Here is a 57,671-nt window from a genome sequence, read left to right on the forward strand (position 1 = left end):
GGCGTATGCTAAAAACCAAGTGCAAGCGACGGGTAATGCACAAAATCTAAGACTGAATATTAATGCGCCTGCACTGTATGAAATTTATGCGGGCTTACGTGGTCGTGCCTACGGCTATTTAAATATCCAATCTCAACCACGTTTAAGGGCTACGGCAAACTTAGCAGTGGATAATTTTGGCTTTAAAGATCTGATTGATATGCGTAAATTACGCATTGTCGGGCAATTACCGACATCGGAAACAACACCGTCATTATTGACTGCAAAAATGGAAAGTTTAAGAAGTGGTAATCGTGAAATTCAACAAGGTGAAATTTCACTGGCAGGTATTCGCAAAGCTCATTTATTAAAAGTTTCTGCACAAAACGAAAAGTCGAAATTTTATGTGCAATTGGCAGGTGGTTTTAATGCGCAAAATGATTGGTTAGGCCAGATCCAAAAAGGTGATTTTGACTCTTTGCGCGCACGTTTGGTACAGCGCCAAAGTGCAGCCGTGGTCTATAACAGTGCCAAAGCAGATTTGCTGATTGGCGCGCATTGTTGGATGAGTCAACAAAGTCAGTTGTGTTTTGACCAGCCGATTCGTGTCAGTAAAACGCGTGGCAATATTTCATTCTTGACTCAAAACCTTGACCTAAACGACTTTGCTGCCTTTATGCCTGAAGGGTTAGCAATTACAGGTAAGTTAAATGGTCATGCTAAAGCGGTTTGGGCACAAGGATCTAAACCAAAAATTGATGCGCGCTTAGTCACCCGTGATGGTGTGATTGGTCTAGCTGCCGATGACCCACAAGATATGGGTTCAACCTTAAAATACGAACAAGTGGCTTTGGTTGCCAAAAGCATCGCAGAAGGATTACAAATCCGTTTGGATGTCAAAACACCTGAAATTGGTATGGGCTATGCCAATGTGGTTATTGATCCGTATCGGGACAATATGCCTATGCGCGGTGAAATTGCATTTGATCAGATACAACTCAAAGTCTTTAAACCTTTCATTGCTGATGTGCGTTCGATGGGCGGAACACTTTCGTATGCAGGTAAAATTAATGGAACGCTAAAAGCACCACTACTTACAGGCGATGTCCGTCTGAAAGATGGTTCAATTAGTATGATCTCACTTCCAGTCAATTTGACCAATATTCAGCTGTATTCCGCTATACGCCAAGACCAAGCCACCATCAATGGTGCTTTTAACAGTGGTCGTGGCGTGGGTACACTTACGGGGACGGTAGATTGGAAGAATGATCCACGCATTCAGCTTCAGTTGAATGGAGAAAATTTACTGATTCGCCAAGCGCCATTAATTACCGCGCTAGTGACACCGAAAATCACACTGGATGTTTTGCCGTTGAGTAGGAAGTTGACCTTAAACGGTGAAATTCAAGTTCCTCGTGCGCTTATTTCGATGCCTGAAGCATCTGTACCTGTGGTGAATGTATCGTCTGATGTACGCGTAGTCAGAGAAGGCCAAAACCAATTGGCGATTTTAAATAGCGCCAAACCTTGGGACATTCGTGCCGATCTGATGGTCGGACTAGGTAATCAAGTTGTCTTCCAAGGGTTTAATAGTCGTATTCCATTGTTAGGTCGTTTATATCTATCGCAGCGCGGTGCTGAAACCGCAATGCGTGCCAATGGTGCAATTGGGGTAAGTCAGAAAGTTAAAATTGAAGCCTATGGGCAGAGTTTGGACTTAAACCGTGCCATTGCGCGTTTTAACGGTGTGTTGAGCAATCCAACACTGGATGTCGATGCAAATAAAAATGTACAAGGCAGCACGGTGGGTTTCCGTGTGACGGGTACGGCAACATCACCCAATATTCAAGTCTATAACGATGCAGGGCTTTCCGAGCAAGAAGCTTTGAATGCATTAATTACAGGCCGCATTAATGAAGGTACAACTGGTTTAAGTCAAACGGAAGGCTTTAAGTCAGATGTCAATAACACCATTGCTGCCGCAGGGATTAGTTTAGGTTTAGGCGGGACACGCGCCTTTACTAACCAAATTGGACGTACTTTTGGTTTAAGCGGTTTAGCGCTGGATGCGCAAGGCACAGGGGATGACACACAAGTCAGCCTGACGGGTTATATTACACCTGACTTATATATTCGTTATGGCGTGGGTGTCTTTACACCAGTCAATAAATTGACTCTGCGTTATCAAATGAACAAACGTATGTACTTAGAGGCGAGTCAGTCATTAGAGCGTGCAATCGACGTCTTCTATAATTGGAAGTTCTAAAGCTGCTCTTCTGCCAAATAAAGCCTACATCATGTAGGCTTTATTTTTAGCTGCTCATTTAAGTTTAATACGACATTTGATAAAACTCTTTATTTGATAGATGAAGAAAACCTATGAATAACAGACACTAGATACTTAAAATCAATTAAACCATAATGAAAGTAGGTGTATAGTAAATGGACTTGCTAAATTTAGAGTGATGATCCTTATGCCGATCAATTTTGTAATACGCTTTGCAGTGATTTTATTTTCAGTTTTAATTTTAGTGGCGCTTGCTATCCAGTTTTTCTTTGATCCGCACTATACCGTGGTCTTTTGGATCTTTGCTATGCCGTTCATTTTAGGTACTCCAATTCTAGCATCTGTAGTTTTAGCGAAAAATGAAGAGCTTGATATTCACTCAGTCAATTAAAATTGACCTGAAAATCTAGCTTTTCAAAATAAAAAGTCCGTCAAGTGATGGGCTTTTTTATGCAATCTTAAATTTTGCAAAACTCGCACAGTTTTTTAAAAATATATTTGCTATGTTGATCTTTTATTTAAAGAAATATTTTTTATGAAAAAAATCTTAATGCTTGGATTAATGGTTGCTGCTATTTCGGGTTGTAGTACTGCGCAAAAGAATGAAACTGAAAAGCCAACTTTAGGTATGGCTAATCCTGCCAGTACATACTGTGTTGAACAGGGTGGTAAATTAGAGATTCGAAAAGAGGCCAATGGTGAAGTAGGCTATTGCCATTTGCCGAATGGTCAAATCATTGAAGAATGGGCGCTTTTCCGTGCTAGTCAAAGCAAATGTGTTGCTGAGCAAGCGACAGCTTTGATTGGTCAGTCAAATTTAACTGAAGCACAGATTAAGCAAAAAACCAGTGCGAAGATGGTACGCTTAGTACAACCAGGGCAGCCTGTGACTATGGATTATCGCGAAGACCGTGTGACAGTAACAGTCGATCCGAAAACCAATAAAGTAGTTCAAGCAAGCTGCGGTTAATTTTTCTAAGTATAAAAGCTCAAATTTGGGCTTTTATACTATTTAAAGTGGGTAATGGTTCTTCATTTGAAAAAGTTTGATTATGATAGGGCGAATAGGAGGGTTGTAATGAAAAAGTTATTCGCTTTGGCTGCTGTGATTGCACTGGTGGGTTGTGCTGAAAAAAAACCGTTAACACCAGAAGAGCAATGGCATGGCTATTGTAAAAGTATTGGTAATGCAGCACGTTCAATTATGTTAGACCGTCAAAATGCCATTGAAAAAGATAAAGCGATTGAGCATGCCAATAAAGTTGAAGACGAAATGACTAAGGCATTTGCGTTAGAAATTATTGAAGATGTTTATGCTTTACCTGAGGCTGAAATTAAGTCCGATATTGAAGGTGCGCGTGAAAAAGTTCGTGTGAAATATACTGAAAAATGTATCGCAACACCGCATACCGAAATGCCAGATTACAAACCGTTCTAAGGAACGGTTTTTTTATTTTTTGGATGGAACTTTTTGTGACAAAACTCTAAATCATATATATAGCAAAGCATATAAAAATAAAGAATAATGAACATAGAATAAAAAACGAGAGGAGCAGAAAATGGAAGTTGTTGGCTATTTAAATCACGCAGATTTACTCTTGGAAGATGAAAATGGTGTGGCCGTAATTGGCGGTGGTCATTATGTTCTCAGCTTGGGTGACCATGTATACTTCAAACACGCACTTGACCATGAACCTACACGAATTTCAGTACAAATTTCTTTTGCAAGCTCTGCACATCAAAATTTACATGAGGATGAAATTCAGATGAAATTTGAAGGCTGTCGTGAAAGTTTCAAACAATATATTCAAGCCACAACAGTACACTAAGGTTGAATATTTATATTGCGTAAAAAGAGGCAACATAGGTTGCCTTTTTTGTTTTTAAATGGCAGTTCAAAGTTAATGTGAAATAATTCCAAACAATCTGACTATATTGCTGTTTTTATGTGCAATTGATATGAACATCATTTAGTTAGAAAATAATGGGCATCACGAAGAAACACTTGAAGCGCATTAACTTTTAACTGGAATTTTAGTAAAATTAAGCAGTCCATATTATTTGCGTAGCTTTATTTAAAGCAGGAATACGTAAATAATTTTTTAAAAAAGAGGAATAACACCGTGCTAGAAGCTTACCGCCAACACGTTGCAGAACGTGCCGCACTCGGAGTCCCACCGAAGCCACTTGATGATGCTCAAACAGCTGCATTAGTTGAATTATTAAAAAACCCACCAGCTGGCGAAGAAGCATTTTTAGTTGATTTACTAGAAAACCGTGTTCCAGCGGGTGTTGACCAAGCTGCATATGTTAAAGCTGCATTTTTAGCTGCTTTGGCTAAAGGCGAGGCGACTTCTCCATTAGTTTCTAAAGAACGTTCGGTTTACTTACTAGGCACTATGCTTGGTGGTTATAACGTTGCTCCTTTAGTTGCTCTTCTTGACGATGCTGCACTTGCTGAATTAGCAGCTGAAGCACTTAAGAAAACGCTTCTAGTATTTGATGCGTTCCATGACGTTGCAGATAAAGCAAAAGCGGGTAACGCGAATGCACAAGCGGTTATGCAGTCTTGGGCTGACGCTGAATGGTTCACGACTCGTAAAGACGTTCCGACTGAAATCAAACTGACTGTTTTCAAAGTAACTGGCGAAACTAACACTGACGACTTGTCACCTGCACAAGACGCATGGAGCCGTCCAGACATTCCATTGCACGCAAATGCGATGTTGAAAAACGTACGTGACGGTATTAACCCAGAAGTTCCTGGTGAAGTTGGTCCATTAAACCAAATCAAAGACTTGATCGCGAAAGGCAACCAAGTTGCTTACGTAGGTGACGTTGTTGGTACTGGTTCAAGCCGTAAATCAGCAACTAACTCTGTACTTTGGTTCTTCGGTGACGAAATTGCTCACATCCCGAACAAAAAAGACGGTGGTTACTGCTTAGGTTCTAAAATCGCTCCGATTTTCTTCAACACAATGGAAGATGCTGGCGCGTTGCCAATCGAAATTGATGTTGCAAACATGAACATGGGCGATGAAATCGTTCTTAACATTGATCATGCTGCTGCAAAAGTAACTGCAACTAAAGACGGCGCAGTCATTGCTGAAGCTGAACTTAAAACTCCAGTGCTTCTAGACGAAGTACGTGCGGGTGGTCGTATCAACTTAATCGTTGGTCGTGGTTTAACAACTAAAGCGCGTGAAGCTTTAGGTCTTGCTCCATCTACTTTATTCCGTACTCCAGTTCAACCTGCTGCTACTGGCAAAGGTTTCACTCAAGCACAGAAAATGGTTGGTCGCGCATGTGGTCTTCCTGAAGGTCAAGGCGTACTTCCAGGTACTTACTGTGAACCTAAGATGACGACTGTTGGTTCGCAAGATACCACTGGTCCAATGACTCGTGACGAATTGAAAGACTTAGCTTGCCTAGGCTTCTCTGCTGACCTAGTTATGCAATCTTTCTGTCACACTGCTGCGTATCCAAAACCAGTTGACGTTCAAATGCAACACTCGCTTCCTGATTTCATCATGAACCGTGGCGGTGTATCTCTACGTCCAGGTGACGGTATTATTCACTCTTGGTTAAACCGTATGCTTCTTCCAGATACAGTTGGTACTGGTGGTGACTCACATACGCGTTTCCCAATTGGTATTTCTTTCCCAGCGGGTTCTGGTCTTGTAGCATTCGCTGCTGCGACTGGTGTTATGCCACTGGATATGCCTGAATCTGTACTTGTTAAGTTCAAAGGTAAAATGCAACCTGGTATCACACTACGTGACCTTGTACATGCAATTCCTTACGTTGCGATTCAGCAAGGTGACTTAACTGTAGAGAAGAAAGGTAAGAAAAACATCTTCTCTGGTCGTATCCTTGAGATCGACTTAACAGAAATGGAAACTGACCTCACTGTTGAGCAAGCATTCGAACTTTCTGATGCATCTGCTGAACGTTCTGCTGCGGGTTGTTCTATCACGCTTTCTGAAGAGAAAGTTGCTGAATACCTGAAATCAAACATCACCATGTTGAAGTGGATGATCTCTGAAGGTTATGGCGATGCGCGTACGATGGCTCGTCGTGTAGAGAACATGGAAAAATGGTTAGCGAATCCATCACTTCTTAAAGCTGATGCTGACGCTGAATACACGAAAGTGTATGAAATTGACCTTGCGACAATTACTGAACCAGTTCTTTGCTGCCCGAATGACCCAGATGATGCGAAATTGCTTTCTGACGTTCAAGGCGTGAAAATTGACGAAGTATTCGTTGGTTCATGTATGACAAACATCGGTCACTTCCGCGCAACTGGTAAGTTGTTAGAGAAAGTTCCTGGTGGCGTACTTTCAACTCGTTTGTGGATTGCTCCACCTACGCGTATGGACGAGCGTCAATTGATGGAAGAAGGTTTCTATAATACTTATGGTAAAGCTGGCGCACGTACTGAAATGCCAGGTTGTTCATTGTGTATGGGTAACCAAGCACGTGTAGCGCCGAACACTACTTGTGTATCGACTTCTACGCGTAACTTCCCGAACCGTTTAGGTCAAGGTGCGAACGTTTACTTAGCGTCTGCTGAACTTGCTTCTGTTGCTGCTGTACTTGGTAAATTACCAACTCCAGAAGAATACCAACAGTATGCAGCTCAGATTGATAGCATGTCTGCTGACATCTACCAATACTTAAGCTTCGACAAGATGACAGACTATACTAAACCTGCATCTGAGATTGATACGAAGAAAATTGCTGCTGCTCAGTTGACTTAATTCTTTGTTAATTAAGCAATAAGCGGTATAAGATAAGGGCTGAGTAATCAGCCCTTATTTTTTGAGTATAAAATGCAAGAATATATAAGAAAATTAATATCCCAAACGATAGCGTTAATTGAAAAAAATAAAAGTCATGGAAATGAGTTTAATTTACTAAAAATATCAGGTATGGGGAGTAGTGAGGTTTTTACTCATACTCCAATTTTAAAGGAGTTATTAGATCCACGCGGTTCACATGGCCAAGGAAATTTATTTTTAAAAAGTTTTATTGATTCTTTTTGTTCTGAATTTATAGTTGACGAGTTCGTTCAAATAAAAAAAGAGCAACGTGTTGGCGATAAAAAGAAAAGTTATGGTCAAATTGATTTAATTATTTCAAATAAAACACAAATTTTAATTATTGAAAATAAAATTTATGCCGAAGATCAAGTTAAGCAATTGAATAGATATTATGAATATTGTGAAAGTACCAAGAAGCAACAATTTATGATTTATTTAACATTGGACGGCAAAGAGCCAAGTCAATTTTCATTAGGAAATATAAAAAATGTAGATGGAAAATATTTCTTGAATGATGGTGAAAATCAACAAAATATATATTTGAAATGCTTGAGTTACCAAACAGATATTATTTTTTGGTTGAAAAACATTCAATCTGCAATTGGTAAAGCATCGAATCTTGTAGCTGCAATTCAGCAGTATATCAACTTGTTGAAAATGCTAACAGGTGAATTAATCACAGGAAAGAAGGAATTACAAAAAATGCTTATTGATGTTCAACTAAATGAACTAGAGGCTATCAAGAAAATTTCGGATGAATATAGCAGCAGTGAATATAGAGGAAAATTACTTTATAATTTATTTGAATATATAAAAAATGTGTTTGTGCAAACGGGCGAATTTTTGGACTCAAATACAGATGATTTTTTAAATATTCAATATAATATTAGAAATTGTCAAAAATGGTTTGACCAACTTAGTAGTAAAAATTTATCACAAAATAGAGATGTAATCGGTTGTGTTTTACAAAGTAAAATTAATCCAAATATTACATTTCTATTTGTTGCTGCTACAGATTATTTCCACTATGGTATTGTTTTAAAAGAAAATAAAAACTTATCTCTTGATCAGATTCAACAACTTTTTCCAACGTGGGCAGTGAGAGATACTTGGAAAAAAATACCAAATTCTTGGATTAGTCATTCTATTGGGAATTTACGTGGATTTTCAGGTGATGCTTTTAAACTACTTACGATTAGAAATAATATTTTCTTAGATGATTTTATTAATGACCGCCTAAAAGAATTAGATTTAATTATTAAAAAATGAAAATCAGCATCTTTTGGCAATGCCAAAACTAGATCGTAGGTATTGCCCATAATTGTAAATTATCAGACTAAGATTTATTTGGGCAGATTGGTAGTGCTTATGTGCATGTCAACTCTTGGGAAGTGCTTAAAAACCAAATAGCTGAATTGCAGAATATAGAAAATGGAGAAATTTCACGAGGTCGTGTGATTTATAATAGCCTAAGCAGTGATATGGCATCTATATGGATGCTAAACTTCTTAAAAAAGCATAGCTAAAAAATTGCTGAATTTTTAGAACTTAATTTTGATGAAGCAGCTTGGAAAAAAGATCAGCATTATCGAACCTAAGCTTTACAGCATATTCAGGTCATTGTTAAATCATTACAAATTTAGTAATTTAAAAGTTGATGTATTAATGGCTAAACAATCTCGATTTCTCTGTATTGGTGGTTTCCTCAATGGAACGCAAGTCAAAGACCAAGGCGGTAGCTTCGTCTGTGTCGAAAACTCTAAAAACGTGACTTATCGAAAAATGGAAATTTTCCATCAAGATGCTTGGGATCATGACTACTATGTTTGTGAAACCACTAGTGATAAAGAAGCGAAAAATTGGGTCTATGACATCGAAAATTAATTTTGTTTATTAATTTCTTAAATTTTAGACATTAAAAAGCCCCATGGTTAGGGGCTAGTCGTATGCACATCTAAGGTACATACTGTAAGAGGCTCATCTCATACTGCGTGTATTAAACCACATTTACACAATATTTGCAGCAATCACTCAATCATAATGAGGTCTGATTTATTTTCGAGTTTCAAAGGGCGTAAGGCAAAAATTGAGCGTGTATGACGTACACCTTTCATTGAGTATAAGTTTTTACGCAAAAAGCGCTCATAGTGTTCTGCATTTTTCACTGCAACTTTGAGTAAGTAGTCATAATCGCCAGTTACTAAATGGGCTTCAACCACTTCAGGCATGTAAGCCAGTGCTTCACTAAACTGCTCTAAGATTTCATCATCATGGCGCTCAAGCGTAATTTCAATAAAAAACAGCTCATTAATCCCAATAGCTTTTGAATTAATCTTTGCTGTATAGCCTTCAATGATGTTGAGATTTTCTAGGCGTTTTACACGTGTCCAGCAAGGAGAAGAGGACAGCCCAACTTTCTCAGCCAACTGGGTAACGGTCAGACGGCCATCTTGGCGAAGTTCAGACAAAATACGACGGTCAATTTTATCTAAAACGTAGTGAGCGTCATTCATAACGTATTCCTGCGTATAATTTTCTTTATAAACTATTTTATGTGAAAATATTTCTCAATAAATGCTCAAAATAAGCAAATAAAAGAGAAACACTCTGCATTAGTCATGACTACAATAAAGTGATTCAATCAAAGTCATTTGGGAAATTGACTTTGATTTGCAAACAGCGTCTTTAAAGGGAAGGGTGCCTTTTAACGGCGCTGTTTGCTGACTTATTTATTGTACTTTTTGCGTTTTTGATCTTTGTTTAAACCAGTAAGTTAGCGTTAGGCAGCCAATCCAAAGTGGAATCAGCATCACTGCAATTCGCATATCAGGTGTGAGCCACATCACCACTAAAATACCAAGCATAAATACAATACAGATATAGTTGCTGATAGGGTAAATCAAAGTTGGAAACAAAGTTGATTTTTGCAATGCCAGCATACGTTGCTTGAATTTTAAATGGGTCAACGCCAACATCATCCAGTTAATCACAATGGCTGAAACTACAAGACTCATCAGTAGTTTAAAGGCTTTTTCTGGGAAGATATAATTCAAGACGACACACAGTAAGGTCACCAACGCAGAGCATAAAATGGCTGCATAAGGAATACCACGCTGGTTAATTTTCTTTAAAAATTGTGGAGCATTGCCTTGTTCTGCCAGACCTAGCAGCATACGACTCGTGCCATAGCTAGTACCGTTATACACCGATATAGCTGCGGTTAAGACCACAAAATTCAGCACAGTTGCGACGCCCTGACTACCTAAGGAGTCAAAAATCAAGACAAAAGGACTACCGCCTTCTGCGATTTGATTCCATGGAAACAATGAGAGCAGAACGATGATCGTAAGCACGTAAAACAGCAACACACGATAGACAATTTGATTGACTGCTTTAGGAATAGTTGTGGTTGGATTTTTAGTTTCCGCAGCTGCAATACCAACGAGTTCAATCCCGCCAAAGGAAAACATAATGATGGCCATCGCCATGATTAAGCCAGAAATCCCATTGGGAAAGAAACCGCCTAGAGCCCAGAGGTTTGAAATAGAAGCATGTGCACCACCGTGACCACTTGCCAGTAACCAAGCGCCGTATCCAATCATGCCAATGATCGCGAGAATTTTAATCATGGAGAATAAAAATTCTGTTTCACCAAAGACTTTGACATGCAGCAGGTTGATGGCATTGATCAGTACAAAGAAACCAAGCGCTGAGATCCATGTGGGAATTTCAGGCCACCAATACTGGACATAGAGGCCGATGGCACTGAGTTCCGCCATGCAGACCAAGACATTGAGTACCCAATAGTTCCAGCCCGACATAAAGCCCGCAAAAGGGCTCCAAAACTTATAGGCAAAATAGCTAAAAGAGCCACTAACAGGTTCTTCAACCACCATTTCACCCAACTGGCGCATCATGAAAAATGCAATTAAGCCCGCCAGTGCGTAGCCTAAAATAACGGAAGGGCCAGCCAGTTTAATGGTTTGTGAAATGCCTAAAAATAGACCTGTACCAATAGAGCCGCCTAAAGCAATCAGCTGAATATGGCGGTTGCTCAGCCCATGCTTAAGTTGGGGTTGCTGTTGTGCAGACATGATTCATCCATCTCTAGCACATGCGATAGACATCACATGAACTATGACTTAATAAAAATTCGTGGTGGAAATATAATATTTATTTATCGATTAATAAAATTAAATTTATCAATAGCGTTGGTTTTTATCTGAAAGCTGCAATTTTGCGGTGAAAATAAAGCCACTTCAAGCAAGTGCTACTTGAACTGGCAATAGGTTTTACTAGATATATGCAGCCTTAAGATGAAAGCTGTGCTGCAATTTCAGGCCATAAGTTTTGATGAGAACGCTTAAACATTGCCATATGACCAATGGCTTTGTGGCCATATGCCTGTGGTTTGAGTTCAATTTGATCTGTCTGTGCATTTGGGTAAAGGCTGAGTAAGCCTTTAACATTCACTTGCGTGGCAATTTCATCATCCGAGGCCCAAATGGCTGTGATTGGACAGCGAATATCACGGTGGAAATCATCTTGTACTGTTTTGCCTAAGGCGTTGATTACATAACCAGGTTTGCTGCAAAACTGTGCCCAATCACGCGCCACATTTTTGGGTAGGTTTTCGCCCATGCCAATGGCATTGGTCGGCCCATAGCCTAAGGTATAACGTGCAATAGGGAAGATCAGTTTAAACATCACAGGAGCTAGAAGTTTGGTACGACCTTTCAAGTCTTTTATGTGTCCGGTTGAGCCAGCAACGGCAACGACTTTTGCGACTTTCTCATAGTTTGGGTTAATACCTAATAGTTGCCCACCTGCACTATGACCGAGCAAGATCACTTGTTTCGCTTGGGTCTTATTCAATAATACCTCCATCGCTGCTGGGATATCCAATTGCCCCCATTGCACGATGCTGGCTTTCGACTTTTTAAGTGGTTCATGCAAAGACTCACCAATGCCGCGAAAGTCAAAAACCAAAACGGCATAGCCTTGTTCTGCAAGCCATGAAGCAAAATGGTGGTAAAACTGTTGAGTAATACCTGTGGCAGGGCAGATTAAAACAGGCAGGGCTTGTTGTATGCCTTGGGCTGCATAAAAGCGTCCACTGAGTGAATAATGGTCAGAGCAGGTAATAGCTAAAGTTTCGTAATTTTGCATAATCGGTTAAGTATTGAATTTTTTTCTACTCTACCTAAGTTCCAAAAAGAAACTTGTCTAATCTATGACTTTGAAGTCAAGTAGATCTGTATAGAATAGGGTGAAAATAAAAAAGGAAAACACATGCAGTTTGTTGAATTAGATATGTCGGTAAAATTTGCACTTTTATTTAGTGGGATTTTTCTGTTTGTTGGGATGCTGACAGGGGTATGGAAATATGCGCAAATTCGCCATTCACCGCAGTTTCGCGCGCACTATTATGTTGATATCGCACACCGCAGCAGTTTGTTATATGCACCTGCAAGTTTAATTATTGCGTTAATGGCCGCAATTTCAGTCTGGCCTGAACTTGTGAATATGCTGTTTGTTGGAATCAATTTATTCTTTTTTAGCTTTTCTATACTGAGCTATATTGTGCATGGGTTATTGCAAGACACCAATAACCAGTTCCGTAGTCCGCATGTTTTAGGCAAATGGACTTTACCCAAATCAATTATGCTAATGGCAATGATGGCATTGGTTGTGGGGGAAATTGTGGCGACGTTAGGCTTGTTGTGGGGAATGTTTTTAGGTTTATTTTAAGTTGTTCTTATAGTTTTTAGGACTTACGCATTGACGGATTCAAAAAAGTATTAAAATACTTTATAAAGTATCTGTGATCAGACGAATTAAACATGCTTCTACAGCAACTTGTACTCTACCCATTTATATGGGCTTTCTCATGACAGAACCGAACTCTATTAGCTGCACACAACTTGCCGAGACTTATAACATCTCGCATGATAGTGTAAATCGCTTTCTAGAGCGTGAAGACTACACACCTCACGACCTATATCAAGAAGCAATTCAACATATTGATAATAATAAACTTATAGTCAGTATTGATGATACTGTTTTAGATAAACCCTATAGTCAACATATGGACTTGGTTAGCTATTTTTGGTCAGGCAAACACCACCGATCCGTCAAGGGTATTAATCTCATTACCTTGTATGCGACAGATCAAAATGGTCAAAATATTCCAATTAATTTCCGAATTTATGACAAATCTGAAAGTAAAACCAAGAATGATTACTTTATGGATATGTTAAGTGAAGTACTCAGTTGGGGTGCAAAGATTCAATTTATTACAGGTGATAGTTGGTATTCATCGACTGGAAATCTAAAAACCATAAGAAAATATGGTATTCGATTTATGTTTGGTATCGACTGTAACCGTAAGGTTTCCCCAGAAAAAGGACAATGGTTTCAACTGCGTTTATTGCCAAATTTCCATCAGGGTCAAGTGGTCTGGCTCAAAGATTTTGGCTTTGTACAATTATTTAAGACTCAGTTAAAAGAACAGCAGAGGTTTTATATTGTGCATCAAGATGAAGATGATTTATTGTCCTTTGAGGGTTTTCATGAATTACATTCAAGTCATTGGAAAATAGAACAATATCACCGAGTGATTAAACAGGTTTGTCATATTGAAAAGTTTCAAGTAAGACGATCTAAACTGATTTCGAATCATATTTTTTCAGCCTTGATGGCCTACGTTGAGATACAAAAGAACCAGTTTGAGCGGATCTTTGAAAATGTATATCGTTGGCAGAAGAAGTTATTTAGACCAATGATCAAAAACTTCATTGATGACTTTATTCTCGATAAAAATCATCTGCTACCACAGAGAGTCTATAAATAACAGTGCGTAAGTCCTAGTTTTTTTAATTTTTATACTTTTACAAAGGTGGATGACTAATCATCCACCTGTTTGCTAGTCAATTGACTGTGTGGCCTTTCGGAATTTTTGATCGACGACTGCCCATAAATAAAAGGCAAATGATACGACGATAGCGTAAGCAAAATATTCAGCTTTAAGGTTACCTTGAATTAAGCCATGCATGATCATAATGACCATTAGGGCAATGGTGGTACTTAAATACGTCACCATATTCTTGTTTGCCTTCAGAGCGTTAATGAAGACTTGCTTGTTGAAATGTAATGATAACATCTCCATCCCTCCTTGAGTTTTTGACTAAAAACCAATGTGTTTAGTCGGATTAGTTCTTAATGTTGTACTGCTAAAACTTGCGTTGATCAAGAGCAAAAACAACTATTTTTCAGAGAAATTATGCTATACCAATCAGAAAATATGTATGTAGCATTTTTTTAGTGAATAAATAGTATTTCGTTACGGTATAAGATGACAAATAAATGATGTATGTAAGCTTATACATAGATTGTATAAAGCAATATTGATGCCATGAATGGCTTGCTAGGGCAGGCTTTAAAGAATTCTTTATTTTCTAATATTAAATTTATAAGAGATATGAAGGTGTTGATATACGACTTTAGCGGTGTATATGAAATGTGTCAGTATGTACAAAAACTGATGTAGAAAGAAATGAAACAATATGTGTCCATTTGGATAAAATGTGACAAATATTGATCATGCTTAAAATCAGGTTTGGGTAAAACCAGATTTTAACAACATCAGTTTTTGCTTACTTTTTCACTTTGTCGATTACAACGGCAATTACAAAAACCACTAAAGATGGGATAAGCCATGCAAGGTTTTGTTCTGCAAGAGGTAAGTGAGTCAGCGCATACGGCAGTTCAAAGTTCGCAACTTTTAAACCGTCTAGAAGACCAAAGACCAAAGACACTGCGGTAACAGGTGCAATCACTCGGCGAGGATGATTAAAGAATTTCCAGCCAAAGCTCAGCATAATCACCACAATTGCAGGTGGATAAATTGCACTTAAAACAGGCACAGAAAAGGCGATGAGTTTGGTTAAACCTAAGTTTGAAATAATGAAAGAGAAACCAATCAGAATGAAGACCCAAACTTTATAGCCAATTTTAGTGATCGAACTGAAATATTCAGCACATGCACAGGTCAGGCCAATCGCAGTGACCATACACGCAATGAAAATCATACCTGACAGGAAAAATGAACCTAAGTCACCAAATGCATGTTGAACATATGCATGCAGGATCACTGCACCATTGCTCGCATATGCTGCGACTTCGTGACTTCCGAGACCAAGTTTAAATAAGCTGAGGTAAACTACAGTTAAACCAATACCAGAAATGATACTCGCAATAACCGCATAACGTGTAATCAGTTTAGGGTTGCTGACACCGCGTGAACGAATTGCTTGAATAATTACAATACCAAAAACCAAAGCACCTAAAGTGTCCATGGTCAAGTAACCATTTACAAAACCTTCAGAAACAGGGCTGTCGATATAATTATTGATGGCTGGCGGAACGAAACCCGTTGGAATCATCATCGCCGCAATGCCAAGGATGGTCAAAGATAAAATCTTTAGTGGCGAGAGTACATAGCCAACCGTGTCTAAAATCTTGTTTGGATACAGTGAAATGAGGGTGACTACACTAAAGTAGATTGCACTGTAGATCAGCAAGCTGCTGCTTGATGTTCCAAGATAAGATGAAAAACCAATTTCATAAGAAACGGTTGCAGTACGTGGTGTCGCAAAGAGTGGTCCGACAGTTAGGTAACACGTAATGGTTAAAATGAGACTGGCTATTTTACCCAAAGGTGAACTTAAAATTTGAATCGAACCTTCGACACGTGACAGCGCAATAATGGTGATTACAGGTAAGCCTACAGCAGTGATTAAGAAACCAAAAGCTGCTAGCCATACATGCTCACCCGCTTGTTGAGCCACAATCGGTGGAAAGATAATGTTGCCCGCACCAATGAAGAGTGCGAAAGTCATAAAACCCAAAGCAACAATATCCCGAGTACGCAGACTTGTCATAAAAGGGAGATCGAGTTGAACAAAGGGGGACGATTTTAGTGCATAAGTGTTTTTTTGGCTAATTTATTTCATGGGTAGTATTAAATTTTTTTATAAGATGAAAAGTGAATATATCAACTTGTAAAAAGTAGGTTGATATATGTGATTGATTATCCATTTTAAATAGAAAAATTATAAATATAAAAAGCTTGAGGCGCTATTTTCCTAAATTAAAAGTTGTAGTGCAAATGCTTTAAAATTACACAAATTATTTAGAGGTCAGTTGTTGAAGGCTAGCCTAAGATTTAAGTTTGAACAAAAATATTGAGAAAAGGTCTATACTTGCGACTTCATAATTGAGGATATTTCAATGCGTGGCTTAAATGTGAGCATAAAAACTGAACAAGATGTAGAAAAACTTCGTATATCTGGTCGTTTGGCTGCCGAAGTTTTAGCGATGATTGGTGAACATGTAAAGCCGGGTGTTACGACTGAATATCTGGATGATATTTGTCATGACTTCATTGTAAATACCTTAAAAGTGACGCCTGCCAATATTGGTTATCATGGCTATACCAAAACCACCTGTATTTCTCCAAATGAAGTGGTCTGTCACGGTATTCCATCGCCGAATGTTGTACTTAAAGATGGCGATATTATTAATATTGATGTGGCGATTATTAAAGATGGCTACTTTGGTGATACCAGTCGTATGTACTATGTGGGTACAGTGAAACCGGAAGCCAAAAAGCTAGTCGATACGACTTATGAGGCGATGGTTGCAGGTATTCATGCTGTGAAGCAAGGTGCGACGCTTGGTGATATTGGTTATGCCATTCAAACTGTTGCGCACCGTGAAGGTTATAGTGTGGTACGCGAGTATTGTGGTCATGGTATTGGCAAAGTTTATCACGAACAGCCAAGCGTATTGCACTATGGTCAACCAGGTAAGGGGATGCAGCTTAAAGCGGGCATGGTGTTTACGATTGAGCCGATGATTAATATGGGCAAAGCACATGTCAAAGAGCTCAAGGATGGTTGGACAGTCGTGACTGCCGATAAGTCTTTAACTGCGCAGTGGGAGCATATGGTACTCGTGACTGAAACTGGTTTTGAGTTACTATCACCTTGGCCTGAAGGTACGGGCAGTTATCCAGAAATTTAAGTTGATGTTTTGTCGTTGATTAAATTTTAGACTTTGGTCTAGCTTTGTGACTTAAAAGCTAAATTAAGTCTTAAAAGCAATCACTGATATTTCTGAACCCCTTTATTTATCGGGTTTTTGATTTTATATGATTAAAACTTATACATGCAAGCTATTGGTCTAGACTTCATTTTGTCACTAAAATTGTTTCCAAGATACTCGCTGTAGTTTCTTATTTTGAAAGTTTATGAGCTTATCCACCTCGGTTAAGCTCTTTTTTTTGCCTCATGGATTGGCTCAATGTCATTGAGCATGTGTAGAGTTTAAAGTGATTTATTTGAGCTAAGGTGTTCAATTAAATAGTCAATAAACACGCGGACAGCAGGCAATAAACCACGACGTGAAGGATACACCGCATGAAAAATACCGTGTGGTGCTTTCCAGTCGGGTAGGACACGAACCAGCTCACCACTTTTCACCATATCTTGTACGATGCTGTCTGGAAGTAAGGCAATGCCGCAGTTTTTACGGACCAGTTGAGCCAACATACTCAAATCAGAGCCCATCACGACAGGGTTTACGCGTATTTTCTTTTGTTGCTGCGCATCATTATGCACGATGATATGTTGATCTAAATGCTCATCAACCATACTCAGTATATGATGTTGGCTTAAATCTTCAGGTTGTTTCAGTTCGCCAAATTCATTTAAGTAGGCTTGGCTGGCAAATAAATGCTGCTCGATATTTTCAAATTTACGAATTACCAAACTTGGATCATCGTCTAAATTGGAGCGAACCCGCAGCGCGATATCAAAACCTTCGTTAATAATATCCACACGGCGATTGGTCACCATCATTTGCACTTTAATTTCGGGATAGGTTTTTAAGAAGCTTGGTAAAATGCGTGCAATTTCGTTTTGTGCAATCGATACTGGCAGGCTGAGTTTAATGACACCACGCGGTTGTAAGCTGAGATGATCGACCAAGTCGTGTGCGGCTTGTGCAGCATTCATCATCACTTGCGCATGACGGTAAATGTTCATACCAATATCGGTCACTGCGAAATGTCGAGAGCTGCGTTGAATTAGCCGTACACCCAAACGTTCTTCGAGGTTATACACACGTCGACTGAGCTTGGATTTAGGAATATCTGTTGCGCGTTCGGCTGCGCTAAAACCACCATGTTCAACCACTTGAGCAAAACAATAAAAATCATCTAAATCGCTTAACATTCACCATGTCCATTTGTGCAACGATAGGCTTAATTAAAAAGTGATCGTTGCAATTTGTCAATTTTGAAATTGTAGAGATTTAATTGAAAATACTCAGTTATTTTAAGGGTTTCACTGAGTTTTCGCTTGTTTGAGTATTTCAAGCACCTCTTTATATTCTTCAAGTCGTGCAAAGTCGCGTGCTGTTGGGTTGTTTATGCGCGAAAGGTTCATATTATCGAGTACATCAACATATTTTACTTGGGTTGCAAGAGGGTTTAATGTAGTGCGCTTAGCCGCTTGCAAACGTGATTCACCTGTTTGTTTGGTCAGTGCTTGTATGGATTGAATGATCTCGGCACTAAAGCCAAGCGCTTCTAAGTCTTCAGCAGTCGTTGCGGTGTCTTCCAAAATGTCATGCAACACTGCAATGATTTGTAGGGTAGGATTGGAAAATTGCAACATGAGGCGAAGTGGATGCAAGATGTAAGGTTGTCCGCCCTTATCGAGTTGCCCCGCATGTTGGGTTGCAGCCAGTGCAATGGCTTTTTCTAAAGTCGACATGATTATTCTAGGTACTTTATCCTATGCTAAACTTCGCAGCATCTTTGTTTAAAAACTAAATTATGACTTATCAATTGATCCCACTAGACTGTGAAGCGACAGATCCCGTAGCGTGTCCACACTGCCAACAACAGGTAATTGATTGGTCTCATGAACAATACGTTCAGCCTTGTGAACATACCTTATTTATTGCGATGGACATTGGTTTTGAATATATCACAGATGAATTTGAAGCGACCATGCAGCGCAGTGTTGATGATCTCCATGCACATGATGATCAAGTGATTATGTTTGAAGAGTTAACTCAAGCCAGTTACCCAAATTTTATCATGTTAAAAGCACCACTTGGTGTTGAAGGCTATTCACGCTATTTAGGCTTTACGGCTTAATAAATTAAAAGCGCCATTGCGGCGCTTTTATTTGAATCTGTCTTAGTTTTCTAAAGCTTCTTCTTCACTTTCATCGTCTGCGGTATCCATACCTAGCTCTTTAAGTTTACGCGTAAGGGTGTTACGCCCCCAACCGAGTAACTCAGCCGCATGCCGTTTACGGCCACGGGTTTGTTGCAGCGCAGCAATGATCAATGTGCGTTCGAACATTGGGGTTGCGATATCGAGGATTTTCATCTCGCCATTTTTCAGCTTTTGCACAGCCCATTGACCCAACAACTCATCCCAATGGTGGACTGCAATCCGATCTAAGTTTTGCGCGGCTTGCGCATCTTCACCTGAGCGGGTAATTGGAATTTGCTTCAGCTCTGATGGTAAGTCTTCAGGATAAACTTCACGTCCTGTAATCATGACCGTTAACCAGCGGCAAGTGTTCTCGAGCTGACGTACGTTTCCTTGCCAAGGTAACTGTTGCATATATTCTTGCGTTTCAGGGCGAAGGATTTTAGGGCTTACGCCTAATTCTTTGCCTGCGCGTGCCAAGAAGTGCTGCGCCAACATAGGGATGTCTTCGCTACGATGCGCCAGTTTTGGAATGTGAATGCGAATCACGTTTAGACGGTGATATAAGTCTTCACGGAAGCGACCATCATGTACCAATTTTTCTAAGTCTTGGTGCGTTGCCGCGACAATACGTACATCTACTTTTACCGGGATATGCCCGCCGACGCGATAGAACTCGCCATCAGCCAGCACACGCAGTAAACGTGTTTGCGTTTCAAACGGCATATCGCCAATTTCATCTAAAAACAGTGTTCCGCCATTGGCTTGTTCAAAGCGACCTTGGCGCTGTGTATTGGCGCCAGTAAATGCACCTTTCTCATGACCAAAAAGCTCTGTTTCAATTAGGTCTTTGGGAATCGCGGCCATGTTGAGTGCAATAAAAGGTTTGCTGCTCCGTGGTGAGTGGCGGTGTAGCGCATGCGCAACTAACTCTTTACCTGTACCAGATTCACCATTAATTAACACTGTAATGTGTGATTGAGACAAACGACCAATCGCGCGGAAGACTTCCTGCATAGCAGGAGACTCGCCAATGATTTCGGTCGATTGAATCGGTGGTACCGTTTTTGCCGATTCTTGCTGCTGCATTTTGGTGATGTGCAAAATCGCACGATTCACTAAAGCTAAGGCTTCATCAATATCAAAAGGCTTGGGTAAATACTCAAATGCGCCTGTTTGATAACTTGAAACAGCAGACTCTAGGTCAGAGTGAGCCGTCATAATAATGACAGGTAGATCAGGATAGTTGGCTTTAACTTTCGCTAAAAAAGTTAAGCCATCTATGCCGGGCATACGAATATCGGTCAAGATCACATCGGGTGCATCTAAACTGAGTTGGTCTAAAGCAGATTGAGCTTCTTCAAAACTTGTGACGTCAAAACCTTCTTCTTTGAACGTTTTTTCCAGCACCCAGCGCATGGCGCGATCGTCATCAATTACCCATATTTTATTTCGCGACATGGTTTAACTCCCAAGGTATATATAAGCTAAAAGTTGTTTTTCCGGGAACAGATTGGCATTCAATCATTCCGTTATGTTGATGCATAATATTTTGCGCAATACTTAAACCTAGTCCTGTGCCTTTAGCACGACCCGTGACCAGCGGGTAAAACACAGATTCTAAAATTTCTTCTGGAACGCCCGGACCATTGTCTTCGATATCAATCCGTACCACAGAGCGTTGCAGTACACCATTGATGGTCACTAAACGTTGAATACGGGTGCGTAACATTAGTTCAGGTTGGTGGTCGACAAAGAACTCTTTATTTTCAGTCATGGCTTGCACTGCATTGACGCTAATGTTCAACATGACTTGTATCAGTTGATCACGATCGGCCATCACTTCAGGTAATGACAAATCATAATCACGGGTGATCTTAATTTTCTTTTTGGTTTGGTTGGTAATGAGTGAGCGAACACGCTCTAAAGGCTCATGTACATTGACCAACTCATAACTGGGTAGCTGACGAGAACCAAGCATGGTGTCTGCTAAATTACGTAAGCGATCGACTTCACTGATAATAATGTCGGTGAACTCGCTATATTGAGGATCATTGAGGCTACGCGCTAACAGTTGTGTAGCGCCGCGAATTCCGCCCAACGGATTTTTAATTTCATGTGCAACACCACGAATCAGTTGGCGTGCGACCTGATGCTGTTGTAAGAAGTTTTCTTCCTTGGAAATTTTGAGCATCCGATCAATCGGATTGATCTCAATTAAAAGCAAAGGATGATAGGGTTTATTTGAATTTAGCTGTGACACGGTATAGTCAACATGAATATCTTTAAAGTTGACCTTTATAATGGCTTCACGACGGGTGTAGTGTTGTCCCGAGTTTAGAGTATTGAGGAGTGCTTCTTCTGTATTGAACTCATCATTGGGTGCATGGAGTAAATTAAGCGCAGGTTGGCCAGAGGCACGTAAAAGACTGATATCAAATAATGCTTCGCAAGAGGAATTTAAGTAAAAAATATTTAATTTACTGTCGACCAATAAAATCGCAGTGGTCAAATTGTCCACTAAAAGGCGATAGTCGATAGAAATAGGGTGATCCATTAGCGAATGTATCCTGTATTAAAATAGCGCAATGGCATCTTGATAAAGCATTAACCGTTCCAAATAGCGGACTGAATTGATGCAAATAAAGCAAAATGCACGCCAACTTTGATTTTGTATAGTGAAATGAGCACACTTTTTTTGCGGAATGCGCTGTAAATGAACGATTAGCTAAAGATATAGCGGATTCTAAAAATCAAGTAAACTGAAAGTGACTTAAAATGGTGCGTTATGTTAATTCTACTACAGTGTTGGTTTTATTTTGGTGCATTAAACAAAGAGTGTAGAATCGATCTGTTTTTATAAACAGAAAAGACATACAATACGCGCATTCTAGTGGAGCGCAGATTCATGAAATCCCCCAAAGTCGGTTTTGTTTCTTTAGGTTGTCCTAAGGCATTGGTTGATTCCGAACGAATTTTAACTCAGTTGAAGACTGAAGGTTATGATGTAGCATCAGATTATGATGGTGCGGATTTAGTTGTTGTAAATACCTGTGGTTTTATTGAATCTGCAGTGCAAGAGTCTTTAGATGCCATTGGCGAAGCCATGAGTGCGAACGGTCGTGTAATCGTTACGGGCTGCCTAGGTAAAGACGAAGACAAAATTCGCCAAATGCACCCAAATGTCTTAAAAGTGACAGGGGCGGCTGCATATCAAGAAGTGATGGAAGCCGTGCACCAATACGTGCCTGAGCCACCAAAACACAACCCATTTATTGACCTTGTTCCAGAACAAGGGATTCGTTTAACGCCGAAGCATTATGCGTACTTAAAAATCTCAGAAGGGTGCAACCATCGTTGTACCTTCTGCATTATTCCAAGTATGCGTGGTGACTTAGTGTCTCGCCCAGTCGGTTCTGTTTTAGAAGAAGCGGCTGCGCTTAAACGTGCCGGTGTAAAAGAAGTACTCGTTATCTCCCAAGATACTTCTGCTTACGGGCTCGATACCAAATACAAATTAGACTTTTGGAATGGTCAACCTGTTAAGACGAAGTTCTATGACATGTGTGAGGCCTTAGGTCAACTGGGTATTTGGGTGCGTTTGCACTATGTCTATCCATATCCACATGTGGATGCAGTGATTGACTTGATGGCACAAGGCAAAATTTTGCCTTATTTGGATATTCCATTCCAACATGCAAGTCCAAAAGTTTTAAAATTAATGAAACGACCTGCACATAGTGAAAATACACTTGAGCGTTTAAAGCTGTGGCGTGAAAAATGTCCTGAATTGGTGATTCGTTCAACCTTCGTTGTGGGTTTCCCGGGCGAAACTGAAGAAGATTTTGAGATCTTGCTTGAGTGGTTGAAAGAAGCACAACTTGATCGCGTAGGCTGCTTTACCTATTCACCTGTTGAAGGTGCGACAGCAAACGACTTGCCAGATCACGTGCCAGAAGAGATTAAGCAACAGCGTTATGAACGCTTTATGGAAGTGCAACAGGCGATTTCTGCTGCAAAACTTCAAAAGCGTGTTGGTCAGAAAATGACGGTGCTGGTCGATGAACTGGATGAAGAATTCCCAGTTGCGATTGCACGTTCATACGCAGATGCTCCTGAAATTGATGGCAATGTCTTTGTGGAAGATATTGATAAAAGCCAGATCAAATCAGGCGATTTGTTAGAAGTCGAAATTACCGATGCAGATGAATATGATCTGTATGCACAATTGATTTCGATTAAATCGAATTAAGACACAAATAAAATTTTAAAATTTAGATATTGGAGTTATTGCGATGTTGGATTCTAAAAAACCACGTTTTGAACGCATCTTACTGAAACTTTCTGGCGAAGCATTGGCTGGAAATAAAGATATGGGTATTGATGCTCAAGTACTTGATCAAATGTCTTTGGCTATTGCGCACTTGGTGGGTTTGGGTGTGCAAGTCGGGATTGTTGTGGGTGGTGGTAATTTATATCGCGGTAGTCAATTGCAAAAAGATGGTTTGGTTGGTCGTGTAACGGGTGATCAAATGGGTATGCTTGCAACCGTGATGAATGGTTTGGCATTACGTGATGCTTTGGTACGTCGTAATATCAAAACCCGTTTGATGTCAGCATTGCCAATTGGTGCTGTGGTTGAATCATACTCAAGTCGTGATGCGATTCGTCACCTAACACAAGGTGAAGTTTGTGTGTTTGTCGCAGGTACAGGTAACCCGTTCTTTACCACAGATACAGCAGCATGCTTACGTGGTATCGAGATTGAAGCCAACCTGATCCTAAAAGCAACGAAAGTTGATGGTGTCTACAACAAAGACCCAAGCAAATATGATGATGCCGTTAAATATGACACCTTAACTTTTGACCAAGTGTTAGATGAGAAATTGGGTGTGATGGATTTAACCGCGATTTGCTTGTGTCGTGACCACAATGTACCGCTTCAAGTCTTTGACATGAATAAAGCAGGTTCATTGCTTTCAGTGGTTATGGGCGAAAAAGAGGGTACTCACGTAACGAACTAATGTACGTGACCTCGAAAGCTCTTTATACTACACGCTATTTTAGAATTTATATCTTTTCGAATTAAGTAAGGAAGATCACATGATTAACGATCTTAAAAAAGACGCAGAAGACCGTATGAACAAGTCACTTGACTCGTTAGAGCACGGTTTTGCCAAGGTTCGTACAGGACGTGCGCATCCATCTATCTTAAACGGGGTAATGGTTCCTTACTATGGCTCAGATGTGCCATTAAACCAAGTGGCAAACGTGGGTGTTGAAGACTCGCGTACCTTGTTGGTTCAGCCATTTGAGCGCACCATGGTTGCGGCAATTGATAAAGCCATCCGTGAATCAGATTTGGGTTTAAATCCGATTACGGCTGATGCGATTCGTGTTCCAATGGCTGCACTGACGGAAGAAACACGTCGTGACATGCAAAAAGTTGCGCGTAACGAAGCTGAAAATGCAAAAGTTGCAGTACGTAATATTCGCCGTGATGTACTGGGCGACATCAAAGCATTGTTGAAAGAAAAAGAAATTTCTGAAGATGATGAACGTCGTGCATCTGATGATATTCAAAAAATCACAGATAAGTTTGTTGCTGAAATCGACAAACGTCTTGCGAATAAAGAAGCTGAGTTGTTGAAGGTCTAACTTGTATAATGACCGATTCAGAAGATAAGCTTACTCTTCCAAAACATGTTGCCATCATCATGGATGGCAACAATCGTTTTGCCAAAAAAAATGCAATGCAAAAGGGCGATGGTCACCGTGAAGGAAAAAATGTCCTTGACCCGATTGTTGAGCATTGTCGAAAAAGAAATATTCAAGCATTAACCGTTTTTGCTTTTTCGAGTGAAAATTGGAAGCGCCCTCAAGCTGAAGTTGATTTGCTCATGAAATTGTTGGAAGACACGATTCATGAACAGTTGCCTCGTATGCATCAATATCAAATGTCCTTACGTTTTATTGGTGATCGTTCTAAATTATCTCCGCAATTGCGTGACTTAATGTTGCATGCCGAACAAGACACTGCTAATTTCGACAAGATGACTTTGACCATCGCAATTAGTTACGGTGGGATGTGGGATATGGCGCATGCGGCTAAGCAGATTGCACTTGCTGTTCAATCTCAAGCGTTAGATCCTGAGCAAATTGATGAACATGTTTTTGGCCAATACGTTAGTTTGAGTGATTTACCCGCTGTGGATCTATTGATTCGTACAGGCGGGGATTTTCGTTTATCGAACTTTATGTTGTGGCAAGCAGCTTATGCAGAGCTTTACTTCACTCCGACTCTTTGGCCAGAGTTCAGTGTAGAAGAGTTTGATGACGCCTTGGCTGTATTTGGTGGGCGTGAACGTCGTTTCGGGAAAACGACGGAACAAATTCTACAAGATAAAATTGAGAACTAATAAATGTTAGAGCGGATTATAACCGCATTGGTTTTGGTGGCCGTTGTACTGAGTTGTATGTTTGCAACCCAGTCACACTATCCAATGTTTGTGCTGATGATTATTGCGGCAGGGGTTGCAGGCTATGAGTGGTTTAAACTCATGCCCCGTACAACAAAAAATGTTAATAAACCTCTAGCATGGGGTTTTGGTTTATTAAGTGCTGGCCTTGCTACACTTGCCTTATACTTTAACGATATTGCACTTCTACTTTGGGTTGCCTCTATCCTATGTTGGTTGCTAAGTCTGTATTGGGTTAAATCTTATCCAAATTATGATGCTTGGTATAATTCAACCCTTAAGGTGGTTGGGATTGTTCTGATATCTTCAGCTGTGACCGCTATTTTTGCACTCTGGAAGATGTCTCCATGGTGGCTGATGTACCTGTTTTTATTGGTTTGGGGTGCTGACAGCGGGGCATATTTTGTTGGGCGTAAACTGGGTAAGCGTAAACTTGCACCTGAAGTGAGTCCAAATAAATCGTTGGAAGGTCTCTATGGTGGTGTGATTACGGCCATGATCATCGTGGTCGCTGTTGAAATCCTCTATTTAGATTTAACGTACGCGCAGCATTTATTATTTCTTATCTTATCTGTAGTCACTGTATTTAGCTCGGTGCTCGGTGATTTATTTGAATCTATGATTAAACGTCGTGCTGGAATTAAAGACTCAGGTCGTATTTTGCCGGGGCATGGTGGGGTGCTGGATCGCATTGACTCGCTACTGGCTGCTGCACCTATCTTTGCTGCGGGTGTATATGTGTTAAAACTTATTGGCGTAGATTTGTAAATGTCTCAATCTGTTTGTATTTTGGGTGTGACGGGCTCGATTGGGCAGAGCACCTTAAAAATATTGCAACAACATGCTGAACGCTACTCTGTGTTTGCTGTTACGGCACATAGTCGGATGCAAGAGCTTGTTGATATTTGTCAGCAGTTTCAACCTGAAATTGCAGTTGTACCTCAAGCTAAAGTGGATGAACTGCGCCAGCTCCTAGTCGCAGCCAATTTACAAAACATTGAAATTTTGGCGGATGAGGCAGGCCTCATCGCGGTTGCTGAACATCCGGAAGTGGATGTGGTGATGGCGGCTATTGTTGGCGCGGCAGGTTTAATGCCGACGCTAGCAGCGGTAAAAGCAGGAAAGCGTGTCCTTTTGGCAAATAAAGAAGCGTTGGTGATGTCGGGTGACATCATGATGCAGGCTGCTCATGACCATCAGGCTCTTTTGCTTCCTGTAGATTCTGAGCATAATGCAATCTTCCAATGCTTGCCGCAGACCTATTTACAAGCTGAGCGTCACGGAAAGCCGAAACTTGGAGTCTCTGGTATTCTTCTGACTGCATCCGGCGGGCCATTTCTAAAACATAGTTTAGATGAATTACACAATGTAACGCCTGCACAGGCGTGCAAACACCCGAATTGGTCCATGGGGCAGAAAATTTCGGTTGATTCGGCGACCCTCATGAATAAAGGGCTGGAGCTAATTGAAGCTTGTCATCTTTTTTCAATTGAAGAACATTTTGTTACAGTAGTTGTGCATCCGCAGAGTATTATTCATTCCATGGTGCAATATGTGGATGGTTCAACATTGGCGCAAATGGGAAATCCTGATATGTGTACGCCAATTGCACATGCTTTGGCATGGCCTGAGCGTATTCAAACCCATGTTCCAGCTTTAGATTTATTTAAAAATCATCAGTTGAATTTCCAAGCGCCAGATACGCATCGATTCCCTGCATTAAGCTTGGCACGTCAAGCGATGAAAACTGGGGGTACAGCCCCTGCGATTTTAAATGCAGCCAATGAAATTGCGGTTGCTGCATTTTTAAATCAACAGGTGGGGTTCATGGATATTCCTGCTATTGTTGAACACACTTTGAATACCATCCCACATCAAGCAGCAACACAACTTGATGTTATTTTAGAAGCCGATCGAAACGCACGTCATGTTGCTCAGCAATATGTGGTGAATATAGGAATTTAAGCATGAGCGCCTTGTTTATGATTGTTGCGGCAATTTTGCTTTTAGGCCCACTTATTGCAATACATGAGTTTGGGCACTATTTTGTTGCGCGTAAATTGGGCGTAAAAGTTTTAGTTTATTCCATTGGTTTTGGACCAACGGTTTTAAAGTGGACCTCTAAAAAGTCAGGTATTCAATATCAGCTTTCGGCATTGCCCTTGGGTGGTTATGTCAAAATGCTGGATGAGCGTGAAGGCGATGTTGCTGAAGAGGATGCGCCTAAAGCATTTAATCGTCAGTCACCTTGGAAGCGTATCGCAATTGTTGCGGCTGGCCCATTGATTAATTTGGCATTTGCCATTTTTCTGTTTTGGATTTTGTTTTTACCTGCACAAGAGCAGTTGAATACACGTGTGGGTAAAGTGCTACCTAATACCCCTGCGGCACAAGTTCAAATGCAAGTGGGCGATAAAATTACCGCTGTTGATGGCTTAACGACACCCACTTGGGAAAAATTGAATTTTGCCTTGGTCGATCGTGTGGGTGAAACGGGATCAATCCAAATTCAGGCCGAACGTGCGGGACAAGTTAAAACGTTTAGTTTACCTATTCAAAACTTCTTGAAAGATCAAACACAGTCTCCGCTTGATGTTCTGGGTTTTACGCCTTATCGACCAAAAATTCCTGCGGTTGTGACTAAGTTGAGCGAAGATGGTGCAGCCATTCGTCAGGGTATGCAACAAGGTGACAAAATTGTCGCGATTGATGGCATCAAGATGAATGATTGGTTTGATGTGGTACAAGTGGTTCAAGCCTCACCTGAGAAATTGTTAAAAATTGATGTGCTTCGTCAAAACCAATTGGTACAACTTGAAGTGATGCCGCAAGGTAAACGTGACAATATGGGCAAGGTTTCTGGTGTCTTAGGTGTACAAAGTGACCCTGGGAAAATCAGTATTCCTACAGAATATAAACAAACGATACAATATAATCCTGCCGAAGCCTTCATGATGGCGGTGGATAAAACCGGTCAATTGTCGAGCATGATTTTGAACTCGATTGTAAAAATGGTGCGCGGTTTGATTGGTCTAGACAACCTATCAGGACCGATCACGATTGCCAAAGTCGCAGGACAAAGTGCAGAAATGGGTTGGCAAACTTTTATCTCATTTATGGCACTGATGAGTGTAAGTTTAGGGATATTAAATTTATTGCCTATTCCTATGCTTGATGGTGGACATTTGGTCTATTATTTTATAGAACTAATACGTGGTAAACCTGTTTCTGAACAAATACAATTGGTTGGTTTAAAAATTGGTATGGTATTGCTCGGAAGTATGATGCTTTTGGCACTATTCAATGATTTTATGCGTTTGTAAAAAAGCGTAGATACGGAATTAAATTTTACATCGGAAAAAACTGGCATGCAGCACACACATTTATTTATGCCTTTGGCGCTCATCAGTGCTATGGCAACAGTACAACAAGTATATGCAGCAGAAGATTATATAGTACGTGATATTAAGGTTGATGGACTTGTTCGTTTAACGCCAGCAAATGTCTATGGAATGATTCCGTTGAATAGTGGAGATCGTGTGAGCGATGCAGCACTTGCCAATGCCATTCGTAGTTTATATGCAACAGGTTTGTTTGATGACATTAAAACAGAAAAGCAGGGTGATACGCTGATTTTCAAAGTTGTCGAACGCCCACTAATTTCTAAAGTTGAATTTAAAGGTAATAAACTCATTCCTAAAGAGGCCTTGGAAGAAGGCTTGAAAAAGATGGGGATTACCGAAGGTGAAGTGCTGAAAAAATCAGCGCTACAAACGGTTGAGTCTGAGCTTGAACAACAGTACATGCAACAAGGTCGTTATGATGCTGATGTCAAAGTTGTCACAACAGCGAAGCCGAACAACCGAGTAGACCTTACTATTGAGTTTGTTGAAGGTAAGGCTGCAAAAGTTGTAGATATCAATATTATTGGTAATACCGTATTTAAAGAAAGCGAAATTGAACAAGCGTTTGCGGTAAAAGAGAGTGGTTGGACATCCATTATTTCACGTAATGACCGTTATGCACGTGAAAAGATGGCTGCAAGCTTAGAGTCTTTACGTGCGCTTTATTTAAACAAAGGCTATATCAATTTTAATATCAATCATTCAAGCTTAAATTTAAGCGAAGATAAAAAGAATATTTTTGTTGAAGTTTCGGTGGATGAAGGCGAACAGTTTAAATTTGGCGAAACCAAATTTTTGGGCGATGCTTTATACACGCCAGCAGAACTGAAAGCTTTACAAATTTATAAAGATGGCGATATCTATTCACAAGAAAAAGTGAATGCGGTTAAACAGTTGCTTCTACGTAAATACGGTAATGCGGGTTATTACTATGCAGAAGTGAACGTCGTGCCTCAGATTGATAAAGAAACTCATCTGGTGGATTTAAATTATTATGTGAATCCAGGTCAGCAAGTGACTGTGCGTCGTATTAACTTTACCGGCAACACGAAAACTGCGGATGAAGTATTACGTCGTGAAATGCGCCAAATGGAAGGTGCACTCGCAAGTAATGAGAAAATTGATTTATCTAAAGTTCGTTTAGAGCGTACAGGCTTCTTTAAGACTGTAGATATCAAACCAGCGCGTGTTCCGAACACAGCCGACCAAGTTGATTTAAACATTAATGTTGAAGAGCAGCACTCGGGTACCAGTACCTTGGCAGTTGGTTTCTCACAAAGTGGTGGTGTAACCTTCCAAGCGGGTTTAAGTCAAACCAATTTCATGGGTACAGGTAACTCGGTTGCAATTGATTTATCCCGCTCAGAAACGCAAGACTATTACAACCTAAGTGTGACGGATCCGTACTTTACGATTGATGGTGTACGTCGTGGTTATAACATGTACTACCGTAAAACCAAGTTGGATGAAGACTATAACGTCAATAACTATGTGACGGATAGTCTTGGTGGTGGTATCAATTTTGGTTATCCAATTGATGAAAACCAAAGCATTAGCGCGGGTTTAAACATCGACCAAACTGAAGTAACCACAGGTCCGTATGTATCTACTTATGTGCGTGATTACTTGTTGGCGCATGGCGGTAAGACAAAAAGTACATCGACTTATTGTATGGTGGATTTAGTTCCTGATTCGGAAGGCGTTTATGTTTGCCCAGATGGTCAGACATCTGCTCCTTATGGTTCTGAGTTTACCGGTGACTTCTTAACCTATAACTTAAACTTAGGTTGGTCATATAACACCTTAAACCGTCCAGTGTTCCCAACATCGGGTATGTCGCATCGTATCAATGGTGAAATTGCCTTACCAGGCAGTGATGTTGAATATCAAAAGCTGACTTATGATGCTCAAGCTTATTTCCCATTAGGCAAAGACTTCGTACTTCGCGGTTATGGTAAGTTGGGCTATGGTCATGACTTACCATTCTATAAAAACTTCTATGCAGGTGGTTTTGGTTCAGTCCGTGGTTATGACAACAGCACATTAGGTCCAAAGTATCCAGGTGTAACGTACAGTGAATCTGATGATGTTGATTATGACCCTGAAGAAGTCGGTGGTAATGCGTTGATTCAATTTGGTACAGAATTGGCTTTGCCTTTACCATTTAAAGGGGATTGGACACGTCAAGTCCGTCCAGTGCTGTTTGCTGAAGGTGCACAAGTTTTTGATACTCAATGTAATGTATCGAGTTCAACCATTTATGTGAATGGTGCTGATGTAGACTCTAAGCAATATTGTAAAGACAACTTCGGTTTCGATGTTGATAACATGCGTTATAGCGTGGGTGTAGGCTTTACTTGGATTACCATGATTGGTCCATTGTCTCTCAGCTATGCATACCCATTGAATGATAAAGATGGCGATGAAACAAAGAACATTCAATTTGAAATCGGTCGTACCTTCTAAGGTCGACCGTTTCTCTACATGAAAGATATAAATATGAAAAAATTTCTTACAGCTTTAACACTTACAGCATTAACTTCTACAGTGGTGAATGCTGCTGGCTATGGTGTAGTGGATCTTGAGCGTGTTGTTGAAAATAGTAGCTATTTAAAACAGCAAAATTCGAGTTTTCAACAGAAAATTCAACCGCAAAGTACGAAGCTTGATCAACTTAGTAAAGAGCTTCAAGACTTACAACAGCGTTTACAAACAGGTGATAAGCTAAGCGCTGCGGATAAGCAAAAAATGGTGACTCAGTATCAAACCAAAATGAACGAGTTCAATACTTTGCAGCAAACCATGCAAAGCAGTGTGCAAAGCTCTATTCAGCAAGTACGTACTGTATTTGATGGTCGTGTAAAGCAGGTTGCTGAACAATTGCGTAAAGAAAATCAATTAGATGTTGTTTTGAATAAAAACTCAGCACTTGCCTATGACGCTAAGTATGATTTAACTGATAAAATGATTCAAAAGGTTAACGCAATTAAGTAATCAATGAATCCTCAACAGTACCGCTTAGAAGATCTTGCTCGTTTAGTCCAAGGTGAGTGTGTAGGTCAAGCTGATTTAATCCTTAAGGGATTGGCAAGTCTAGATTCGGCAGAATCTAGACATCTTGCATTTGTAAATGGTGAAAAGTATTTAGAGCAAGCACAGCAGTCTAAAGCTGGAGCATTCATTGTTACAGCTGATCTGAAAGATCACTTGGTTGAACATCAAAACTTTATTGTTGTTGCCAATCCCTATTTAGCCTTTGCAATTTTAACTCATGCTTTTGAGGTTAAACACACTGAACAGGGCATCGAAAGCACTGCGCAGATACATCCTTCTGCAATCATCTCAGATACTGCTTATATTGGACATTATGTGGTCATTGGTGAAAATTGCGTTGTTGGCGATGACACGATTATCCATTCACATGTCAGCATACATGATGGGGTTGAAATTGGCCGCAGCGGTTTAATTGAATCACATGTAAACTTGATGTCATGCAAAATTGGTGATCGTGTCCGTATTCATGCCAATACTGTGATTGGTAGTGAAGGTTTTGGTTTTGCCCCTTATCAAGGGAAATGGCATCGAATTGCTCAATTGGGTTCGGTCATCATCGGTAATGATGTACGGATTGGTTCAAATTGTAGTATTGATCGCGGTGCATTGGATGACACAATTTTGGAAGATGGTGTCATTATTGATAACCTTGTGCAAATCGCCCATAACGCTAAAATTGGTGCCAATTCGGCTTTTGCTGCCAATACAGCAATAGCGGGTAGTACAACCATTGGCAAAAATTGCATCGTAGGTGGTGGGTCTGCAATTGCAGGGCACTTAAATATTGTTGATAATGTCACTTTAACTGGAATGTCAATGGTCACAAATAATATTTCTGTGGCTGGAACGTATTCTTCAGGAATTGGACTGTTTGAAAATCAAAAGTGGAAACGCACCGTTGTTCGTTTAAGACAATTAGCAGATGTGCCATTGACCCAATTGGTAAAAAAACTTGATCATATGCAGGCTCAAATCGAGTCCCTTGAATCAACAATTAAATTGCGTAAATAGAAATATGATGACTGAGTCGAATTCTACTAGTTTCACGAAACCTGAATTGCCAATGACGATTCAAACTATTCGTGAGTACTTACCACACCGCTATCCTTTTTTATTGGTCGATCGTGTTGTTGATGTGACTGAAAATGGAATTGTGGCGTATAAAAATGTGTCTATTAATGAAGAGTTTCTTCAAGGCCATTTCCCTAATTATCCAATTATGCCTGGTGTTTTGATTGTCGAAGCATTAGCGCAAGTTTCAGGTATTCTTGGTTTCATCATGAACGATGAGAAACCAAGTGAAGGTTCTTTGTTCTTGTTTGCAGGTGCAGAGAAAGTTCGCTTTAAAAAGCAAGTCGTTGCAGGCGACCAATTGGTGTTAAAATCAGAATTGGTCATGCAGAAACGTGGTATTTACAAATATAATTGTATTGCCACCGTTGACGGTGTAGTAGCAGCATCTGCGGAAATTATGGTTTCGCATCAGAAAATAGAGCAATCATGAGCAATAACGAATTTATTCACCCAACAGCAATCATCAATGCATCTGCCGTGATTGCAGCAGATGCAAAGATTGGACCGTATTGTATTATTGGTCCAAATGTCACTATTGGTGCAGGTACGCAGTTACATTCGCATGTGGTGGTCGGTGGTTATACACGTATTGGAGAACACAATGAAATTTTCCAATTCGCAAGTGTGGGTGAGGTCTGCCAAGATCTAAAATATGCAGGCGAAGAAACCTGGTTAGAAATTGGTGACCATAATAAAATTCGTGAACATTGTAGTTTACACCGTGGCACGGTTCAGGATCACGGTATAACCAAGATTGGTAGCCATAATTTATTGATGGTGAATACGCATATTGCGCACGACTGCGTGGTCGGTGATCATAATATTTTTGCAAACAATGTCGGCGTGGCTGGCCATGTTCATGTAGGTGACTATGTGATTGTCGGCGGTAACTCGGGTATACACCAATTCTGTAAGATTGATTCTTATAGCATGATTGGTGGTGCATCATTGATTGTGAAAGATGTACCTGCTTATGTGATGGTTTCTGGTAATCCTGCACATGCTTTTGCGATGAATGTTGAAGGTATGCGTCGTAAAGGTTGGTCTAAAAATGTGATTCAAGGTTTACGTACAGCATTTAAACTGATCTATAAAGAAGGTTTGACGACAGAGCAGGCTTTAGAACGTATCCGTGCAGAAATTTTGCCTGAAGTCGCTGAGGTACAATTGCTCATTGACTCCTTAGAACAGTCAGAGCGTGGCATTGTGCGTTAAGTTTAATCCAAAGATAAAAAAAGACACTTCGCGTGTCTTTTTTTATATCTGTAGGAAAATTATTTTTTAAAGAAAGAGGCTTCTTCAGACTTGGGATATTGCTTAAGAAGTTTGGCTTTGTATTGGTTGGCCTGAGTCGAGTTTTTATCCACTTCTTTGGCAATATTATAGAGTTGATAGACGGCTCGAGGTGCGCGCGAAGAGTTTGGGTATTGGTTTGCTACAATCCCGTAGTTCTTTTTCGCTTCTGCATAGTTGGTAGGTTCAATCGCTAAATTAAATTCCGCTAACCAGAAATATGCATTGCTGATGTAAACACTGTTGGGGTTGTTTTTAATAAAATTTTGCATGGGTGCAATCGCTTTCTTCGCACCACCTTGCTTATAGGCATCCAATGCGACAGTATACGCGGCTTTTTCTAGCTCAGATGGTTCTGATGTGTTTTGAGTACTGACCACTATAGGTGCTTTGTTTACTGCGGCCGCGGTTGTGCTACTGCTGGCGTTGGTGATTGTGGTGTTACTGGGAGGAGTATCCTGTTGGTTATCCTCCGTTGTATTGCTCGCTTCAGGGTCTATTTTTTGCTGAAGTAACTCTAAGCGTTGATCTAGGTCAGCGTAACGGTTTTCCAACTCATGTTTGAGTTGAGCGATCTCGTTGTCTTGCTCTTCAAGTTTACCGCGTAAGCTACGCAAATCATTTTCTAATTGTTGGTTCTTTTGCATGATTTGCCAATTAATATTGGTTGCTGTTGCACTCGCACCTGTGTCTACTGCGACGCTGGTTGGATTGACACTATTGTTCGTTGCTTGACTTAAGCCGCGAGATTCAATTGGAATATTGGCGAAAACAGGCGTTGTGCAAAGTAGGGTGAGGGCACATAGGCTATGCTTCTTTAGCATCATAAAATATCCGTGTTATAAGGCTTTGATGGGGAAAACATCAAACGAAATTCATTTACCCCATTAAAAACGGCAACGTTATGAATTGCAATAAGCTTTTACATTGTTGTCGTATATTTAGGTAAATGAATGTAGCCTAGTCGTTACCAATAATTGAGCGATTTTTCTTAAGTTTGTTTTATAAATAGTCAATTGAATGAAATGCTTATTGAAAAGTCGTTTATAGGCTTGCAACTTAGGGAAAAATCTCTATACTCTGTTCTTGCAATGGTAGCCCTGCCGGTTACTTCGCAATTGTACTCTACGAACCCCGCCAGGACCGGAAGGTAGCAACGGTAGTAGAAATATGATGTGCCGAAGGTTGGCTGGTAGGGTTGCCACCATATTCATTTATTAAAAATATAATAATCAATATACAAATACATTGTATGTAGACCAAATTTAAAAAATATCTTTTTATTCACTGTTATTGCGTTTGTAATATTTCCTATTCTCTTTACCCTCAGCTTTTGTTTTAAAGATTCATTTAGTCTATTCCTCACCTCTTTTTGCTCTGCCATGTGTATTTTTCTTAGGTGTGATGTATTTTAATATCACGTTAAATCCTGATTATTTAATTTATCGAAAATTATTTCAAGTATTAGAAATCATTGCATTATTTTTCATCTTATACTTTATATATTTAAGCTTTTCTGAATGTTATCTGATTCGTAGTTGCTTAGACTTACATTAGACCTCTTTCATAAATCATTTTTTACTCAGTTCCAAATTATAGATCCCAGCAATTAGATTGAACCTCAATCCCAATCTTTTTCCTCGATTGCGATATCGCTCAGCAAGGATTTTGAAGGTTTTCAAACTGCCAAATACATGCTCAATGCCAATTCTTCTTTTGTTAATTTCTCGATTGTAAAGCTTTAGCTCAGGATCTAGTTTGCAGCGTTTTTTTGCTTTTAATGGCAATAGGCTATTTCGATACACTGTGTAAATCCCTTGATAACCCTTATCTGCAAGTATAAAGGCACTTGCAGGAATCTGATTCAAATTGCGTTTGAAAAGTTCGAAATCATGTACAGCACCACGACTTGTGCATAAACTCAGAATTTGCTGAGTTTTATAATGAACAATGGCTTGAACTTTGAAAGTATGTGCCTTCTTCTTACCACTGTAGCTTTTCTTCTGTTTTTTTAGGCCTTTGTATTGGAATTTCTGTGGCATCTACGATCACCACATTCCAGTCAATACCTTCGCCTTCAGGCAAATGCTTTGGTAAATTAAATAAATTGGACTTGATGAGGCAGTCCTCTACATGGTGTACGATTCTTGAAGCAGTGGGCTCTGACACGCCATAACTTGTTGCGACATGGAATAATGTTCGGTATTCACGCCAATAGCTTAAGCATAAGAGAATCTGATCTTCTAGGCTTAATTTAGATGGTCTACCTTTGGCAGGAACATGCATTTTCAATTGCTCAACCATTAAATTAAAGGTTGACCATGAGATGCCGGTATATCGCTTAAACTGTGTTTCAGAAAGCTTCTTTGAATAGATGTATTTCATTCAAAGATTATGCCTGAATGTTTAAGATTCTTCGGTACAAATAATCAGCAATAGATAGGTCGTTTTTTGATTTATGAAAGAGATCTATTATTTTCTAACTCATTAACGATTACATGTAGTTAATGTTGGGTGTGAATATAAGATCAATATTTATAAAGGTGATTTGGGTATAGCTTGGTCAAGAGCGAATGGTGATTAGTCATCAACCCTGCGATTAATCGCTTTCATAATCGCGTTCATTTCAAAGCCACGATACATTAAAAAACGGATTTGCTTGGCTTTTAGTTTTGGATCTGTTGCGACCTCAATTCCATACTTTCTAACTTTGAGTTGATAGGCTTGTTCGACCCAATCTGTTTCTTTTAGTTCTTCTAAAATTAAACCAGTGTCAATCTTTTTAGTTTTAAGCGCCAGTTTAATGCGATTAGGGCCTTTGCCTTTACGCTTTTGGCTCGATAAAGTGATCTCAGCCACACGTTGATCACTCTGATAGTTTTGTGCTGAAAGCTCTTCAACCAGAGTAATCACTTCTTCACGGTGCATCGCCCATGTAGCCAATTTTTCAATCAATTCTGCTTTTGAATATTCCTTACGTGTTAATACAGCAAAGGCATAAGAGCGTAGACGGGAACCTGTTAAACCTGTGGGTTTGGGCTGATTCTCTTCATCAAAATCTAAAGCATCATCAGTTTCTTGTGTTACCTGCGTGTGGCAGTATTGAGTAGTAGGGGATTCTTCCTCACCAAATTGTTGTTTGAGAGCATCATAGTCAAGGAGTTTGGGAAATTTTGAATTAGGCATAATCGGCTATGAAATAGATCTGAATAAACAAAACGCCCCGTAGGGCGTTTCTTAGTATAAGCCTAAATGTTGTGTAAGAACATTTAATCTTTTTCGATACTTTTAATTAAGCATCTAAAAAGTCTAGCTCTTCTTCATTCTCTTCTACAGGCGCAGCGTTTGCAGTCGTCAGTAGTTTTTCTCGAATGATTTTCTCAATGGTTTCAGCCAACTGAGGGTTTTCTTCAAGGTGACGGATCACATTATTTTTACCTTGACCGATTTTGTCGCCTTGGTATGAATACCAAGCACCTGCTTTTTGTACGATTTCTTGTTGAACAGCCAAGTCTACAAGTTCGCCCAAATGGTTGACACCTTTACCATATAGGATTTGGAAGAGCGCTTCGCGGAATGGAGGTGCCATTTTGTTTTTGACAACTTTCACTTTGGTTTCAGAACCAACGATTTCATCGCCTTCTTTGACTTGACCTACGCGACGAATGTCTAAACGCACAGACGCATAGAATTTCAACGCATTACCACCAGTCGTCGTTTCAGGGCTACCAAACATTACACCAATTTTCATACGAATTTGGTTAATGAAAATCACCATACAGTTTGAGCGTTTTGCATTACCTGTAATTTTACGTAATGCTTGGCTCATTAAACGTGCTTGGAGGCCCATGTGCGAGTCGCCCATTTCACCTTCAATTTCTGCACGTGGTGTCAATGCTGCAACAGAGTCGACAACGATGAGGTCAATGGCACCAGAGCGAACCAGCATGTCTGCAATTTCAAGTGCTTGTTCACCATGGTCAGGCTGAGAAACCAAGAGGTTGTCAATATCTACGCCAAGTTTACGCGCATACTGTGGGTCTAAAGCGTGTTCTGCATCAATAAATGCACATGTACCACCTGCTTTTTGACATTCGGCAATCGCTTGTAAAGTCATGGTTGTTTTACCTGAAGATTCAGGACCATAAATCTCAACGATACGACCTTTTGGTAAGCCGCCAATGCCTAGAGCAATATCAAGTGTCAAAGAACCCGTTGATACCGCTTCAACAGCTTGTACGGTGTTATCGCCAAGACGCATTACTGTGTTTTTACCAAACTGCTTTTCAATTTGGCTTAGCGCAGCATTGAGCGCCTTGCTTTTATTATCATCCATCTTACAACCTCAAAACGATGTCACGGATATTTACTGAATATGCTCAGTATAGTGACAGATTTAGTCTGTATCTTCTATAAAAGTCAGATCGTGTGCGACACAATATGACGCATGTCATTCATCATCATTATAAGACCAATATTGGTCAAATTGTTGATCATTTTCTTGTCTAAACTTACTGATATCGCGTCGGTCTTTTTTACTTGGACGATGATCAGGTCGAGCTAGATTATGCAACTTTCTTTGGCTTGCAATCAATTCCCGTCGTGTAATACTGACTTCAGTTTCTTCATATAATTTTTGTGCAACAGGAGCGGGGCCACGCACGTCAGAGAGTTCTTTGATCACCACGGTTTTCTTGTCAATACCTTGTTGTATGGTGAGTTCCATTCCAACCCGAACTTCTCTCGACACTTTGACACGTTCGCCATTGTGGTGAACTTTGCCCCCCTCAATTGCATTTTTGGCAATGGAGCGCGTTTTAAAAAAACGTGCTGCCCATAACCATTTGTCAATGCGCATGCCTACAGCATCTTCCGCTAAAGTGGATTTACGCATATTTGGCCGTGACCTCAGCTTGCTCTAAATAAGGAATTAAATCGGTGAGCTGATTTAAGATTGGATAAGGGCTGGATGTCTTGCTTTGACCTAGTGATGAGGGTTGAGCAATGGTAAATAGGTTTTGAATACCATAACTTTCAGCACCTTTTAATACTTTTTCAGTGTCATCGATAAAGTAACACTGTGTGGCTGCAAAAGGATGGCGTTCATGGAGATGTTGCCAAAACTCAGTAAACTCTTTGGCATGACCGAGAGTTTCACTGCTAATAATGACATCGAAATATGAAGCCAGTTTCGTGTGTTCAAGTTTGAACTTGAGTCCCTCGCAGTCAGCATTGGTGGCAAGCCAGCAAGGGTAGCCGTTACTTTTTAAATAGTCGAGAAGTTCAAGGCAGCCTTCACGCAGGCTAACTTTATGCTTAAATTCCTGCTGTAAGGCGAGTGTATCTACGCCGACTTTGGCTGTCCAAAAGCGCGTAGAATACCAATTGAGTGTGTGATTATGGGTTTGATAAAACTGAAACAGGGCCTGAGTACTTTGTTCTAAAGAGCACTGGTGTTGTTCAGCATAACGGATAGGAAGCTGATGATTCCAAATAAAATCATCATAGGCAAGATCCAGTAATGTACCGTCCATATCAAAAATGATAATTGGCTTTTCCACTCAAAAAATCTCCAATGTTTCAAAGTTCAGCAATGGCTATAGAAAACAGTTAGCAGCCGATCTAGCAGTTTTACTTTATGCAAATATGGCGTAATTATAGCGTATAGCTGCATAAGATTACGGACTTGCATAGCCCATTGTCAAAAATTGAAGAATATGGGATCTCAATTTTTTAAGTAAGAGCATATAAGATGTGTTAATCGCACATTGATTCACAACAATATTGAACTTCAGCATAAGAAATGATTCACCTTATGGAGAAGGAAGAGTTTTTGTAAACATCCGATGAGAGCGCTTAGAGCTGTCATTATTATCGAAAATCTCCACTGTTGTTGCTGATCTAAATCAGCCATGGATTACAACGGACTGCATCATTGGTTTTGGTCAGCTTTTCAGTACCACTTAGCTATTCGGCTCTCATATCTATCCAATTTATTTCATCAAATGTTCATTTTACATCGATACCATTAACACCACCTGAGGGTGATTTTTTATGTTTTAAGCTAAATTTAAATCACTTCAACTGATGGAGAAAGATTCGTTGTATCCAGCCCAGCGCAATAAAAGTAAGTTTTCTGACAAAAATAAAAAATAAAGTGGTTTTTCTGGTTATTTACACAAGAATCGGTTAAAAAAGATGTGGCGAATGAGAATAAAATAGAGAGGAATGGATGAGTGAATTAAATTTAGATTTTTTAGATGAAACCTTAGATAAATATGAAGCAAAAGGTAAAAAAAAGGCCATTAAAAAAATCCGTATTGGTTATATGCTTTATGCAAAATTTATGTCGAATAAAAAATTTGCAGAAAATGTAATGAGTTCATCTTTAGATCCAAATAAGAGGACTTATCGTAATACCAAGATTAAAATTACGCATGATGAATATGAGTTAACATTTTTACGTAATGATGATTAAGTATTCAATTGTGATAAAAAAGCCTTAAGGTTTCATTTATTTGAAATATTTGGGCTGTAGAGTGTGTGGCATAAAGAAATGAAAATATAATAATTAGATGATGTTTGTGCAGTTAAACCTGTTTATTTGGAGAGAGGTAAACAGGTTTTTTATTATAATAACTTTCTGGTCTGAGTGATTACAGACAAAAAACCCGATTTGTTTTCATACTGATCGGGTTTTTATTTTTCTATTGAAATGAAAATAGTGAGAAAGATGATTTCTGACATCTTTTGATCATATTGTTCATGGATAATCTTTTTTATTTTGAGTTACTTCGATATGTCAATTGTTACTGTAAATGAACTAGATGATATTCTAAAAGAATTAATTTCCAAAAATAAAAAGCCTGAAAAAATTTTGATTGGTTATAAAGCATATAGCGAGCTTATGAATGATCGAAAATTTTTGCATGAAGTCGCTAGCTCGGCTATGGATCCGAATAAAAGAAAGTATCAAAAGATTAAGATCAAAGTGACGCAGGATGAGTATCAATTAGAAGTGAAGTGCTCAGATAAAAATGAGTAGGTGTACCGTAATTTAAAAAAACTAGAGGAATGCCGCATTTTTTAATTGATGTATTTGAAATACAGGTTTATACTACACTCGAAATTAAAGCGCTGTAGCTTTTCTTGTTTTATATCCCACGCTCCCATGCGTGGGATTTTTTTGCGCGATGATTTTTCCTAAAGTAATCACTTGGATGTATAAAGCTGAAAAGAAGTTAAGAGTAAGCACAAATTAGAAACGGTCAGTTTGAGACTTTCTCTAGTCTCAATATTTAAGGTGTTGTAAAGGTAAAGTCAGGTTGATTGGACTACTCAACCCAAAGTCAAAAGAAGAATTGGAATTGAGTGATATTTCCTGAGTGTCTTAGGCGTATAATATTTTTAAGGCAGTGTTGAAAAAGTGTTCGCGTGTTCTCATTCTGAGGTGATAAGTATACAAGTTGGATATGAAGTGATCAGCATGCTGCTATTTCAATAGATGAACTTCTCGATCTATAACTTAATGAATAAAAAGGCGGTCTCATGTTTAAGCCCACAACTGCACCTCAAGATGCACTGATATTGCAACTTGTACCGATTGTGACTCAAGCGTGCGAGATTTTACGAGCAGAGTATCAAGCTTATGTTGCAGGTGGTGATTTTACAGTTGAACGAAAATCCGATCATTCACCCGTCACGCAAGCGGACTATCGTGTCAATCAATTTATTACCTATGCTTTAAACAATACCTTTCCTCATTTGCCTGTTCTTTCTGAAGAAGGGCAGCATGCGCATAGACAACAGTGGCAGTCTTTTTGGATGCTTGATCCTTTAGATGGTACCAAAGAATTTTTGCATCAACGTCCTGAATTCACCATTAATCTCAGTCTTATTGAGGGTGCGTATACAACTTTTGCTGTGCTGGCTATTCCTTGTGAACAGCAAATTTACTTCTGTCCACTACAAGGTCAGCCTTTAAAATATAATATTGAAAAAGAGGTATGGTATGTATATGTTCCAGTTGAAAACCACAGTGCTGTTCAAGTCGGCTTAAGTCAAAGTAGTCAGAGCAAACCGCAGTATCAAGTGTATTTAGAGCAGTTGGAAAAACTTACGCCTATTCAAGAGTATCGTGCAGGGAGTGCATATAAGTTCTGCATGGTGTTGGAAGACCGGGTCGATATTTACCCGCGCTTTCACCCAACGAGTGAGTGGGATACCAGTGCTGGACAGTGTTTATTGGAGCGGATCGGTGGAGGTTTGGTTGATTTTCAGGGACGACCATTTGTATATAATCAAAGATTGAGTTTATTGAATGGCGGTTTTATTGCATATCGAAATAACGATATGAAAAAACTGGCATTACAAGCACTTGAACTAATGCCTTCGTAGGCTTGAGCTAAAAACTGAGCGTGCTATAGTGTTTTTTGAATTATTGAGTTGCTAGTGATTATGGCCTTAGAGTTACTCCCGCCTAGTATGTTGAAGGCAATCGATTTATTGCCAGATGCAAAAACACCAGTGACGTTGTTTACACGTCATTCCATTCGTGAAGTTGTTACGGGTCAGGGGCTTGCAGGCTATGATTTACAGTTGACGCATCAAGGGCGCGATTTGGCACAGGCATGGGGTTCCTATCTGATCGATAATACGGATCGAGTGATACAACACTGTATTTCTAGCCCAATTCAACGTTGTATTGATACCGCTGCATTAATGATTCAAGGGGCAGATGGACAAACCCTTGAGCCGAATACCCACCGTATTGAAATTATCGAACAAGGTTTATTGGTTGAGCCAGGCAGTTTTGTTTTGGATATTAAGCAAGCCGGCCCTTATTTTCAGCGTCAAGGCGCTCTAGGATTTATTAATAGCTTTGTTAATAATGCCTTACCCGGTATGAAGCATCCGATTCATGGCGTCGTAGATGTATTGGAGCTTATATATAACACGCATCCGAACAATCCTTATGGTTTGAGCCTTGCGGTCAGTCATGACACGATTTTAGCCGCGATTTTGGCGGTTATTTCAGGGCGCACGATTGTGACCAAAGAAGACTGGCCGAAAATGATGGAAGGTCTTTTCGTATGGTTTGAGGGAGATGTGTTTTTGGAATCAAAATTGAAATGGATTTGGCGTGGGGAAATGAATGAACTGAATATTCATGAATTTCAAAATCTGTAAGTGCTTTTTTTATTAATAAAAAATCAGCTATAAATCTCGTTCATTCATTTAGGCGTTCGTTTGAACGAGAAAAAGAATATACGAGATTTATAGATCGATCATTCGTCAACCTTATTAGGGTGTGTTGACACTTTTAGCTTAAAAAAATAGCGAAGTAGTAAAATCAAATCGCCAAACCCAATTTTACTATTCGCTATGCCTCGTACCATGCTGACAGATCAACACTGGCAAAAGTTGAAAGTTATTCTGCGTAATTTATCCATTCACCACAACTCAAATTTACGCAATTTTATTGAAGCTATTCTCTATAGAATTAGAACAGGCTGTCCGTGGCGAGATATTCCTTGTTGTTTTGGTCATTCAAACTCTATTTTCAAACGTTTTAATCGTTGGTCAAGCAGCGGTAAGTTACTTAGATTATTCAAATTATTAGCCTCATGCCCCGATATGGAGTGGATTTTTATTGATGGCTCTCATGTACGTGCTCATCAACATTCTGCCGGCATAGCGAATCAATCTATTTCTAAAAGTGTAGGAGGAAACTCCTCAAAAATACATTTGATTGTTGATGCACATGGCAATCCTATTGATTTCATGATTACCGATGGAACCACACATGATGTTAAAGTTGCACCTGATTTAATATCAACATTAGATTTAAAAGAGACAAAAGTGGTATGTGCAGATAAAGGCTATGATTCAGAACCACTGCGTGAACAGATCAGGAAAACAGGGACTAAAGCGAATATACCAAAGAAAACAAATAGCCAATCGAACAATGACCATATGGACTGGTATTTATATAAAATCAGGCATTTAGTTGAAAATATGTTTTGTAGATTAAAGCAATTTAGAGGAATAGCTACTCGATATGACAAGCTCAAAAGAAATTATCAAAGTTCTGTTGCTTTAGCCTGTATATTTTTATGGCTACCTTTATAGGGTTAATTATGAACAGTAAATGTCAACAGACCCTAAATGCTATATCGCATAAGTTTAAATTTTGGCTTTGAGTCGATTGGGAAAATCGAGCAAGTCGATACTCAGGCCTTCATCATTTAAAGGCCATAATGAGGTATTCACCGCTACGCTGTGCTGATGAATGCGATTGTATTTATCTGCAGCAATGAGCGTGGCAATCTCATGATTCGAAAGGGTATAAGCATTGACAACATCGGCTGGATATTGAGTACGGTCATAAAACTCAGCTTCCGTTTCCCCTTGGTGCAGTGCAAAAATACGTTCAATTGCAGGCAAGTAAACGCCATAGCCTAACCATGCATCAACGCCCTGAGAAGCCTGAATTTCTGCGGTTCCCCGCATATTTGAGATGACTTTGGCGAGTATGTCTTTTTCACCTTTGGTGTGAAAATACTCAATATATTGTTGTTCTGTCGGTTGAAATTTTTCAAGTGTTGGAAGAAATTTATTAATCATGCTATTCCCCAGTAGAACATTCTATGTGGTTTCATTATAAGAAAACAGAATACCATAATTAATTTATGGGATTTTAATCATTTTGGATCTAAAAATTAAAATAAGCTACGTGCTTACAAAGAAAATTAATTGAAATCTCTTTTTTTTAAAAAATTGACTGACAAATATTGGCACTATATTGGTGCAAATTCAAATGTATAACTCATCATTATTTTTCATAAATTCAAGCCCTGTCACAGAACTTTTACTTTTCGGACTTTAGTTTTAATGTTTATAAAAAATATGTTCTGAAGTGACAAATTATGTAAATTGAATATCAATAGAAAATAGTGTTAAATAATTAAGTTTTTGATTTATATAAATTATTAATGATTTTTAATTTTATTTGTGACTGTTTTGGGGGGAGATGTGAAAAGTGTGAATGAGTTCTTGTATTGCAAGCTAAGTCTTTGTGTTGTAACGCTGATGCTTGCTGCATGTGGTGGTGGGGATGGCGATTCGGCAGAAGCTGCACCTGAAGTTATTGAAAGCACATTGGGGTATTTTGACTACGATGCAAACTCAAAAACACGTGTGATACGAAATGATTTAATTGGTAGCTTTGAGGCGATGTTGCAATTTGGTCAGAGTCATGTGGTTGATCCAAATGGTAATGAAAGTAAAAAAATGCCACATTTAACGATGGAAAAAGAGGCATTGTTATTGGTTACACCCAGTCAAGCAATGGGAACAATCGAGATGCTGAGTGCAGACATCTATATGAATAACCAATGGTTAAGAACTATTGAATTGGCTGATCCAACACACATTCCTCAGTCTGATCAAACTAATACTGATGACCGTCCGCGTGTGCAATATAGTAAGCGCGCGTGGAGTGCTCGACTCAATTGGATGAAATACGTCCAGGTTTGCGTATTCAGATCAAAGATTCTCTTGGACGTCAGGGGCAAATTGCGGAAGACAAAATTGATTTTGCCTCTCCGGGAGAGTTGGTCTTAAACAATATTCGTATCGGTATGTTAACGGCTCCTCCTGTTTCCAATGGTCACTATATGCTGAATGATCCTGTTCGGGCAGGTTCAGATTACTTTCAAACGATTCCAGCTGCTGAAATGACCGTTGCAAAATATGATGATATTCAGTTGGATCGCGTCATGATTGCAGACGGGACGATTTACGATACGGCAAGCACCAGCCAAGGCGGAGTTTATGAGGGTGACATGCGTGAAAACGTGGGTAAGTCGACATTTAGCGTAGGTATTAATCTAGCAAACTGGGGAATTACCAGTGCTTCGATGGCAAGTCAAAATCAACCACAATTAACCCAAACCGTAGTTGCACACCATAGCCGTGGAAAATATGCCAATGGCGAAAGTAATCATGGTTTAAGTGGTGGTAACGGCATGCTAACTTTGTATGATTCGGTTGGGAATGAATTTAGTCATGAAATTGGACACCACTATGGATTGGGGCATTATCCTGGGCAGGAGAAGGGTAATGATTTCTGGACCTCACATCATGCGGACAGTGGTTGGGGTTATATTCCGTATCGCAATATGATGCGGGGTAATTTGATTTGGAATAATAAGGATTTATGGGCTAATTCTACAGGAATTGCAAATTTCTTATCTTTATATCCACATAGCCGAGATGCAATGTCTGGTGGTTATGCATCAAGCTCAGTTTCACGTTATACCCACTATACGGGTTATAGCACTTATTTAAAAATTCAACCGCACTTTAACCGCTATGTGTGGGATAAGACTTCACCTACGGGCTATAAAAAATGGAATGAAGTAACAAGGCAGATGGAAGTGGTTCAGCCTACTATGCCAGATTCTGCTGCACCTGTTTGGTATCAACCAAAGCAAAACTATCTACGCCCACGTGTTTTTGGTGAGCCTGTAGTGACTATTTTAGGTGGCTATGACCCTGTTGCGCGGGTTGGACTACTATATCCTGCGGCACGTTCAAACTGGGGCAATGTTTATGATTTACCCGCTGCAAATACGGCGTTAAATCAGGATGCATGTTGGTTGAATGTACCGTATCCAAATACAGTGACCAATATTGCACTGGCTCCGACACGATTAGGTAGTAATGCCAATAAATTACATGTCAATTTAGCACTTGCAGATCACCCTCAAAAAGTTGATTTATATTGTAAGCAGGCCAATGCTGTTGCCAAATTATTATCAACTACAGTGATTCCCCAATATGCTACGGCTATTACACCTGCAGTTAAGATTGGTAAAGCACAGGGTTATAAAGCCTTACGCGATGTAGAGTTGCCTCTCCTTGAGCAAGAGCTACTGAATCAAGCGGCGAACAATCTTATTGTTTTGTCATCAAATGGTTTAATGCTTTATCAGGCTTATAAGTCATATAAAAATGAGATGAGTTTGGTTGCACAGCAGGTACTTGAGCGTTATGAAGAGCAAGAAACTAGGTGGATGCGTTTAAATCGTTGGGTAAATGTTTATTATGATGATTTGGCCAAAGATGTACCTGCTGCGATTGATGCACTCAATGCTTTTATCAAACAGCTAGGTTTACAACAAGATGACCCACTTGCACAAAGTACTTTGTTAAAAAATAACAAAAACTGCTCTGTACACGACAAAAATAGATAACTCATTGAAATAATGTCATAATAATTGTTTTCTAACGACGAATACTATGACACATCTCAATGAGTTATATCTTATCTTAAACAAATCTCTAAAATGGAACAAGTCACATTTAAAGTGCTTTGCGCTCATCATGCTTGTGATTATTTTAAAGCAAACATGTAATCTTTCTTCTGCATCTAAAGCCTTGCCCATCAAGTGCTTACCACAATCATTTTATCGACGTATGCAGCGCTTCTTTGCAGGTCAGTATTTTGATTATCGTCAAATTTCTCGGTTGATTTTCAATATGTTTTCATTCGACCAAGTGCAACTGACTTTAGATAGAACCAATTGGAAATGGGGAAAACGAAATATTAATATCCTGATGCTTGCGATCGTTTATCGTGGAATAGCGATACCTATCGTTTGGACATTGCTTAATAAACGTGGAAATTCAGATACGAAAGAGCGGATTGCTTTGATTCAACGCTTTATATCCATTTTTGGTAAAGACCGTATTGTGAATGTGTTCGCAGACAGAGAGTTTATCGGTGAGCAGTGGTTTACATGGTTAATTGAACAAGACATCAACTTCTGCATTCGTGTTAAAAAAACTTCATTGTCACCAATCATTTAGGGAAGAATCATAAAATTAGTGATTTATTTCGCCATCTTCAACTTGGTCAAATTGAATGTCGTAAACGACGGATTTTGGTTGGTCGGGTGAAACTATATATGAGTGCACTACAGTTAGAAAATGGAGAGCTTTTACTCGTCGTTTCTCCTCAGTTTAATGCCAATGCTATTCAGGATTATGCATTACGCTGGGAAATTGAAACCTTATTCAGTTGTCTCAAAGGACGAGGATTCAATCTTGAAAATACGCGCTTGACAGACGCTAGACGAGTGAAAAAATTGATTGCGGTGTTAGCTATAAGCTTCTGTTGGTGTTACTTAACGGGTGAATGGCAACATGATCAAAAAAAAGCGATAAAAATAAAGAAGCATGGACGACTCTCAATGAGTTTATTTCGCTATGGTTTAGACTATGTTCAAATGGCGATTCAGCGTTTAATTGGTTTTGGGAAAAAAGAAGAGTTTAAGGAAATTTTGGCAATTTTAAGAAGGCAGAATCCTGATAGGATAAGGGTTCTGTGAAATTTGTCGTGTACAGAGCAAAAACTGTTTAAAAACGGAGTTAACTGCGAACAAAAAAATGGATATTTACATTAGTGGCCCGTCGGCTTGTGCTGCTGATGATACTGAGCAGTGGGTTTATGACAGTTTAGGACGTATCCATAGCAAAGCGGCTATGGGGCAGTGTTTAACGGGTAATGGGGGAAGTGCTAAAGTCACCTTGACTGACTGTGTGGCGAATAATGCAGCACAAGTGTGGTCAATGGATGCCACGACGTCTGCCATTAAACAATCAGGACAGTGCTTAGACTTAAACTCGGGTAGTTTGGTAAATAACCGTCAGATTGCAATTCGATATGGTTGCTCTGGAAATAACAATCAAAGATGGTCAATGCTGAATCAAAATACAAGCTTGATTTTAGCTGGGGCAACATCGAGAAATATTAGTATTTTAGTGAAAAACCTGAAAACTCAATCTTTGAATTAAACCACTGCTCATCTAGCAAATGATTTAACATGAAATGAAAGGAGCTCCCTAAAGGGGGCTTTTTTTGTAAGTAGATGTTCTTGTGGATGCTAGAGAGCGCTTGCTAAATTTTATTTGAGTTTTAAGCTGTATTGTTAAGTAACAGATGTATTGGAAAAGGTTTAGGCGTTGGAAGGTTCAAAAAATAGATACAAAAAAAGCCCTTTAAAAAGGGCTTTTTTTAATGCATAAATTAGTTAGCTAAAGCTTTAACTTGTGCATTTAAACGGCTCTTATGACGAGCAGCTTTGTTCTTATGGATGATGCCTTTATCAGCCATACGGTCGAGTACTGGTACAGCAGTTTTGTATGCTTCAGAAGCAACTGCGTAATCACCAGCAGCGATAGCAGCTACTGTACGTTTGATGTAAGTACGAACCATAGAACGTAAGCTTGCGTTGTGTTTGCGTGCTTTAACGTTTTGACGAGCACGTTTTTTAGCTTGAGCAGAGTTTGCCACTCGTGCACTCCTTGAAATAGATTGGTCTGGGCGGGCTGAAATTCAAACTGAAAACCACATCAGAAGAACAATCACCAGCCCGTAAACAAGTGGCATATTTTGATTAATATACGCAGTGAAGTCAAGTCTTGACATGCTTTGACTATATTTAAGATACATAAAAATTCTAAAGAAAAGGTAAGATTAGCCATCTGCATGGGAGTTTGTATAAAAATGACACAAAATATAGAACAAGCCATTGTGATTGGAGCAACGGGTTTGGTGGGCTTAAACCTGATTCAACAATTACAACAACTGCAAAGTTGTAGCAAAATATTGGCTGTGGTCAGAAAGCATAATGTGCAGCTCGATCGGTATGACAAAGTTCAGCAACTGGAGCTGGATGATTTTTTATTACTTAACCATGAAGATGTTCAGGGCTACAGTCATGCTTTTAGTTGTTTGGGGACGACTTTAAAGAAAGCTGGCTCAAAAGAGCAGTTTTATGCCATCGACTATGTGGTGAATGCACATTTTGCTGAATTGTTTGTTTTGACCAAAACCCATTATGTGTTGATCAGTGCCTTGGGTGCGCAAGCCAATTCGAAAATCTTCTATAATCGCGTCAAAGGTGAGCTTGAAGAGACTATTCGAGGACTCGATTTATATAAGGTTAGTATTCTGCAGCCATCCTTACTGATCGGACAGCGTAATGAAGGTCGCATGTTGGAAGATATATTCCAAAAGGCTTATACCAAACTATCGCATTTTATACCAAAGCATTTTAAATATAAGCCAGTGACAGCAGAACAAGTGGCTCATACTATGGTCGAGGCTGCCCAAACGCAGACCGAGAAATTTGAAATATATGATAATTTACGCATACAAAAGACAAAATGAGGGGAAGTGTGGTGACGACAGCATTTGTGACATGCGATTTATTGGATGATCATCCTGAACTTGATTTACAAGTGGTCAGTCCATCGATGGATGGTAAGTTTTTTAGGAGCTATGGTGCGCGTAAAACCTTTGGTGGTCAGGTGGTTACGGTTAAATGCTTTGAAGATAACTCTCGGGTGAAAGAGCTGTTAGCAACAGATGGTACGGGTAAAGTATTGGTTGTGGATGGTGGTGCTTCGATGCGCTGTGCCTTGATGGGAGACTTAATTGCAGAGTCAGCAGTCAAAAATCACTGGAATGGTGTGGTGATTTATGGCTGTGTCCGTGATGTAGATGCCATTGCTGAACTAGATTTAGGGGTGCATGCTTTAGCTGCTATTCCACAAAAAAGTAATCGTAAAGGTGTAGGAGAAGTTGATATCAGCTTGTATTTTGGTGGTGTCACCATTCAATCAGGTCATTATCTCTATGCGGATAATAACGGCATTGTCATTGCAAAAGAAAAACTGGTCGATGCATAAGTACCAACCAGACTCATAACAACATCAACAAAAGATATGGACGTGTAATATGGTGAAGCATCAAATTAAAGTGATTCAGGCTCTTTTTTCGGGGCTTGCGCAAGGTGGGCGTGGTGTAACTGGAACGCCGCATCCTAAACAACCTGAGCAACCTTTAAAGCTCTATGAGTTTGAAGGCTCGCCATATTGTCGTCGTGTGCGTGAAGTACTGACTTTGTTGAACTTGGATTATGAAGTGTATCCATGTCCTAAGGGTGGAACTAAATATCGTCCTTTGGTGAAACAGTTGGGTGGGAAAACCCAATTTCCTTTTTTACTCGATGAAAATACAGACACTAAGCTATACGAGTCTGAAGATATTATTCACTACTTGTTTGAACAATATGGTCGCAGTGGTAAAACACCGAAAAAGTATGCACATTATCCCAAAACACCTTATGTTGCTTATGTCGGGACATTGGTAAATGGTGCGAGTGGGGTGTGGATCAACAAGAGTATTAAAGATCGCGTAGCGCCAGAACAGCTGTTACAACTTTGGGGATTTGAAGCCAGTCCTTATACTCGGATTGTCCGTGGTTTACTGACCGAGTTGGAGCTCCCTTTTAAGTTTCATAATGTGCCTAAAGAACGTTGGCAAGATCAAGGCCCAGCTGTACTGCGTTTAAAACCGGGCAAATATGTACCTTTGGCAGGTGGAAAGCGTGAGCAAGTCATGCAGGTGATGGGACGTGATATTCAAGTGCCATATTTGGTTGACCCGAATACCGAAACGGCTTTGTTTGAGTCGGCGGATATTGTTGCTTATCTCAAGCAGACCTATGCAGCATAAGAAAAGGCGTCTCTTAGAGATGCCTTTTTTAATTCCTAAGCATTGATGTTTTATCGGACTGATCTGATTTTTGTAATTACAATGCAATGATTAAGTGTGTTTATCTTCAGCTGTTATAAAAATATTCATCATTTGGCTGATACAACGACACACATTTAAACGTCTGTAGCCTTGAGGAAACGTGTAATTTCTTGGGAAAATTTGAGCGGTTCACTCAATAAAGGCGTATGCCCAGATTTTTTAAAGATCACCATTTTTGCATGAGGCACACTTGAGGCAATCAGCTTTTGTCCTTGAGCAGGATAAAGTTTTGAGTCTTCACCAATAAAAAATGTAGCCGGTCGGTCAATCTGGCGGAGCGCACTGCGATAGTCTTCTTGATGATCAAGATAATTTTGAATATACCAAGCCATATAGTCTAAACGCTGGATCGGGAGCATGAATTTTTGCAAGTATGGCTGTTGAAATGCTTTTTGAAATAAAGCCGCAGTTCGAGAGGGTGTGGCTTGCAGTTGGATAAAATCCAACCATTGCTTGACCAGTTCAGTACGTATGGGTGCTGTTAAGTCTGAAACCAAACGATACTGCGCATTTTGCGCCAATAAGTCTGCAATGTTTTGTAGGATAGCTTTGAAATTGGCGTGCTTTTCAGCAAATAAACCATGTGGCCAGTCTGCATCGACGCTAATCTTGGGTGTTTGGTCAATGTGTAAATAGCTGCGGATATGGTTTTGAAAGCGACCATATTGCATGCCATGCATGGCTGTCGTAGCGCCCATAGAATAGGCAATCACATGGAATGCTGTATCAGCATATTGTTTTAGAAAGCAGTTTAAATCTTGCCAGTGGCTGGAAATCGCATCCAGTGTGGGAATTTTGCACTGCGCTGAACCACCAAAACCTCGCCAGTCAGGAATGTAAAAACGGTACTTTTTACGGTGTTGATATAAAAAAGGTAGCCATTGCCAACTTTGCATCCCTAAGCCAGATAAGACCAGTACTGGTGTGCCTTGTCCAAATTCTCGAACATAGAGTTTTTCGCCATCTGGCATTAAATAATGTGGCATGATCAATCCTTTGTGTGGTTTTTTATTTTTCGAAGTTTTTAAGTGCTGGAATCATGGTCTCTAGCCACTCAATCCAACCACATTCTAAATTAATTCCAAGTTGTAAAATCATTCTATGAATATATAAGGTACGATCATTTTCTTCAGCATGACCAAAGTCTTTGGCAAAAATGCTTTGGTAAATTTGTAGTTTTTCTTTGTGTAGTATGAGATGTCGTTCAAGTTCAGGCAAAACCGTGTTGCCGCCAAGCTGAGCCTCAACACGCAGTCTCACCATCAGTTCTTCACGGAGCTGGGCAGGTGGGCTTTGTTTTACCAGCCAGTCGGCAAGTTCTGTACGTCCGAGCTGTTCTGCCTGATAGGTTTTTTTACGCGAGGTTGCACCATCGTCTTCTATCGTTGAAATCCAGCCTTTGCTCTGCATAGCGCTGAGTTCTCTATATATCTGTTGATGTGTTGCATTCCAAAAGAAGCCCATTGAACGGTCAAAACGACGCGCTAACTCAATACCTGTGCTTGGTTTTTCAATCAAACTGGTCAATAAAACATGAGCTAATGACATTTCGGTAATATTTCGCAAATAAAATGGACGTAGAGTCATTATGCAACATGTTGCATAAAAAACAAATCTCGATTATAAAGATAAACATTATGCAACTTGTTGCATTAAATAATTTGATCTAACCTTGTATTTAAAATACTAGCCAGCGAAAGCACGCCAAGGAGTACACATGTCTAATTATCAGCATTTACTTGCGCCTTTAGATTTAGGCTTTACCACATTAAAAAACCGCGTATTAATGGGATCTATGCACGTTGGACTTGAAGAAGTTGAAGGTGGTTATGATCGCATGGCGGCATTTTATGCAGAGCGTGCTGCTGGCGGTGTAGGACTTATTGTAACAGGGGGTATTTCACCGAATGATCATGGTGTGACTTTTCACGGTGGTTCTAAGTTAGATACTTTAGAAGAAGCGGAAAAGCATAAAGTCATCACACAAGCCGTACATAATGCGGGTGGTAAAATCGCATTACAGATTTTACATACTGGGCGTTATTCTTATCAGGCTGAAAACGTCGCACCTTCTGCGATTCAAGCACCGATTAACCCTGTAAAACCTCATGCCCTTACTTCTGCTGAAGTAAATCAGACTATTGCAGACTTTGTGAATTGTGCAAAATTGTCACAAGTTGCTGGCTATGATGGTGTTGAAATCATGGGCTCAGAAGGCTACTTAATCAATGAATTCATTGCGGCACGTACCAACCATCGTGATGATGAATGGGGTGGAAGCTATGAGAATCGTATTCGTTTTCCGATTGAGATCGTAAAACGCACTCGTGCAGAAGTTGGTGAAAACTTTATTATTATTTATCGTCTTTCAATGCTGGATTTGGTTGAAGGTGGTTCGACTTTAGAAGAAGTGATTCAGCTTGCCAAAGAAATTGAAAAGGCGGGCGCAACCATTATCAATACAGGTATTGGTTGGCATGAAGCGCGTATTCCAACGATTGCAACCAAAGTGCCACGTGCGGCATTTACATGGGTGACCAAGAAGCTAAAAGGATCGGTTCAGATTCCTTTAGTTACGTCTAACCGTATTAATACCCCTGAAATGGCTGAACATGTTTTGGCTCAGGGTGATGCGGATATGGTGTCGATGGCACGCCCAATGCTTGCAGACGCTGAGTTTGTACTCAAAGCAGAACAAGGCCGTAGTGATGAAATCAATACTTGTATTGGTTGTAACCAAGCCTGTTTAGATCAAATTTTCTCCATGCAAATTGCGACGTGTTTAGTCAACCCGCGTGCATGTTATGAAACTGAACTGATTTTTAAAGAAAGTGCGGCTAAGAAAAATATTGCGGTGATTGGTGCTGGGCCTGCAGGTTTGAGTTTTGCGACTTATGCCGCTGACCGTGGACATCAAGTGACTGTTTTTGAAGCAGCAAGTCAGATTGGTGGTCAGTTTAATATTGCGAAGACTATTCCTGGTAAAGAAGAGTTTTACGAAACACTGCGTTATTTCAAACGTAAAATTGAATTACAACCCAATATCAAATTGGTGCTGAATCATACCGCAACTTATGAGGAACTGAGCGCTGAAAATTATGATGACATTGTGGTTGCAACAGGTGTGACTCCACGTGAGCTGACTATTGAAGGGATTGATCACCCGAAAGTGTTGAGCTATATCGAAGTTCTACGTGAGCGTAAGCCCGTCGGCAAAAAAGTCGCGATTATTGGTGCGGGTGGTATTGGTTTCGATACGGCAGAATACTTAAGCCATGAAGGCGAAAGCGGTAGTTTAAACCCACAAAAATTCTATGATGAGTGGGGAATCGACACCAGCTATGCGCATGTCGGTGGCTTAAAACAGCCAGTCTTGGAGCAATCGGATCGTGAAATTTACCTTCTACAGCGTAAAGCGAAGGCAGTCGGTGCAAGCTTAGGTAAAACCACGGGTTGGATTCACCGTACGGGGCTAAAACATCGCGATGTAAAAATGATTGCAGGTGCAAGCTACGACAAAATTGATGATCAAGGTCTCCACATTACAGTGAATGATCAGCCAACGGTTTTAGAGGTTGATCACGTGATTATCTGTGCAGGACAAGAGTCTTATACTGCAATGTACGACCAATTAAAAGCCGATGGTAAAAATGTGCATTTGATTGGTGGTGCGAAAGAAGCAGGTGAGTTGGATGCGAAGCGTGCGATTCGTCAAGGCGCTGAACTGGCTGCGACCATTTAATCGATAACAATAATTTATCAGCTTAAAATTTGTAATAAAGCTCCCTCTCCTACACGGAGAGGGTTTGGGAGAGGTATTTTCTAAAATATTATCTTTTCCCTCGTGTTGCCTTTTCCATGAAACGTATGTGGTGTAAGAGAAGGTGCCTTTATTTCAGATTTGAGTGGATTCACTTTCATAAGGACATAAGAATGAGTTTAGCAACAACAAAACAAGCATTGGTACGCTGGCATGATATGGTCACGACTCGTGATATGAGCATCTTAAATGAGCTTTTAGCAGAAGATGTCGTGTTCCGTTCACCGGTGGCATTTAATCCTTATCCGGGTAAGCAAGTGGTTTTTTTTATTTTAAGTAATGTGATTCAGGTTTTTGAAAACTTTACTTACCACCGTGAATTTTTTACAGAAGATGGTTTTAGTGTCGTCCTTGAGTTTTCTGCCAATGTCGGCGAAAAAAAGCTCAAAGGGATTGACATGATTCGTTTTAATGAGCAAGGTCAAATTGTAGATTTTGAAGTGATGATCCGTCCTAAATCGGGGCTAGAGGCCTTAGCTGTACAAATGGGACAGCGAATGGCAGCTTTTGCACCTCAAGCTGGATGATAAACGTGTGACTTGTTATTTATAGTTAGGCATGAAAATTGATGCATCACCAAGAAAGATAGGAAAAAAGAAGGTGCTGATATGAATGCTGTGTTCAGTTTGCTAAACCAATTAAGCCAAACGGCGTGGGATCGAGTGACTGGTGCGGAACAACCGAAGCTCTATGTTAACCCGCAAGGGCAAATTCAAGAGACTGTTGGGGCGCTTACACAGCTTCAGGAAAAGTACAGACCAACACCGTGGTTATCCAACACGCATGCCCATCTTTTATATTTTGATGTGATTCAAAAGCGTCGGATTCAATTGGAATACGATCATTTTGATCAATTAGAGATGCAAGACGGTGGGGTCACTGGCATTATGTGGTTCGGTTATGACTTGCCTGAAGTGACGCCAACGGTTGTGGTTATGCATACGATTACGGGCTCTCCTGAAAGTATGCGTGAGGTGGTGCGTGACTTAAATCGCTATACGGGTTGGCGCATTGCACTGTGCTTACGCCGTGGACATGCAGACCTTCCAATGCCTGTACCCAAAATGAATCTTTTCGGTTCAACCGATGATTTACGTGAGCAAATTGCCTTTATTCAAAGCACATTTCCAAGTTCAACGTTGTATGCGGTTGGCTCTTCTGCGGGAACCGGGCTTTTGGTGCGTTATTTGGGCGAAGAAGGGAGTCAAACCCCTTTTAATGCGGCCTTTGCCCTGTGTCCGGGTTATAACACGGAGTTGGGTTTTGTAAATGTGTATCCCTTTTACAGTAAGGTCATGACCAAGAAACTGTTTAAGAAATTTATTTTTCCTTATCAGCAAACTTGGCAAGAAACGGCGTCTGTCTCGCAAGTTTTAATGACTAAAACCTTGGCTGAGTTTGAGTCGAGTTATTATGAAATGGCGGGTTATGTGGACTATGACAGTTATAAACAAGCCACAAACCCAATCTATGTATTTGAAAATGTCACCAT

At 39.9% G+C, this 57,671-nt stretch carries 56 protein-coding genes, 1 other RNA gene and 3 pseudogenes (2 of these 60 only partly in view); 40 read left to right on the forward strand and 20 right to left on the reverse strand.

Annotation, left to right across the window (positions count from 1 at the left end; genetic code table 11):
- The 8 genes from AC4CU3_RS15650 to AC4CU3_RS15685 all read left to right on the forward strand — a co-directional run.
- Positions 1–2,245 carry the final stretch of a translocation/assembly module TamB domain-containing protein gene (locus tag AC4CU3_RS15650; RefSeq protein ID WP_279043110.1) on the forward strand. 2,273 nt of this gene lie to the left of the window's left edge, so only the last 2,245 of its 4,518 coding nucleotides appear in the window; its start codon lies beyond the left edge, outside the window; its stop codon occupies positions 2,243–2,245.
- A gap of 208 nt (positions 2,246–2,453) precedes the next feature.
- Positions 2,454–2,657, forward strand: a complete 204-nt coding sequence (locus AC4CU3_RS15655; protein WP_004696512.1) for a hypothetical protein — start codon at positions 2,454–2,456, stop codon at positions 2,655–2,657.
- Between the two features lie 144 nt (positions 2,658–2,801).
- The gene (locus tag AC4CU3_RS15660; protein WP_125273285.1) at positions 2,802–3,236 is read left to right on the forward strand and encodes an I78 family peptidase inhibitor; all 435 of its coding nucleotides are present in this window, start codon (positions 2,802–2,804) and stop codon (positions 3,234–3,236) included.
- A gap of 108 nt (positions 3,237–3,344) precedes the next feature.
- On the forward strand, positions 3,345–3,704 hold the full coding sequence (locus tag AC4CU3_RS15665) for a hypothetical protein (RefSeq protein WP_201703034.1): 360 nt from the start codon (positions 3,345–3,347) through the stop codon (positions 3,702–3,704).
- A gap of 121 nt (positions 3,705–3,825) precedes the next feature.
- Complete coding sequence (locus tag AC4CU3_RS15670) at positions 3,826–4,095, forward strand: hypothetical protein (RefSeq protein WP_004696516.1); 270 nt, start codon at positions 3,826–3,828, stop codon at positions 4,093–4,095.
- 294 nt (positions 4,096–4,389) lie between these two features.
- Positions 4,390–7,029, forward strand: coding sequence for a bifunctional aconitate hydratase 2/2-methylisocitrate dehydratase (locus tag AC4CU3_RS15675; protein WP_279043115.1), 2,640 nt, complete (start codon positions 4,390–4,392; stop codon positions 7,027–7,029).
- Between the two features lie 72 nt (positions 7,030–7,101).
- Positions 7,102–8,361 (forward strand): PDDEXK-like family protein, encoded by a 1,260-nt coding sequence (locus AC4CU3_RS15680; RefSeq protein ID WP_086207635.1) that lies wholly within the window; start codon positions 7,102–7,104, stop codon positions 8,359–8,361.
- A 396-nt stretch (positions 8,362–8,757) separates the two neighbouring features.
- Entirely contained in the window at positions 8,758–8,976 is a 219-nt protein-coding gene (locus AC4CU3_RS15685) for a hypothetical protein (protein ID WP_201703038.1), read from the forward strand.
- 143 nt (positions 8,977–9,119) lie between these two features.
- Here the strand turns inward: AC4CU3_RS15685 and AC4CU3_RS15690 are convergent, their stop codons facing one another.
- The 3 genes from AC4CU3_RS15690 to AC4CU3_RS15700 all read right to left on the reverse strand — a co-directional run bounded on the left by AC4CU3_RS15690 (position 9,120) and on the right by AC4CU3_RS15700 (position 12,261).
- Positions 9,120–9,605, reverse strand: a complete 486-nt coding sequence (locus AC4CU3_RS15690) for an Lrp/AsnC family transcriptional regulator (protein ID WP_004696532.1) — start codon at positions 9,603–9,605, stop codon at positions 9,120–9,122.
- Between the two features lie 216 nt (positions 9,606–9,821).
- Positions 9,822–11,186 (reverse strand): amino acid permease, encoded by a 1,365-nt coding sequence (locus AC4CU3_RS15695; protein ID WP_279043120.1) that lies wholly within the window; start codon positions 11,184–11,186, stop codon positions 9,822–9,824.
- A 217-nt stretch (positions 11,187–11,403) separates the two neighbouring features.
- Positions 11,404–12,261 carry an alpha/beta fold hydrolase gene (locus AC4CU3_RS15700; protein ID WP_279043122.1) on the reverse strand — a complete coding sequence of 286 codons (858 nt, stop codon included), beginning with the start codon at positions 12,259–12,261 and terminating at the stop codon, positions 11,404–11,406.
- Positions 12,262–12,384: 123 nt separating this feature from the next.
- On the opposite strand from AC4CU3_RS15700, the gene AC4CU3_RS15705 reads away from it, so the two are divergent.
- Together AC4CU3_RS15705 and AC4CU3_RS15710 are read left to right on the forward strand one after the other, a co-directional pair.
- Complete coding sequence (locus AC4CU3_RS15705; RefSeq protein ID WP_279043124.1) at positions 12,385–12,843, forward strand: hypothetical protein; 459 nt, start codon at positions 12,385–12,387, stop codon at positions 12,841–12,843.
- 73 nt (positions 12,844–12,916) lie between these two features.
- The gene (locus AC4CU3_RS15710) at positions 12,917–13,945 is read left to right on the forward strand and encodes an IS701 family transposase (RefSeq protein WP_193345310.1); all 1,029 of its coding nucleotides are present in this window, start codon (positions 12,917–12,919) and stop codon (positions 13,943–13,945) included.
- Between the two features lie 72 nt (positions 13,946–14,017).
- Here the strand turns inward: AC4CU3_RS15710 and AC4CU3_RS15715 are convergent, their stop codons facing one another.
- Positions 14,018–14,254, reverse strand: a complete 237-nt coding sequence (locus tag AC4CU3_RS15715; RefSeq protein WP_004696541.1) for a hypothetical protein — start codon at positions 14,252–14,254, stop codon at positions 14,018–14,020.
- A gap of 493 nt (positions 14,255–14,747) precedes the next feature.
- The gene (gene brnQ, locus AC4CU3_RS15720) at positions 14,748–16,034 is read right to left on the reverse strand and encodes a branched-chain amino acid transport system II carrier protein (protein ID WP_279044890.1); all 1,287 of its coding nucleotides are present in this window, start codon (positions 16,032–16,034) and stop codon (positions 14,748–14,750) included.
- Between the two features lie 349 nt (positions 16,035–16,383).
- Between brnQ and map the strand changes: the two genes are divergently transcribed.
- A complete protein-coding gene (map, locus tag AC4CU3_RS15725) occupies positions 16,384–17,178 on the forward strand; it encodes a type I methionyl aminopeptidase (protein ID WP_005400725.1) in 795 nt (264 codons plus the stop codon).
- A 302-nt stretch (positions 17,179–17,480) separates the two neighbouring features.
- Here map and AC4CU3_RS15730 read toward each other — a convergent pair whose 3' ends face one another.
- Positions 17,481–18,389 carry a LysR family transcriptional regulator gene (locus AC4CU3_RS15730; RefSeq protein WP_004981950.1) on the reverse strand — a complete coding sequence of 303 codons (909 nt, stop codon included), beginning with the start codon at positions 18,387–18,389 and terminating at the stop codon, positions 17,481–17,483.
- A gap of 111 nt (positions 18,390–18,500) precedes the next feature.
- A complete protein-coding gene (locus AC4CU3_RS15735) occupies positions 18,501–18,932 on the reverse strand; it encodes a phosphohydrolase (protein WP_279044891.1) in 432 nt (143 codons plus the stop codon).
- 62 nt (positions 18,933–18,994) lie between these two features.
- Between AC4CU3_RS15735 and AC4CU3_RS15740 the strand changes: the two genes are divergently transcribed.
- Positions 18,995–19,321 (forward strand): hypothetical protein, encoded by a 327-nt coding sequence (locus tag AC4CU3_RS15740; protein WP_168158834.1) that lies wholly within the window; start codon positions 18,995–18,997, stop codon positions 19,319–19,321.
- 42 nt (positions 19,322–19,363) lie between these two features.
- On the opposite strand, the gene glnG is transcribed toward AC4CU3_RS15740, so the two are convergent.
- Together glnG and glnL are read right to left on the reverse strand one after the other, a co-directional pair.
- Entirely contained in the window at positions 19,364–20,845 is a 1,482-nt protein-coding gene (glnG, locus tag AC4CU3_RS15745; RefSeq protein ID WP_004696552.1) for a nitrogen regulation protein NR(I), read from the reverse strand.
- Complete coding sequence (gene glnL, locus AC4CU3_RS15750) at positions 20,832–21,941, reverse strand: nitrogen regulation protein NR(II) (protein WP_004696555.1); 1,110 nt, start codon at positions 21,939–21,941, stop codon at positions 20,832–20,834. The genes glnG and glnL overlap by 14 nt, the downstream gene beginning before the upstream one ends.
- Positions 21,942–22,292: 351 nt before the next feature.
- Between glnL and rimO the strand changes: the two genes are divergently transcribed.
- The 12 genes from rimO (at position 22,293) to lpxA (ending at position 34,610) form a co-directional block, all read left to right on the forward strand.
- Complete coding sequence (gene rimO, locus AC4CU3_RS15755; protein WP_004981943.1) at positions 22,293–23,636, forward strand: 30S ribosomal protein S12 methylthiotransferase RimO; 1,344 nt, start codon at positions 22,293–22,295, stop codon at positions 23,634–23,636.
- 43 nt (positions 23,637–23,679) lie between these two features.
- Positions 23,680–24,408: a UMP kinase gene (gene pyrH / locus AC4CU3_RS15760; protein ID WP_004696558.1), complete on the forward strand. Its 729-nt coding sequence runs from the start codon at positions 23,680–23,682 to the stop codon at positions 24,406–24,408.
- A 79-nt stretch (positions 24,409–24,487) separates the two neighbouring features.
- Complete coding sequence (frr, locus tag AC4CU3_RS15765; protein ID WP_010326990.1) at positions 24,488–25,042, forward strand: ribosome recycling factor; 555 nt, start codon at positions 24,488–24,490, stop codon at positions 25,040–25,042.
- Positions 25,043–25,050: 8 nt separating this feature from the next.
- A complete protein-coding gene (gene uppS / locus AC4CU3_RS15770; RefSeq protein ID WP_058951731.1) occupies positions 25,051–25,803 on the forward strand; it encodes a polyprenyl diphosphate synthase in 753 nt (250 codons plus the stop codon).
- A gap of 3 nt (positions 25,804–25,806) precedes the next feature.
- Entirely contained in the window at positions 25,807–26,631 is an 825-nt protein-coding gene (locus AC4CU3_RS15775) for a phosphatidate cytidylyltransferase (protein ID WP_205667927.1), read from the forward strand.
- A complete protein-coding gene (ispC, locus tag AC4CU3_RS15780) occupies positions 26,632–27,828 on the forward strand; it encodes a 1-deoxy-D-xylulose-5-phosphate reductoisomerase (protein ID WP_263507220.1) in 1,197 nt (398 codons plus the stop codon).
- A 2-nt stretch (positions 27,829–27,830) separates the two neighbouring features.
- The gene (gene rseP, locus AC4CU3_RS15785; RefSeq protein WP_004696568.1) at positions 27,831–29,186 is read left to right on the forward strand and encodes an RIP metalloprotease RseP; all 1,356 of its coding nucleotides are present in this window, start codon (positions 27,831–27,833) and stop codon (positions 29,184–29,186) included.
- A 45-nt stretch (positions 29,187–29,231) separates the two neighbouring features.
- On the forward strand, positions 29,232–31,733 hold the full coding sequence (bamA, locus tag AC4CU3_RS15790) for an outer membrane protein assembly factor BamA (protein WP_279044892.1): 2,502 nt from the start codon (positions 29,232–29,234) through the stop codon (positions 31,731–31,733).
- 33 nt (positions 31,734–31,766) lie between these two features.
- Positions 31,767–32,261 (forward strand): OmpH/Skp family outer membrane protein, encoded by a 495-nt coding sequence (locus AC4CU3_RS15795; RefSeq protein ID WP_159128375.1) that lies wholly within the window; start codon positions 31,767–31,769, stop codon positions 32,259–32,261.
- A gap of 3 nt (positions 32,262–32,264) precedes the next feature.
- Positions 32,265–33,332, forward strand: coding sequence for a UDP-3-O-(3-hydroxymyristoyl)glucosamine N-acyltransferase (lpxD, locus tag AC4CU3_RS15800; protein WP_183172784.1), 1,068 nt, complete (start codon positions 32,265–32,267; stop codon positions 33,330–33,332).
- Between the two features lie 7 nt (positions 33,333–33,339).
- Complete coding sequence (fabZ, locus tag AC4CU3_RS15805; protein ID WP_125273302.1) at positions 33,340–33,825, forward strand: 3-hydroxyacyl-ACP dehydratase FabZ; 486 nt, start codon at positions 33,340–33,342, stop codon at positions 33,823–33,825.
- The gene (gene lpxA / locus AC4CU3_RS15810; RefSeq protein ID WP_126036994.1) at positions 33,822–34,610 is read left to right on the forward strand and encodes an acyl-ACP--UDP-N-acetylglucosamine O-acyltransferase; all 789 of its coding nucleotides are present in this window, start codon (positions 33,822–33,824) and stop codon (positions 34,608–34,610) included. Before fabZ ends, lpxA begins: the two co-directional genes overlap by 4 nt.
- Positions 34,611–34,669: 59 nt before the next feature.
- Here lpxA and AC4CU3_RS15815 read toward each other — a convergent pair whose 3' ends face one another.
- Positions 34,670–35,515, reverse strand: coding sequence for a YbgF trimerization domain-containing protein (locus AC4CU3_RS15815; protein ID WP_279045289.1), 846 nt, complete (start codon positions 35,513–35,515; stop codon positions 34,670–34,672).
- Positions 35,516–35,789: 274 nt separating this feature from the next.
- On the opposite strand from AC4CU3_RS15815, the gene ffs reads away from it, so the two are divergent.
- Positions 35,790–35,886: signal recognition particle sRNA small type (gene ffs, locus AC4CU3_RS15820), an RNA gene on the forward strand.
- 373 nt (positions 35,887–36,259) lie between these two features.
- Here the strand turns inward: ffs and AC4CU3_RS15825 are convergent.
- The 6 genes from AC4CU3_RS15825 to AC4CU3_RS15850 all read right to left on the reverse strand — a co-directional run bounded on the left by AC4CU3_RS15825 (position 36,260) and on the right by AC4CU3_RS15850 (position 40,249).
- Positions 36,260–36,730 carry an IS5/IS1182 family transposase gene (locus AC4CU3_RS15825; protein WP_005399975.1) on the reverse strand — a complete coding sequence of 157 codons (471 nt, stop codon included), beginning with the start codon at positions 36,728–36,730 and terminating at the stop codon, positions 36,260–36,262.
- Positions 36,672–37,073, reverse strand: coding sequence for a transposase family protein (locus AC4CU3_RS15830; protein ID WP_213072657.1), 402 nt, complete (start codon positions 37,071–37,073; stop codon positions 36,672–36,674). The genes AC4CU3_RS15825 and AC4CU3_RS15830 overlap by 59 nt, the downstream gene beginning before the upstream one ends.
- Before the next feature lie 195 nt (positions 37,074–37,268).
- Positions 37,269–37,874 carry a regulatory protein RecX gene (locus AC4CU3_RS15835; RefSeq protein ID WP_279045286.1) on the reverse strand — a complete coding sequence of 202 codons (606 nt, stop codon included), beginning with the start codon at positions 37,872–37,874 and terminating at the stop codon, positions 37,269–37,271.
- Positions 37,875–37,980: 106 nt separating this feature from the next.
- Entirely contained in the window at positions 37,981–39,024 is a 1,044-nt protein-coding gene (gene recA, locus AC4CU3_RS15840; protein ID WP_279045285.1) for a recombinase RecA, read from the reverse strand.
- Positions 39,025–39,138: 114 nt separating this feature from the next.
- On the reverse strand, positions 39,139–39,582 hold the full coding sequence (locus AC4CU3_RS15845; protein ID WP_004696588.1) for an RNA-binding S4 domain-containing protein: 444 nt from the start codon (positions 39,580–39,582) through the stop codon (positions 39,139–39,141).
- Complete coding sequence (locus AC4CU3_RS15850; protein ID WP_004981908.1) at positions 39,575–40,249, reverse strand: HAD-IA family hydrolase; 675 nt, start codon at positions 40,247–40,249, stop codon at positions 39,575–39,577. The genes AC4CU3_RS15845 and AC4CU3_RS15850 overlap by 8 nt, the downstream gene beginning before the upstream one ends.
- A gap of 356 nt (positions 40,250–40,605) precedes the next feature.
- Here AC4CU3_RS15850 and AC4CU3_RS15855 point away from each other — a divergent pair.
- The 6 genes and pseudogenes from AC4CU3_RS15855 to AC4CU3_RS15880 all read left to right on the forward strand — a co-directional run.
- Positions 40,606–40,677, forward strand: a pseudogene (locus tag AC4CU3_RS15855) (LysE family translocator); the annotation flags it as partial.
- A gap of 243 nt (positions 40,678–40,920) precedes the next feature.
- The gene (locus AC4CU3_RS15860; protein WP_004696593.1) at positions 40,921–41,166 is read left to right on the forward strand and encodes a hypothetical protein; all 246 of its coding nucleotides are present in this window, start codon (positions 40,921–40,923) and stop codon (positions 41,164–41,166) included.
- A 321-nt stretch (positions 41,167–41,487) separates the two neighbouring features.
- Positions 41,488–41,733 (forward strand): hypothetical protein, encoded by a 246-nt coding sequence (locus AC4CU3_RS15865; protein WP_279045284.1) that lies wholly within the window; start codon positions 41,488–41,490, stop codon positions 41,731–41,733.
- 503 nt (positions 41,734–42,236) lie between these two features.
- Entirely contained in the window at positions 42,237–43,085 is an 849-nt protein-coding gene (locus AC4CU3_RS15870; RefSeq protein ID WP_279045282.1) for a 3'(2'),5'-bisphosphate nucleotidase CysQ, read from the forward strand.
- A gap of 60 nt (positions 43,086–43,145) precedes the next feature.
- Positions 43,146–43,877: a histidine phosphatase family protein gene (locus AC4CU3_RS15875; protein ID WP_078388778.1), complete on the forward strand. Its 732-nt coding sequence runs from the start codon at positions 43,146–43,148 to the stop codon at positions 43,875–43,877.
- Between the two features lie 195 nt (positions 43,878–44,072).
- A pseudogene (locus AC4CU3_RS15880) lies at positions 44,073–44,838 on the forward strand (IS5-like element ISAba31 family transposase).
- Between the two features lie 35 nt (positions 44,839–44,873).
- Here AC4CU3_RS15880 and AC4CU3_RS15885 read toward each other — a convergent pair.
- Positions 44,874–45,314: a hypothetical protein gene (locus AC4CU3_RS15885; RefSeq protein ID WP_010326978.1), complete on the reverse strand. Its 441-nt coding sequence runs from the start codon at positions 45,312–45,314 to the stop codon at positions 44,874–44,876.
- A 465-nt stretch (positions 45,315–45,779) separates the two neighbouring features.
- Here AC4CU3_RS15885 and AC4CU3_RS15890 point away from each other — a divergent pair.
- The 3 genes and pseudogenes from AC4CU3_RS15890 to AC4CU3_RS15900 form a co-directional block, all read left to right on the forward strand.
- Positions 45,780–47,923: pseudogene (locus AC4CU3_RS15890) on the forward strand (M66 family metalloprotease); the annotation flags it as partial.
- 70 nt (positions 47,924–47,993) lie between these two features.
- A protein-coding gene (locus AC4CU3_RS15895) for an IS4 family transposase (RefSeq protein ID WP_490738091.1) occupies positions 47,994–49,084 on the forward strand; the annotation gives its coding sequence in 2 pieces (ribosomal slippage) (positions 47,994–48,534 and positions 48,534–49,084; 1,092 coding nt in all).
- Between the two features lie 58 nt (positions 49,085–49,142).
- Positions 49,143–49,550, forward strand: coding sequence for a ricin-type beta-trefoil lectin domain protein (locus AC4CU3_RS15900; RefSeq protein WP_490738381.1), 408 nt, complete (start codon positions 49,143–49,145; stop codon positions 49,548–49,550).
- Positions 49,551–49,782: 232 nt separating this feature from the next.
- Here AC4CU3_RS15900 and rpsT read toward each other — a convergent pair whose 3' ends face one another.
- Entirely contained in the window at positions 49,783–50,049 is a 267-nt protein-coding gene (gene rpsT, locus AC4CU3_RS15905; protein WP_279044153.1) for a 30S ribosomal protein S20, read from the reverse strand.
- A gap of 213 nt (positions 50,050–50,262) precedes the next feature.
- On the opposite strand from rpsT, the gene AC4CU3_RS15910 reads away from it, so the two are divergent.
- The 3 genes from AC4CU3_RS15910 to AC4CU3_RS15920 are packed head-to-tail and all read left to right on the forward strand — an operon-like array spanning position 50,263 to position 52,278.
- Entirely contained in the window at positions 50,263–50,928 is a 666-nt protein-coding gene (locus AC4CU3_RS15910; protein WP_126036983.1) for a Rossmann-fold NAD(P)-binding domain-containing protein, read from the forward strand.
- Positions 50,929–50,936: 8 nt separating this feature from the next.
- Entirely contained in the window at positions 50,937–51,449 is a 513-nt protein-coding gene (gene rraA / locus AC4CU3_RS15915; protein ID WP_010326975.1) for a ribonuclease E activity regulator RraA, read from the forward strand.
- Positions 51,450–51,498: 49 nt separating this feature from the next.
- The gene (locus AC4CU3_RS15920; protein ID WP_004696607.1) at positions 51,499–52,278 is read left to right on the forward strand and encodes a glutathione S-transferase N-terminal domain-containing protein; all 780 of its coding nucleotides are present in this window, start codon (positions 51,499–51,501) and stop codon (positions 52,276–52,278) included.
- Positions 52,279–52,433: 155 nt separating this feature from the next.
- Here the strand turns inward: AC4CU3_RS15920 and AC4CU3_RS15925 are convergent, their stop codons facing one another.
- Entirely contained in the window at positions 52,434–53,345 is a 912-nt protein-coding gene (locus AC4CU3_RS15925) for an alpha/beta fold hydrolase (protein WP_279044152.1), read from the reverse strand.
- Between the two features lie 22 nt (positions 53,346–53,367).
- Positions 53,368–53,907 carry a PadR family transcriptional regulator gene (locus AC4CU3_RS15930; RefSeq protein WP_010326972.1) on the reverse strand — a complete coding sequence of 180 codons (540 nt, stop codon included), beginning with the start codon at positions 53,905–53,907 and terminating at the stop codon, positions 53,368–53,370.
- A 169-nt stretch (positions 53,908–54,076) separates the two neighbouring features.
- Here AC4CU3_RS15930 and AC4CU3_RS15935 point away from each other — a divergent pair, with 169 nt between their 5' ends.
- From AC4CU3_RS15935 to AC4CU3_RS15945, 3 genes are all read left to right on the forward strand, one after another.
- Positions 54,077–56,101 carry an NADPH-dependent 2,4-dienoyl-CoA reductase gene (locus AC4CU3_RS15935; protein WP_236770005.1) on the forward strand — a complete coding sequence of 675 codons (2,025 nt, stop codon included), beginning with the start codon at positions 54,077–54,079 and terminating at the stop codon, positions 56,099–56,101.
- A 191-nt stretch (positions 56,102–56,292) separates the two neighbouring features.
- Positions 56,293–56,706 (forward strand): nuclear transport factor 2 family protein, encoded by a 414-nt coding sequence (locus AC4CU3_RS15940; RefSeq protein WP_236770006.1) that lies wholly within the window; start codon positions 56,293–56,295, stop codon positions 56,704–56,706.
- 81 nt (positions 56,707–56,787) lie between these two features.
- Positions 56,788–57,671, forward strand: the 5' portion of a protein-coding gene (locus AC4CU3_RS15945) for an alpha/beta fold hydrolase (RefSeq protein ID WP_279044150.1). The gene runs 238 nt beyond the window's last position; 884 of the gene's 1,122 nt are visible here — the first part of the coding sequence; its start codon is at positions 56,788–56,790; the stop codon falls past the right edge of the window.

The organism is Acinetobacter sp. 802_lipA, assembly GCF_058242885.1.

Excerpts from the sequence above, each read along its gene's own strand:
- lpxA (WP_126036994.1), top strand. The coding sequence starts at position 33,822 with ATGAGCAATAACGAATTTATTCACCCAACAGCAATCATCAATGCATCT.
- AC4CU3_RS15920 (WP_004696607.1), top strand. The coding sequence starts at position 51,499 with ATGGTGAAGCATCAAATTAAAGTGATTCAGGCTCTTTTTTCGGGGCTT.
- AC4CU3_RS15875 (WP_078388778.1), top strand. The coding sequence starts at position 43,146 with ATGGCCTTAGAGTTACTCCCGCCTAGTATGTTGAAGGCAATCGATTTA.
- AC4CU3_RS15940 (WP_236770006.1), top strand. The coding sequence starts at position 56,293 with ATGAGTTTAGCAACAACAAAACAAGCATTGGTACGCTGGCATGATATG.
- AC4CU3_RS15665 (WP_201703034.1), top strand. The coding sequence starts at position 3,345 with ATGAAAAAGTTATTCGCTTTGGCTGCTGTGATTGCACTGGTGGGTTGT.
- rimO (WP_004981943.1), top strand. The coding sequence starts at position 22,293 with ATGAAATCCCCCAAAGTCGGTTTTGTTTCTTTAGGTTGTCCTAAGGCA.
- AC4CU3_RS15860 (WP_004696593.1), top strand. The coding sequence starts at position 40,921 with ATGAGTGAATTAAATTTAGATTTTTTAGATGAAACCTTAGATAAATAT.
- AC4CU3_RS15870 (WP_279045282.1), top strand. The coding sequence starts at position 42,237 with ATGTTTAAGCCCACAACTGCACCTCAAGATGCACTGATATTGCAACTT.
- AC4CU3_RS15700 (WP_279043122.1), bottom strand. The coding sequence starts at position 12,261 with ATGCAAAATTACGAAACTTTAGCTATTACCTGCTCTGACCATTATTCA.
- recA (WP_279045285.1), bottom strand. The coding sequence starts at position 39,024 with ATGGATGATAATAAAAGCAAGGCGCTCAATGCTGCGCTAAGCCAAATT.
- AC4CU3_RS15660 (WP_125273285.1), top strand. The coding sequence starts at position 2,802 with ATGAAAAAAATCTTAATGCTTGGATTAATGGTTGCTGCTATTTCGGGT.
- AC4CU3_RS15865 (WP_279045284.1), top strand. The coding sequence starts at position 41,488 with ATGTCAATTGTTACTGTAAATGAACTAGATGATATTCTAAAAGAATTA.
- AC4CU3_RS15670 (WP_004696516.1), top strand. The coding sequence starts at position 3,826 with ATGGAAGTTGTTGGCTATTTAAATCACGCAGATTTACTCTTGGAAGAT.
- AC4CU3_RS15795 (WP_159128375.1), top strand. The coding sequence starts at position 31,767 with ATGAAAAAATTTCTTACAGCTTTAACACTTACAGCATTAACTTCTACA.
- AC4CU3_RS15730 (WP_004981950.1), bottom strand. The coding sequence starts at position 18,389 with ATGTTAAGCGATTTAGATGATTTTTATTGTTTTGCTCAAGTGGTTGAA.
- AC4CU3_RS15935 (WP_236770005.1), top strand. The coding sequence starts at position 54,077 with ATGTCTAATTATCAGCATTTACTTGCGCCTTTAGATTTAGGCTTTACC.
- frr (WP_010326990.1), top strand. The coding sequence starts at position 24,488 with ATGATTAACGATCTTAAAAAAGACGCAGAAGACCGTATGAACAAGTCA.
- glnL (WP_004696555.1), bottom strand. The coding sequence starts at position 21,941 with ATGGATCACCCTATTTCTATCGACTATCGCCTTTTAGTGGACAATTTG.
- pyrH (WP_004696558.1), top strand. The coding sequence starts at position 23,680 with ATGTTGGATTCTAAAAAACCACGTTTTGAACGCATCTTACTGAAACTT.
- AC4CU3_RS15775 (WP_205667927.1), top strand. The coding sequence starts at position 25,807 with ATGTTAGAGCGGATTATAACCGCATTGGTTTTGGTGGCCGTTGTACTG.
- AC4CU3_RS15695 (WP_279043120.1), bottom strand. The coding sequence starts at position 11,186 with ATGTCTGCACAACAGCAACCCCAACTTAAGCATGGGCTGAGCAACCGC.
- AC4CU3_RS15925 (WP_279044152.1), bottom strand. The coding sequence starts at position 53,345 with ATGCCACATTATTTAATGCCAGATGGCGAAAAACTCTATGTTCGAGAA.
- glnG (WP_004696552.1), bottom strand. The coding sequence starts at position 20,845 with ATGTCGCGAAATAAAATATGGGTAATTGATGACGATCGCGCCATGCGC.
- AC4CU3_RS15680 (WP_086207635.1), top strand. The coding sequence starts at position 7,102 with ATGCAAGAATATATAAGAAAATTAATATCCCAAACGATAGCGTTAATT.
- AC4CU3_RS15655 (WP_004696512.1), top strand. The coding sequence starts at position 2,454 with ATGCCGATCAATTTTGTAATACGCTTTGCAGTGATTTTATTTTCAGTT.
- AC4CU3_RS15825 (WP_005399975.1), bottom strand. The coding sequence starts at position 36,730 with ATGCCACAGAAATTCCAATACAAAGGCCTAAAAAAACAGAAGAAAAGC.
- AC4CU3_RS15715 (WP_004696541.1), bottom strand. The coding sequence starts at position 14,254 with ATGTTATCATTACATTTCAACAAGCAAGTCTTCATTAACGCTCTGAAG.
- AC4CU3_RS15835 (WP_279045286.1), bottom strand. The coding sequence starts at position 37,874 with ATGCCTAATTCAAAATTTCCCAAACTCCTTGACTATGATGCTCTCAAA.
- AC4CU3_RS15705 (WP_279043124.1), top strand. The coding sequence starts at position 12,385 with ATGCAGTTTGTTGAATTAGATATGTCGGTAAAATTTGCACTTTTATTT.
- AC4CU3_RS15685 (WP_201703038.1), top strand. The coding sequence starts at position 8,758 with ATGGCTAAACAATCTCGATTTCTCTGTATTGGTGGTTTCCTCAATGGA.
- AC4CU3_RS15930 (WP_010326972.1), bottom strand. The coding sequence starts at position 53,907 with ATGTCATTAGCTCATGTTTTATTGACCAGTTTGATTGAAAAACCAAGC.
- AC4CU3_RS15845 (WP_004696588.1), bottom strand. The coding sequence starts at position 39,582 with ATGCGTAAATCCACTTTAGCGGAAGATGCTGTAGGCATGCGCATTGAC.
- AC4CU3_RS15740 (WP_168158834.1), top strand. The coding sequence starts at position 18,995 with ATGACTTATCAATTGATCCCACTAGACTGTGAAGCGACAGATCCCGTA.
- AC4CU3_RS15735 (WP_279044891.1), bottom strand. The coding sequence starts at position 18,932 with ATGTCGACTTTAGAAAAAGCCATTGCACTGGCTGCAACCCAACATGCG.
- bamA (WP_279044892.1), top strand. The coding sequence starts at position 29,232 with ATGCAGCACACACATTTATTTATGCCTTTGGCGCTCATCAGTGCTATG.
- rseP (WP_004696568.1), top strand. The coding sequence starts at position 27,831 with ATGAGCGCCTTGTTTATGATTGTTGCGGCAATTTTGCTTTTAGGCCCA.
- fabZ (WP_125273302.1), top strand. The coding sequence starts at position 33,340 with ATGACTGAGTCGAATTCTACTAGTTTCACGAAACCTGAATTGCCAATG.
- map (WP_005400725.1), top strand. The coding sequence starts at position 16,384 with ATGCGTGGCTTAAATGTGAGCATAAAAACTGAACAAGATGTAGAAAAA.
- ispC (WP_263507220.1), top strand. The coding sequence starts at position 26,632 with ATGTCTCAATCTGTTTGTATTTTGGGTGTGACGGGCTCGATTGGGCAG.
- lpxD (WP_183172784.1), top strand. The coding sequence starts at position 32,265 with ATGAATCCTCAACAGTACCGCTTAGAAGATCTTGCTCGTTTAGTCCAA.
- brnQ (WP_279044890.1), bottom strand. The coding sequence starts at position 16,034 with ATGACAAGTCTGCGTACTCGGGATATTGTTGCTTTGGGTTTTATGACT.
- AC4CU3_RS15815 (WP_279045289.1), bottom strand. The coding sequence starts at position 35,515 with ATGATGCTAAAGAAGCATAGCCTATGTGCCCTCACCCTACTTTGCACA.
- AC4CU3_RS15910 (WP_126036983.1), top strand. The coding sequence starts at position 50,263 with ATGACACAAAATATAGAACAAGCCATTGTGATTGGAGCAACGGGTTTG.
- AC4CU3_RS15830 (WP_213072657.1), bottom strand. The coding sequence starts at position 37,073 with ATGAAATACATCTATTCAAAGAAGCTTTCTGAAACACAGTTTAAGCGA.
- AC4CU3_RS15900 (WP_490738381.1), top strand. The coding sequence starts at position 49,143 with ATGGATATTTACATTAGTGGCCCGTCGGCTTGTGCTGCTGATGATACT.
- AC4CU3_RS15690 (WP_004696532.1), bottom strand. The coding sequence starts at position 9,605 with ATGAATGACGCTCACTACGTTTTAGATAAAATTGACCGTCGTATTTTG.
- uppS (WP_058951731.1), top strand. The coding sequence starts at position 25,051 with ATGACCGATTCAGAAGATAAGCTTACTCTTCCAAAACATGTTGCCATC.
- AC4CU3_RS15885 (WP_010326978.1), bottom strand. The coding sequence starts at position 45,314 with ATGATTAATAAATTTCTTCCAACACTTGAAAAATTTCAACCGACAGAA.